This window comes from Kitasatospora sp. NPDC015121 (assembly GCF_055562955.1).
The window spans coordinates 1-57,179 of sequence record NZ_JBVHEH010000009.1 but is presented as its reverse complement, the minus strand read 5'-3'; the positions used below and the strand labels follow the sequence as shown (position 1 = coordinate 57,179).

The 57,179-nt window shown below is 75.5% G+C and carries 51 protein-coding genes and 1 pseudogene (1 of these 52 running past the window's edge); 28 read left to right on the top strand and 24 right to left on the bottom strand.

The genetic code is table 11. The annotated features are described in order from the left end of the window. From ACZ3J7_RS15030 to ACZ3J7_RS15020, 3 genes are all read right to left on the bottom strand, one after another. On the bottom strand, nt 1-1,749 hold the 5' portion of the coding sequence (locus tag ACZ3J7_RS15030) for a DUF4132 domain-containing protein (protein ID WP_465620656.1). The gene continues 1,905 nt to the left of window position 1, outside the view; 1,749 of the gene's 3,654 nt are visible here — the first part of the coding sequence; it begins with the start codon at nt 1,747-1,749; the stop codon falls past the left edge of the window. A gap of 81 nt (nt 1,750-1,830) precedes the next feature. Then, nucleotides 1,831-2,511 (bottom strand): response regulator, encoded by a 681-nt coding sequence (locus ACZ3J7_RS15025; RefSeq protein WP_465620653.1) that lies wholly within the window; start codon nt 2,509-2,511, stop codon nt 1,831-1,833. A gap of 185 nt (nt 2,512-2,696) precedes the next feature. Continuing rightward, nucleotides 2,697-3,155: a hypothetical protein gene (locus ACZ3J7_RS15020; protein WP_465620651.1), complete on the bottom strand. Its 459-nt coding sequence runs from the start codon at nt 3,153-3,155 to the stop codon at nt 2,697-2,699. Between the two features lie 434 nt (nt 3,156-3,589). Here ACZ3J7_RS15020 and ACZ3J7_RS15015 point away from each other — a divergent pair, with 434 nt between their 5' ends. Continuing rightward, nucleotides 3,590-5,473 carry an APC family permease gene (locus tag ACZ3J7_RS15015; protein WP_465621102.1) on the top strand — a complete coding sequence of 628 codons (1,884 nt, stop codon included), beginning with the start codon at nt 3,590-3,592 and terminating at the stop codon, nt 5,471-5,473. Between the two features lie 36 nt (nt 5,474-5,509). Here the strand turns inward: ACZ3J7_RS15015 and ACZ3J7_RS15010 are convergent, their stop codons facing one another. The 7 genes from ACZ3J7_RS15010 to ACZ3J7_RS14980 form a co-directional block, all read right to left on the bottom strand. Further along, nucleotides 5,510-6,535, bottom strand: a complete 1,026-nt coding sequence (locus tag ACZ3J7_RS15010) for a DUF4232 domain-containing protein (protein WP_465620649.1) — start codon at nt 6,533-6,535, stop codon at nt 5,510-5,512. A 254-nt stretch (nt 6,536-6,789) separates the two neighbouring features. Next, entirely contained in the window at nt 6,790-7,266 is a 477-nt protein-coding gene (locus ACZ3J7_RS15005) for an NAD(P)-dependent oxidoreductase (RefSeq protein ID WP_465620647.1), read from the bottom strand. Nucleotides 7,267-7,637: 371 nt separating this feature from the next. After that, on the bottom strand, nt 7,638-8,171 hold the full coding sequence (locus ACZ3J7_RS15000) for a GNAT family N-acetyltransferase (protein WP_465620645.1): 534 nt from the start codon (nt 8,169-8,171) through the stop codon (nt 7,638-7,640). A 67-nt stretch (nt 8,172-8,238) separates the two neighbouring features. Beyond that, nucleotides 8,239-9,561: a DUF5685 family protein gene (locus ACZ3J7_RS14995; RefSeq protein ID WP_465620643.1), complete on the bottom strand. Its 1,323-nt coding sequence runs from the start codon at nt 9,559-9,561 to the stop codon at nt 8,239-8,241. Between the two features lie 75 nt (nt 9,562-9,636). After that, the gene (locus tag ACZ3J7_RS14990; protein ID WP_465620641.1) at nt 9,637-10,017 is read right to left on the bottom strand and encodes a DUF6188 family protein; all 381 of its coding nucleotides are present in this window, start codon (nt 10,015-10,017) and stop codon (nt 9,637-9,639) included. 162 nt (nt 10,018-10,179) lie between these two features. After that, nucleotides 10,180-11,247: an NUDIX hydrolase gene (locus ACZ3J7_RS14985; protein ID WP_465620639.1), complete on the bottom strand. Its 1,068-nt coding sequence runs from the start codon at nt 11,245-11,247 to the stop codon at nt 10,180-10,182. A gap of 147 nt (nt 11,248-11,394) precedes the next feature. Next, a complete protein-coding gene (locus tag ACZ3J7_RS14980) occupies nt 11,395-11,583 on the bottom strand; it encodes a YegP family protein (RefSeq protein ID WP_344557286.1) in 189 nt (62 codons plus the stop codon). Nucleotides 11,584-12,079: 496 nt separating this feature from the next. On the opposite strand from ACZ3J7_RS14980, the gene ACZ3J7_RS14975 reads away from it, so the two are divergent. Beyond that, a complete protein-coding gene (locus ACZ3J7_RS14975) occupies nt 12,080-12,679 on the top strand; it encodes a hypothetical protein (RefSeq protein ID WP_465620636.1) in 600 nt (199 codons plus the stop codon). Nucleotides 12,680-12,696: 17 nt separating this feature from the next. Further along, complete coding sequence (locus tag ACZ3J7_RS14970; RefSeq protein WP_465620634.1) at nt 12,697-13,707, top strand: helix-turn-helix transcriptional regulator; 1,011 nt, start codon at nt 12,697-12,699, stop codon at nt 13,705-13,707. Nucleotides 13,708-13,774: 67 nt separating this feature from the next. On the opposite strand, the gene ACZ3J7_RS14965 is transcribed toward ACZ3J7_RS14970, so the two are convergent. Further along, nucleotides 13,775-14,155 (bottom strand): hypothetical protein, encoded by a 381-nt coding sequence (locus ACZ3J7_RS14965; protein ID WP_465620632.1) that lies wholly within the window; start codon nt 14,153-14,155, stop codon nt 13,775-13,777. Beyond that, nucleotides 14,152-15,861: an aa3-type cytochrome oxidase subunit I gene (gene ctaD / locus ACZ3J7_RS14960; protein WP_465620630.1), complete on the bottom strand. Its 1,710-nt coding sequence runs from the start codon at nt 15,859-15,861 to the stop codon at nt 14,152-14,154. The genes ACZ3J7_RS14965 and ctaD overlap by 4 nt, the downstream gene beginning before the upstream one ends. Before the next feature lie 210 nt (nt 15,862-16,071). Here ctaD and ACZ3J7_RS14955 point away from each other — a divergent pair, with 210 nt between their 5' ends. Both ACZ3J7_RS14955 and ACZ3J7_RS14950 read left to right on the top strand, forming a co-directional pair. Further along, complete coding sequence (locus ACZ3J7_RS14955; RefSeq protein WP_465620628.1) at nt 16,072-16,698, top strand: DUF6098 family protein; 627 nt, start codon at nt 16,072-16,074, stop codon at nt 16,696-16,698. 100 nt (nt 16,699-16,798) lie between these two features. Next, the gene (locus ACZ3J7_RS14950; RefSeq protein ID WP_465620626.1) at nt 16,799-17,299 is read left to right on the top strand and encodes a hypothetical protein; all 501 of its coding nucleotides are present in this window, start codon (nt 16,799-16,801) and stop codon (nt 17,297-17,299) included. A 123-nt stretch (nt 17,300-17,422) separates the two neighbouring features. On the opposite strand, the gene ACZ3J7_RS14945 is transcribed toward ACZ3J7_RS14950, so the two are convergent. Then, nucleotides 17,423-18,262: an alpha/beta fold hydrolase gene (locus tag ACZ3J7_RS14945; RefSeq protein ID WP_465620623.1), complete on the bottom strand. Its 840-nt coding sequence runs from the start codon at nt 18,260-18,262 to the stop codon at nt 17,423-17,425. A 257-nt stretch (nt 18,263-18,519) separates the two neighbouring features. Here ACZ3J7_RS14945 and ACZ3J7_RS14940 point away from each other — a divergent pair, with 257 nt between their 5' ends. Further along, on the top strand, nt 18,520-20,811 hold the full coding sequence (locus ACZ3J7_RS14940; RefSeq protein WP_465620620.1) for a catalase: 2,292 nt from the start codon (nt 18,520-18,522) through the stop codon (nt 20,809-20,811). 530 nt (nt 20,812-21,341) lie between these two features. On the opposite strand, the gene ACZ3J7_RS14935 is transcribed toward ACZ3J7_RS14940, so the two are convergent. Beyond that, nucleotides 21,342-22,259 carry a helix-turn-helix transcriptional regulator gene (locus ACZ3J7_RS14935; RefSeq protein ID WP_465620617.1) on the bottom strand — a complete coding sequence of 306 codons (918 nt, stop codon included), beginning with the start codon at nt 22,257-22,259 and terminating at the stop codon, nt 21,342-21,344. A gap of 166 nt (nt 22,260-22,425) precedes the next feature. Then, a complete protein-coding gene (locus ACZ3J7_RS14930) occupies nt 22,426-22,938 on the bottom strand; it encodes an SPW repeat protein (RefSeq protein ID WP_465620615.1) in 513 nt (170 codons plus the stop codon). 463 nt (nt 22,939-23,401) lie between these two features. Between ACZ3J7_RS14930 and ACZ3J7_RS14925 the strand changes: the two genes are divergently transcribed. From ACZ3J7_RS14925 to ACZ3J7_RS14885, 9 genes are all read left to right on the top strand, one after another. Then, nucleotides 23,402-25,333, top strand: coding sequence for a potassium transporter Kup (locus ACZ3J7_RS14925; protein ID WP_465620614.1), 1,932 nt, complete (start codon nt 23,402-23,404; stop codon nt 25,331-25,333). A gap of 415 nt (nt 25,334-25,748) precedes the next feature. After that, entirely contained in the window at nt 25,749-25,838 is a 90-nt protein-coding gene (gene kdpF / locus ACZ3J7_RS14920; RefSeq protein WP_350542350.1) for a K(+)-transporting ATPase subunit F, read from the top strand. Nucleotides 25,839-25,840: 2 nt separating this feature from the next. Beyond that, nucleotides 25,841-27,502, top strand: coding sequence for a potassium-transporting ATPase subunit KdpA (gene kdpA, locus ACZ3J7_RS14915; protein WP_465620612.1), 1,662 nt, complete (start codon nt 25,841-25,843; stop codon nt 27,500-27,502). Beyond that, a complete protein-coding gene (kdpB, locus tag ACZ3J7_RS14910; RefSeq protein WP_465620610.1) occupies nt 27,502-29,607 on the top strand; it encodes a potassium-transporting ATPase subunit KdpB in 2,106 nt (701 codons plus the stop codon). Before kdpA ends, kdpB begins: the two co-directional genes overlap by 1 nt. 17 nt (nt 29,608-29,624) lie before the next feature. Further along, nucleotides 29,625-30,242, top strand: coding sequence for a potassium-transporting ATPase subunit KdpC (kdpC, locus tag ACZ3J7_RS14905; protein WP_465620607.1), 618 nt, complete (start codon nt 29,625-29,627; stop codon nt 30,240-30,242). 161 nt (nt 30,243-30,403) lie between these two features. Continuing rightward, a complete protein-coding gene (locus tag ACZ3J7_RS14900) occupies nt 30,404-32,983 on the top strand; it encodes an ATP-binding protein (RefSeq protein WP_465620605.1) in 2,580 nt (859 codons plus the stop codon). Nucleotides 32,984-33,181: 198 nt separating this feature from the next. Continuing rightward, the gene (locus ACZ3J7_RS14895) at nt 33,182-33,484 is read left to right on the top strand and encodes an STAS domain-containing protein (protein WP_465620603.1); all 303 of its coding nucleotides are present in this window, start codon (nt 33,182-33,184) and stop codon (nt 33,482-33,484) included. Nucleotides 33,485-33,639: 155 nt separating this feature from the next. Further along, nucleotides 33,640-34,059: a large conductance mechanosensitive channel protein MscL gene (gene mscL / locus ACZ3J7_RS14890; protein ID WP_465620601.1), complete on the top strand. Its 420-nt coding sequence runs from the start codon at nt 33,640-33,642 to the stop codon at nt 34,057-34,059. Then, the gene (locus ACZ3J7_RS14885) at nt 34,056-35,276 is read left to right on the top strand and encodes an FUSC family protein (protein WP_465620600.1); all 1,221 of its coding nucleotides are present in this window, start codon (nt 34,056-34,058) and stop codon (nt 35,274-35,276) included. Before mscL ends, ACZ3J7_RS14885 begins: the two co-directional genes overlap by 4 nt. Before the next feature lie 36 nt (nt 35,277-35,312). Here the strand turns inward: ACZ3J7_RS14885 and ACZ3J7_RS14880 are convergent, their stop codons facing one another. Next, on the bottom strand, nt 35,313-36,614 hold the full coding sequence (locus tag ACZ3J7_RS14880) for a M20 metallopeptidase family protein (protein ID WP_465620598.1): 1,302 nt from the start codon (nt 36,612-36,614) through the stop codon (nt 35,313-35,315). A gap of 307 nt (nt 36,615-36,921) precedes the next feature. Between ACZ3J7_RS14880 and ACZ3J7_RS14875 the strand changes: the two genes are divergently transcribed. Then, nucleotides 36,922-39,213: a prealbumin-like fold domain-containing protein gene (locus ACZ3J7_RS14875; protein ID WP_465620596.1), complete on the top strand. Its 2,292-nt coding sequence runs from the start codon at nt 36,922-36,924 to the stop codon at nt 39,211-39,213. Nucleotides 39,214-39,540: 327 nt separating this feature from the next. Here the strand turns inward: ACZ3J7_RS14875 and ACZ3J7_RS14870 are convergent, their stop codons facing one another. Both ACZ3J7_RS14870 and ACZ3J7_RS14865 read right to left on the bottom strand, forming a co-directional pair. Next, nucleotides 39,541-39,777 (bottom strand): hypothetical protein, encoded by a 237-nt coding sequence (locus ACZ3J7_RS14870; RefSeq protein ID WP_465620594.1) that lies wholly within the window; start codon nt 39,775-39,777, stop codon nt 39,541-39,543. Between the two features lie 85 nt (nt 39,778-39,862). Then, nucleotides 39,863-40,837 carry a site-specific integrase gene (locus ACZ3J7_RS14865; RefSeq protein WP_465620592.1) on the bottom strand — a complete coding sequence of 325 codons (975 nt, stop codon included), beginning with the start codon at nt 40,835-40,837 and terminating at the stop codon, nt 39,863-39,865. 195 nt (nt 40,838-41,032) lie between these two features. Between ACZ3J7_RS14865 and ACZ3J7_RS14860 the strand changes: the two genes are divergently transcribed. The 7 genes from ACZ3J7_RS14860 to ACZ3J7_RS14830 all read left to right on the top strand — a co-directional run bounded on the left by ACZ3J7_RS14860 (nt 41,033) and on the right by ACZ3J7_RS14830 (nt 47,963). Continuing rightward, nucleotides 41,033-41,503 (top strand): MarR family winged helix-turn-helix transcriptional regulator, encoded by a 471-nt coding sequence (locus ACZ3J7_RS14860; protein ID WP_465620590.1) that lies wholly within the window; start codon nt 41,033-41,035, stop codon nt 41,501-41,503. Nucleotides 41,504-41,640: 137 nt separating this feature from the next. Next, nucleotides 41,641-43,236 (top strand): MFS transporter, encoded by a 1,596-nt coding sequence (locus tag ACZ3J7_RS14855; protein ID WP_465620588.1) that lies wholly within the window; start codon nt 41,641-41,643, stop codon nt 43,234-43,236. Between the two features lie 117 nt (nt 43,237-43,353). Further along, nucleotides 43,354-43,938, top strand: coding sequence for an AMIN-like domain-containing (lipo)protein (locus ACZ3J7_RS14850; protein ID WP_465620586.1), 585 nt, complete (start codon nt 43,354-43,356; stop codon nt 43,936-43,938). A gap of 204 nt (nt 43,939-44,142) precedes the next feature. Then, nucleotides 44,143-44,826, top strand: coding sequence for a DUF998 domain-containing protein (locus tag ACZ3J7_RS14845; protein ID WP_465620584.1), 684 nt, complete (start codon nt 44,143-44,145; stop codon nt 44,824-44,826). Nucleotides 44,827-44,833: 7 nt separating this feature from the next. Next, nucleotides 44,834-46,027, top strand: a complete 1,194-nt coding sequence (locus tag ACZ3J7_RS14840; RefSeq protein ID WP_465620582.1) for a sensor histidine kinase — start codon at nt 44,834-44,836, stop codon at nt 46,025-46,027. Then, nucleotides 46,024-46,692, top strand: coding sequence for a response regulator transcription factor (locus ACZ3J7_RS14835; RefSeq protein WP_465620580.1), 669 nt, complete (start codon nt 46,024-46,026; stop codon nt 46,690-46,692). Before ACZ3J7_RS14840 ends, ACZ3J7_RS14835 begins: the two co-directional genes overlap by 4 nt. A 215-nt stretch (nt 46,693-46,907) precedes the next feature. Continuing rightward, a complete protein-coding gene (locus ACZ3J7_RS14830; RefSeq protein WP_465620578.1) occupies nt 46,908-47,963 on the top strand; it encodes an NAD-dependent epimerase/dehydratase family protein in 1,056 nt (351 codons plus the stop codon). Between the two features lie 69 nt (nt 47,964-48,032). On the opposite strand, the gene ACZ3J7_RS14825 is transcribed toward ACZ3J7_RS14830, so the two are convergent. Beyond that, nucleotides 48,033-49,175, bottom strand: coding sequence for a sensor histidine kinase (locus tag ACZ3J7_RS14825; protein WP_465620576.1), 1,143 nt, complete (start codon nt 49,173-49,175; stop codon nt 48,033-48,035). Further along, entirely contained in the window at nt 49,172-49,936 is a 765-nt protein-coding gene (locus tag ACZ3J7_RS14820; protein ID WP_465620574.1) for a response regulator transcription factor, read from the bottom strand. The genes ACZ3J7_RS14825 and ACZ3J7_RS14820 overlap by 4 nt, the downstream gene beginning before the upstream one ends. 219 nt (nt 49,937-50,155) lie before the next feature. On the opposite strand from ACZ3J7_RS14820, the pseudogene ACZ3J7_RS14815 reads away from it, so the two are divergent. From ACZ3J7_RS14815 to ACZ3J7_RS14805, 3 genes and pseudogenes are all read left to right on the top strand, one after another. Beyond that, nucleotides 50,156-50,812 (top strand): annotated as a pseudogene (locus ACZ3J7_RS14815) (glycosyltransferase family 2 protein); the annotation flags it as partial. Beyond that, complete coding sequence (locus ACZ3J7_RS14810; protein ID WP_465621100.1) at nt 50,786-51,466, top strand: TIGR04282 family arsenosugar biosynthesis glycosyltransferase; 681 nt, start codon at nt 50,786-50,788, stop codon at nt 51,464-51,466. The pseudogene ACZ3J7_RS14815 and the gene ACZ3J7_RS14810, both read left to right, overlap by 27 nt. Then, a complete protein-coding gene (locus ACZ3J7_RS14805; protein WP_465620572.1) occupies nt 51,463-52,149 on the top strand; it encodes a methyltransferase domain-containing protein in 687 nt (228 codons plus the stop codon). Before ACZ3J7_RS14810 ends, ACZ3J7_RS14805 begins: the two co-directional genes overlap by 4 nt. A 300-nt stretch (nt 52,150-52,449) precedes the next feature. Here ACZ3J7_RS14805 and ACZ3J7_RS14800 read toward each other — a convergent pair whose 3' ends face one another. The 3 genes from ACZ3J7_RS14800 to ACZ3J7_RS14790 are packed head-to-tail and all read right to left on the bottom strand — an operon-like array spanning nt 52,450 to nt 55,142. Beyond that, complete coding sequence (locus tag ACZ3J7_RS14800; protein ID WP_465620571.1) at nt 52,450-53,055, bottom strand: cytochrome b/b6 domain-containing protein; 606 nt, start codon at nt 53,053-53,055, stop codon at nt 52,450-52,452. Further along, nucleotides 53,039-53,752, bottom strand: coding sequence for a molybdopterin-dependent oxidoreductase (locus tag ACZ3J7_RS14795; protein WP_465620569.1), 714 nt, complete (start codon nt 53,750-53,752; stop codon nt 53,039-53,041). Before ACZ3J7_RS14795 ends, ACZ3J7_RS14800 begins: the two co-directional genes overlap by 17 nt. Before the next feature lie 52 nt (nt 53,753-53,804). Continuing rightward, nucleotides 53,805-55,142 carry a hypothetical protein gene (locus tag ACZ3J7_RS14790; RefSeq protein ID WP_465620567.1) on the bottom strand — a complete coding sequence of 446 codons (1,338 nt, stop codon included), beginning with the start codon at nt 55,140-55,142 and terminating at the stop codon, nt 53,805-53,807. Between the two features lie 234 nt (nt 55,143-55,376). Between ACZ3J7_RS14790 and ACZ3J7_RS14785 the strand changes: the two genes are divergently transcribed. Beyond that, nucleotides 55,377-56,498, top strand: a complete 1,122-nt coding sequence (locus tag ACZ3J7_RS14785) for a molybdopterin-dependent oxidoreductase (RefSeq protein ID WP_465621098.1) — start codon at nt 55,377-55,379, stop codon at nt 56,496-56,498. Between the two features lies 1 nt (nt 56,499). Next, nucleotides 56,500-56,925 (top strand): hypothetical protein, encoded by a 426-nt coding sequence (locus tag ACZ3J7_RS14780; RefSeq protein ID WP_465620565.1) that lies wholly within the window; start codon nt 56,500-56,502, stop codon nt 56,923-56,925. On the opposite strand, the gene ACZ3J7_RS14775 is transcribed toward ACZ3J7_RS14780, so the two are convergent. Beyond that, nucleotides 56,897-57,179, bottom strand: a 283-nt coding sequence (locus ACZ3J7_RS14775; protein ID WP_465620563.1) for a phosphorylase family protein, incomplete at its 5' end; no start/stop codon positions are given. The two genes, ACZ3J7_RS14780 and ACZ3J7_RS14775, sit on opposite strands and share 29 nt — an antisense overlap.

Here is a 57,179-nt window from a genome sequence, read left to right as displayed (position 1 = left end):
GGCCGGGCCCTGCACCAGCAGCCGAGCCAGGCTCCAACTCTCGCCGGCCTCCCGCGCCTTCCTCAGCTCGGCCCGCCAGTTCGTGCCCGCCGGGTACTGCCAGTAGTGGGCGGTGGCGGCCGCGAACGACGCCGACTCGCCCTCCTCCCACAGCAGTTGCGAACCCTCGTCGGCGGTGGGAGCGGCGGGACCGGTCAGCACCTTCGGCCGGCGGGCGGCGGTGCGCGGCCGCTCCCACGGCGGCGCGGCCAGCAGCGCGGGCAGCGCGGCGGGCGCGGCCTCCGGCAACGGCTCCCGCGCGCCGTCCAGCGACAGCACGAACGCCGAGGTCGCCCCGTCCAGCCGGGGCAACAGCTCCGGTAGCCGCGAACGCAGCTGCGCCACCAGTCCGTTGAGCATCAGCCGGGCCGCGGCCGCGTTCGGCCCGCCGCGCCGCGCGGCCGCCGTCAGCACCCGCAGCGCCCGCACCGGCTGCCGCCCGGCGGCCTCCAGCAGGGCCACCCGGGCGTGCTTGTCGGCGATCCGGTCGACCAGCTCGGTCAGCGTCCCGTCGGTCGGGAACGCGGCCAGGAACCCGGCGTACCACTCGAGGTCGGACGCGTGGCCCTCCGGCGCCGCCCCCTCCCGCACCAGCGGCGCGGCGGCCAGCCCGGCCCCGTCGGCGAGCGTCGCGACCAGCTGGTGCAGCCAGGCGTGCCGCAGCGTCCCGCCCGCGCCCCCGAACCGCGCGACCTGCTCGGCGCTGCCCAGCGCGTACGCCAGCAGCGTCCGCACCAGCGGGTCGGTGGACGCGGCCGGCTCGGCCAGGCAGGCGTCCACCAGCGCGGTCCGCTCCGGCGTCAGGTACGCGGTCACCGCCCGCCGCAGCGGGGTGCCGACCGCCCCGTCCAGCGCCGCCAGCGCGGCCGACCGCACCGGCTCCTCGGCGCCGGCCAGCATCCGGCGGGCGGCGGCCAGCACGCCGAACTCCAGCACGACCGTGTACGCGGAGTCGACCGGCTCCTGCCGGAACCCCACCCCGTTGTTGCGCCACATCATCCGCACCGAGGTGGCCCGCACCTCCAGCATCCGCAGCGCGGCCCGCACGGCGAACTCCGGACCGAACCGCACCACCCAGGAGTCGAACTGCCGGCGCGGCCAGTCGGGGACGTCCCGCGGGGCCAGCACCGTGACCAGCACCGCCGCGCCGACCGGATCGGGCGACCCCGCCAGGTGCGTCCGCACGGCCCGCACCACCTCCGGGTCGCCGTGCTTCGAGGACAGCACCTTCGCCACCGCCCGCTCCTCCTCGGCGAGCAGCCGCTCCTCCCACGCCGCGGCCTCCGCCGCCTCCACCAGCGGCCGCCACGGCCCCGCCGGCACCCCGCCGCCGCGACGCGGCACCACCTGCGCGTGCCACGCCGCGGGCAGCACGAAGACGTCCTCGTCGGGCAGCGGGACGGGCGCGGCGGACGCGGCGGGCGCAACGGGCGCGGCGGGCACCTCGGAAACAGGCGGCTCCGCAGCGGGCGCCTGCGCAGCGGACGCCTGCGCCGCGACGGCCGCGCCCGTCGCCCGGTAGCCCTTGCGCTCCTTCTCCGCGATCAGCTTCGCGAGGTGCGCGGCGGCCGCCGCCGGGTCGGCCAGCTCCTTGGTCCTGAGCTGCCCGGCCGTGCCGAGCCGCCCGTACCGGACGTGCACCGAGGCGCCGTCGGCCGCCGCCTCCCAGAACTTCGCCGAACCGCCGTCGACCAGCTCCCAGCGCCGCACCGTTCCTCCACCGCACTCGACCGCCGCCGCTCGCCGACGACCCGGGCACACCCTAACGAGCGCCCCGGACAGCCGACCGGGTCAGTGCCCGCGCTCGCCGCCGCCGGGCTGGGCGGCCAGGGTCTGGGTGGCGATCACCGCGGCCTGGACGCGGCGCTCCACGCCGAGCTTGGCGAGCAGCCGGGAGATGTGGTTCTTCACGGTCTTCTCGGCCAGGAACACCCGCTCGCCGATCTGCCGGTTGGTGAGGCCCTCGCCGATCAGCGCCAGGATCTCCCGCTCCCGGTCGGTCAGGTGCGGGAACTCCGGCGCGGGCGCCGCGGACTCGCCGCGCATCCGGGCCATCAGCCGGGTCGCCGCGCCGGAGTCGAGCATCGACTGCCCGGAGGCGACCGTGCGGATCGCGGTGACCAGGTCGGTGCCGCTGATCTGCTTGAGCACGTAGCCGGCCGCGCCCGCCATGATCGAGTCGAGCAGCGCCTCCTCGTCGTCGAACGAGGTGAGCATCAGGCAGGCCAGCCGCGGCATCCGCGAGCGCAGCTCCCGGCAGACCGTGACGCCGTCGCCGTCCGGCAGCCGCATGTCGAGCACCGCGACGTCCGGGCGCAGCGCGGGCACCCGGGCCAGCGCCTGCTCGACCGTCCCGGCCTCGCCGACGACCTGCAGGTCGGGTTCCGAGTCCAGCAGGTCGTGCACCCCGCGCCGGACCACCTCGTGGTCGTCCAGCAGGAACACCCTGATCGGTGCCGAACCCTCGGACATGGCAGCAACTCCTCCTCGCAGACCCCTACACCCGGCAGTCTGCCAAACCCCGCCCGCCCGCCGACAGGGCCACCCGCCCCCGGGGCCGCTCCGGACCCGGACCCGACCGGTCCTTGACGTGACCCCGACCGGCCCTTGACGGCTTCCGCCCGGACGTGCTCGGACCGCCGTCGGATCCGGCCGCCTCAGCCCCCGCTCCTCCCGCGACCCCCGTCGCCGTCCGACCAGGGCAGTGCCCGCCCCGACCAGAGCGGTTCGACCCGCCGCCAGGAGCGCCCCCAGGACTCCGCCGCCCGCCGCTCCAGCACCCGCAGCCGCCAGCGCAGCCCGACCGCCCCGCCGCCCGCCACCACCCCGCCCACCAGCAGCCCGAGCAGCGCCCGGTCCACCGCGCGGTACGGGCCGCCGACCGGCGTCGCGGGCAGCAGCCCGGCCGGGGCGAGCCAGCCGGCCGCCGCGCCGGCCACCGAGGCCGCGGCGAGCAGGCAGCACGCCAGGGCGACCGCCCGCCGCCGGGCGCGGTCCACCCCGCGGCGGAGCGGGTTGCGGCGCGCGCCCCGGCCCCACCGGCGGTGCGGCTCCTGACGGCGGTGGAACTGGCGGCGGGTCAGCAGGCGCACGGACGGGCGGCGCGGGTGGGGCACGCGCGGATTCCTCTCCTCGTGCCGCGACCGGCCCCCCGTGGGCGGGCCGCGACGCTGGCAGCGTGTCGAAGCCGATCGGCGCGCGGATAGGGCCGGGCGGGCCCACCCGCGGGGCCGGTGGTCCCGAAACGGACGAACCGGCACGAATCGCGGCCGCCAGGCAAACCGCCCCCCAACGTCCGCCCAAGGGCGCGTCAACGCCCCGGGACCGCCGCCCCGTCGGGCCCGTGGGTGCGGTTACGCTCCAGCCTGCCCCGGGCGGCGGCGGACGTGACCTACATTGACGTGGGAGTTCCCCCGGCGGGCCGGAGCGTCCGGCGTCCCGGGGCGCCCCCACCCCGACAGGAGCAGGCACCGTGGTCGATCCCGCCCCCGCGGACGGAGGGACGGCGCGGCAACGGCTGCGCGCCTGGCTGCTGGAAGGCCTGTCCGACATGGCCAAGCAGCACCCCGGACCGCACGCCCAGGCCACCGACCAGCAGCACGGCCAGCGCTGGTGGAAGGTGATGTGCCTGACCGGCCTGGACTACTTCTCCACGCTCGGCTACCAGCCCGGCATCGCCGCCCTCGCGGCCGGCCTGCTCTCCCCGGTCGCCACCGTCGTGCTGGTGCTGGTCACCCTGTTCGGCGCGCTGCCGGTCTACCGCCGGGTCGCCCGGGAGAGCCCGCACGGCGAGGGCTCGATCGCCATGCTGGAACGCCTGCTGTCGTTCTGGAAGGGCAAGCTGTTCGTCCTCGCCCTGCTCGGCTTCGCCGCCACCGACTTCCTGATCACCATCACGCTCTCCGCCGCCGACGCCACCGCCCACCTGGTCGAGAACCCGCACCTGACCGGCGCGCTCGGCGGCCACCAGGTGCTGATCACGCTGGTGCTGGTGGCCGGGCTCGGCGCGGTCTTCCTGAAGGGCTTCAGCGAGGCGATCGGCGTGGCGATCGTCCTGGTCGCGGTCTACCTGACGCTGAACGTGGTGGTGGTCGCCGTCGGCCTGTGGCACGTGGCCACCGCGCCGTCCCTGATCACCGACTGGACGCACGCGCTGAGCGTCGAGCACGGCAACCCGGTCGCGATGATCGGCGTCGCCCTGGTGGTCTTCCCCAAGCTCGCGCTCGGCCTGTCCGGCTTCGAGACCGGCGTCGCCGTCATGCCGCACATCGAGGGCGACCCGGGCGACACCGAGCAGCACCCCGCCGGACGCGTCCGCGGCGCCCGCAAGCTGCTCACCACCGCCGCCGTGATCATGAGCTGCTTCCTGATCGCCACCAGCTTCCTCACCACCCTGCTGATCCCCGCCGAGGACTTCGAGCCCGGCGGTCCCGCCAACGGCCGCGCCCTCGCCTACCTGGCCCACCACTACCTCGGCAGCGCGTTCGGCTCGGTCTACGACCTCTCCACCATCGCCATCCTGTGGTTCGCCGGCGCCTCCGCGATGGCGGGCCTGCTCAACCTGATGCCCCGCTACCTGCCCCGCTACGGCATGGCCCCGCACTGGGCCCGCGCGGTGCGCCCGATGGTGCTGGTGCTCACCGCGATCGCCTTCCTGGTCACCTGGCTGTTCGACGCGGACGTCGACAAGCAGGGCGGCGCGTACGCCACCGGCGTCCTGGTGCTGATCACCTCCGCCGCGATCGCCGTCACCATCGCCGCCCGGGCCGCCCGCCAGCGCGGTTGGACGGTCGGCTTCGCGGTGATCGCCGCGGTCTTCCTCTACACCACCGCGGTCAACATCGCCGAACGCCCGGACGGCGTGAAGATCGGCGCCTGCTTCATCGCCGGCATCGTGCTGGTCTCGCTCGCCTCCCGGCTGGCCCGCGCCTTCGAGCTCCGGGTCACCGACGTCCACCTGGACGAGGTCGCGGAACGCTTCGTCCGCGACACCGCGCACCGCACGATCCGCCTGATCGCCAACGAGCCGGCCGGCCGCGACCTCGCCGAGTACCGCGACAAGGTGCACCAGATCCGCGCCGACAACGACATCCCGGTCGAGGACGACCTGGTCTTCGTCGAGGTCACCGTCCTCGACGCCTCCGACTTCGAGGCCGAACTGCACGTGCGCGGCGAGGTGCTGCACGACCGCTACCGGGTGCTGACCCTCGAACACTCCAGCATCCCCAACGCGCTCGCCGCGATACTGCTGCACGTGCGCGACACCACCGGCCAGCTCCCGCACATCTACTTCGAGTGGACCGAGGGCAGCCCGTTCGCCCAGTTCCTGCGCTTCTTCCTGTTCGGGCAGGGCGAGGTCGCCCCGGTCACCCGCGAGGTGCTGCGCGAGGCCGAACCCGACCGGGCCCGCCGCCCCCGCGTCCACGTCGGCTGACCGGGCCCGCCCCGCCGCGCCGCCGGGGTTCGGGCGTCAGGACCCGTCCGGCGCCCAGGCCCCGACGCCGAGCCTCCCGGTGGTCCCCAGGTCCAGCTCCGGCGTCACCACCACCGGCGCCGCGCCCGCCGCCGCCCGCACCCGCACGTACGGGGCGTTCACCGGATCGGACCCGAGGTCCGTCGTGTTGCGCCAGACCAGTGCCGAGGACGCCGTGCCGCCCGGCGGCACGGTGAAGCGGCGCGGCGGCGCGTCCGCGCCGGTGCCGGTGGTGATCGCCGAGCCGCCCTTCAGCACCTGCACCGACTCCACCGGCGCGTGCGCCTCGTCCAGGAGCTGGAGCTGCGGGTAGCCGTCCAGCACCACGTCCTTCGCCCCGCAGTTCTCCAGGTGCAGGCCGACCACCCGCAGCCCCATCGCCGCGTCGCCCTCGTCCGCGTACACCCGCACTCCGGACGCCGGGCACGCCCCGCCCCGCGACGGCGCCTCGGCGGTCGGGACGCTGCGCACCCGCGCGACCTTCACCCCCGGAGCGGCCGCCCGGGACCTGGCGGGCGCGGCCGAGACGGGCGGCAGCGTGGCGGGCGACGACGGACGGCCGGTGCCGGCCCGGTCGGGGCCCGCCGGGGTCACGGGCGGGTCCGCCGGCGCGGTCGCCGGGCCGGACGGGAGGGTGCCGAACGGCCGTTCCGGCTGCGGGGCGCCGCCCGACAGCACCACCCGGCCGGTCACGGTCGCGCCCGGCGGCACCGCCGGCCGGACGTCCGTCGGGTCGGACGACAGCCGCTCCCCGCTGCCCGACCAGCTGAACAGCACCGTCAGGTCGGCCGCCTCGGTGCTCCGGTTGGTCACCTCGTACTCCAGGCAGTCCGCGCTCACCGAGAGGATCCGCACCCCGTCCCGGCTCCACCCGTCCGGCCGCACCGTCGGCGCCGCCCCGCAGGAGCCCGCCCGCTCCGACGGGTCGGGCCGCCCCGGGGCGACCGCCGAGGCGCAGCCGCCCGCCAGCCCCGCCGCCACCACGACGCCCGCACCCACCCGAACCGCCCGCATCCGCATCATCCGGAGAGTCGACCACGAACCGACCCGCCCGGCTGTGACCCGCGTCACCCGGCGTGCAACAGCCCTGCAACGTTCGCCGGTCGACACCCCGTCAGGCCCGGTCGGGCCCGGTCGGGCCCGGTCGACACCCCGTCAGGCCCGCGCCACCGGCACGCCGTCGGCCCGCCCGGCCGGCAGCGCCGCGACCTGGGCGGCGCAGCGCCGCCCGCTCCATCGCCTGCCGGGTCATGCCCGCCACGTGCGGGGTCGACAGGTCACCCGGCACGCCGACGAACAGCGGCGAGGCGAACGCGGCGTGCTCGTGGGCGAAGGTGTCGACGGCCGCGCCCGCCGGCGGGTGCGCCGGGCCGCAGCAGCGCCAACTCCCGGGCGCAGATCAGTCCGTGGGTCTCCGGCGTCAGCGGCAGGTGCAGCGACAGCACGTCGCTGCCCGCCACCGGCTGATCCGGCTCCGCCACGCGCTCGCCCCCGCTGACGGGGGCCGGAGTTCGCGACCAGCCCAGCACCCGGGTGCCGAGCGCCGCCGCCCGGGCCGCCAGCGCGCAGCCGATCCGCCCGAGCCCCGCGATCCCGAAGGTCGGCTCGGACGGTGCGCGGGACGGCCCGCCGGAGAGCCAACGCCCTTCGTGGCAGGCCGCATCGAGCGTCACCAGCTGCCGGGACGGCGCCGGCGCCTGGGCCGGCGCGAACTCGGCGACCGCGTCCGCGTTCGAGCCCGGCGTCTGCGTCACCGCCACCCCGAGCCGGGCGGCGGCCTCCCGGCGCTGGGCCGACCACCCGCAGCGGCCGGCCCAGCGCGGGGGAGGCCGCCGCCGCCAGGAACACCGCCCGCGGCGGCATCCCGCCCCGGGACTTCACCGCGTGGTGCCCCCGCCCGTCCCGGCCGAACTCCGCCTCCAGCACGCCGGGTTCGAACGCGTCGAAGTCCGCGAACGCGATCGGGCCCGCCCAGGCGGCCCGCACCGAGGCCGGCTCCGCGACCCGCCGCAGGTTCAGCGTGACCGACAGCCCGAGGCCCAGGTACCGTCCGAGCTCGCGCTCCAGCAACTCCCCGGGCGCGGCGTCCAGCAGCAGGACCCGGGCCGGGCCGGTCCGTCCCCGTTCAGAACGGCAGCGAGTGCAGCCGGACCGCCCCGCCCTCCGGCCAGCGCGCCCCCGGGACCAGCCCGGTCCACATCGCGCCCAGCGGCACCGGGGCGGGCCCGTCCGGCTGGTCGGCCGTCACCGGGTCGGGCAGCGGCGTCCACCCGAGCCGGGCGTACAGCGGCGCCCGGTCCGGCAGGCAGAACAGCAGCGCGAACTCCAGCCCGTCGGCCCGCGCCGCGTCCAGCGCCGCCGTCACCACCGCCCGGGCCAGCCCGTGCCCGCGCCGGTGCGGCGAGACCAGCACCCCGCCGACCCCCGCCACCTCGAACCGCCGCCCGCCCGCCTCGACCGGCGCCACCACGAACCCGGCGTGCGCCACCAGCCGTCCCGCCAGGTGCACCCCGAAGTGCCGGTCCTTGGGCCGCCAGGTGACCCCGGCCGCCGTCACCCCGAACGGGTCCGCCGCCTCGCCCAACTCCTGCAGCGCGGGCCAACCGCCCCACTCGGCCAGCTCGGTGGCGGCCGTGAACTCCTGCCGTCGCTCCGTCATCGCTCCCGTCCTGTCGTCCTGTCGTCCTGTCGTCCTGTCGCCCCGTCGCCCCGTCGTCCCAGGCCGCTCAGGCGCAGGCGCCGCAGCAGGAGAGGCACTCGCAGGCCGTTCCGCACCCGCTGCAGCAGCCGCCGTCGTCGCAGGTGCCGCCGCAGTTGCGGTCGCAGAAGCTCTCCCGGCGCTTCCGGGTGAACGGGTGGTCGTGCTCGCAGCACAGCAACTGGCAGGTGCAGGCCATGGTGACCCAGGCCAGGCACCCCATGACCGGTCCGCGCGGCGGCTTCTGCGGCTTCTCGCCCTTCGGCGACCACTGCGGCCCGCCGGAGCCACCGGACCCGCCGGAGCCCCCCGAACCGCCGTGGCCGCCCGGGACACCGGGGAGGTCGTACCCCTCCGGGGCGCCGAAGACGCCGAGCGGTCCCTGCCCGGGAACGCCCTGGCCGCCGGAGCCCGCACCCGCGCCCGGGCCGTAGCCGCCGTCGGACAGCGAGGCGGTGGCGCCCGCGCTCCGGGCGGCGCAGGACCCGTGGTGGTGCTGCCGCCCGAAGACGCGGTCGACGGCTTCGCCGGTTTCGTGGGCGAGGAGGAGGTGGGCGAGGGCGCGGTCGGTGAACTCGACTTCCTTGAGGGCGAGTCGGATGCCGTGGACGGCGTCGCGGCAGAGGCGTTCGGCTTCCTGCGGGGTGGTGCCGGTGGCGGTCAGCGGGTTCCAGTGGCCGTGGGTGTCGTCGTCGTAGCGGTCCTCGGCGGCGTCCAGGAGGTGGGCGAGGCGTCCGAAGAGGCGGCCGGCCTCGGCGAGGGCGTCGGCGTTGCGGGGACGGCCGGCCAGGACGGCGGTGTGGGCGAACGCGGCGGCGGTGGCCTCTTCGGTGGGCGCGGTCGCGAGCAGGAGCGGACCACCGGCGGTGACGGCCGATTCGGCGGCCTGCTGCCGGTCGGCGGCGGCGAGCAGGACGGCGGTGTCGAAGCCGACGGCGGCGGCGCTGTCGGCGCTCTGCCGGTCCCAGCGCCGGGTGACCCGGCGGGCCCCGGCGGCGACGGGTCGGCGGGCGAAGACGCCGTCGCCGTCCAGGACGTGGTCGCGGACCTTCACCGACGCCAGCGCCAGCGACACCGCCGCCGCCAGCCGGGCGCCCTCACCCCGCGCCACCGACGCGCTGCGCATCCCGCGCAACGGGCACGGCCCGGCCGTGCGCCGAGCGGAGTCGTCCCGCACCGACTGGGCCTCGACCAGCACCGAGATCACCAGGCCGTCGTAGTTGGTGGCGGTCCGCGCCAACTGCCCGTGGTCGTCCCGCAACGCCAGGCACAACCCGCACAGGTGCGCCATCCAGGAAGCGCGCATCCGCTCCGACAGCCGGTGCCGACACGGCCTGATGATTCCGAACACGCCCCACCCCTCTTGCCATGATCCGTCGTCATCCTACGGACGCGGTGGCGGTCGGCGGGGTTCCCGGTTCCGGGCTCAGGCGGCGGAGTCGCCGTCCGGCCCGCCGGTGTACAGCGGGCCGGCGGGGGAGGAGAGCCGCCAGGGGTGGGCCGGGCCGCCGGGAGCGGGGTCGGGGGCGACGGCCAGGACGTGGCCGCTGTCGAAGGAGAGCTGCAGGCCGCCCGCCGGGGTGACGGCCGTCGCGGTGACGACGGCGCCCGCGAGCCGTTCCAGGGCCCCGGTGGGGGAGAGGCCGAGGGCGGGGTAGAAGTGGTCGACCGCGGTGCCGTGGCGCAGCCGGAAGTCGTTCTCGACGGTCAGCCGCAGCCCGCCGTCGAGGTCGAGCACCAGCCGGTTGCCGCCGCCGAGCGACCGCACCGCGCGGCCCTCCAGTTCGGATCCGAGCGATCCCGCCACCCCGCACCTCCCGTCCGCCGCGCCGTGCCGCGCGCGCCCACCGTCCCGACCTGCCCATTCATACCCGGCCCGGGCGTCGGAACCCGCCGCGAACCGCCGCCCGAGCCGTCCGGGCGGCCCGGACGACCCGAGCGGTCCGAGCAGCCCGGACCGGCCCGACGGCTACGGGCGGGCCGGGGCGCCGTTCAGCAGTTCCGCCGGTCCGGCGGTCGGTGGCAGCGCGCGCACCGCCAGGGCTGCGGCCAGCCGCCGGGCGGCGGGGGGCAGCAGCGCCGCTGCGGCCTCCCGCGGGGTGAACAGGCGCCACTCGGCGATCTCCTCCTCCTGGACGCGGACGGCCGCCAAGCGTCCGGGGTCGAGCGTCCCGCCGTCGTAGGCCAGGACCAGGTGCGGCGGGTCCCACGGGTGGTCGGTCACCCAGTCGACGGCCAGCAGCCGGCCCGGTTCGCGGTCCAGCCCCAGCTCCTCCAGGGTCTCCCGGCGGGCCCCGGCCCGGGGCAGCTCCCGGTCGGCCTCGACCGACCCGCCGGGCTGCACCCACCGCGACAGGCCCCGCCACGGGTGCAGGCGCACCAGCAGCACCCGCCCGTCCGGGTCGGTGAACAGCAGCCGGGCCTTGGCCCGGATCCGGGGACGGCTCGCGTAGTACTCCTGCTTGCCCATCGGCGGTGCCGGCGTGGCCCGCCCGGCGCCCGGTGGCAGCAGCCCGTCCAGCGCGGCCGCGCCGAGGTACGGGGGCGCGGGCCGGGGCGGCAGGTGCAGGGCGGAGTGGCCGACGGGGAGGCCGTCCGCGAGTTCCAGCGGGGCGGCCGAGCGCGGCGCCAGCACGCAGGCGCCCATCCGGCGCGACAGCAGCGGCGGCACGGCCGACAGCAGCAGCTCCGGCGGCAGGTGCACCATCGCGTCCAGCTCGGCGGCCTCCAGCCGGACGGCGGCCAGCTGCTCGGCGGTCAGCGGGTCGGCCCAGTACAGGAACGCGGCGATCGGCGGCCGGTCGTGGTCCCGCGACCAGTCCAGGCAGGCGAGTTCGCGCAGCACGGGCGTGATCCCCAGCTCCTCGCGGATCTCCCGGACGGCGGTGTGCCGGGGCGAGGCGTCGGTCGGCTCCCAGCCGCCGCCCGGCACCGCGACGGGGTGCTTGGTCCGGTACGAGGTGCGCACCACCAGCACCCGCCCGTCCTCGTCCGGGAACAGCACCCCCGCCGCCGCCATGATCTCCCGCCCGTCCACCGCAACCCCCTCGTCCGTCCGCTCCGCACCCGTCCAGCATGCCCGCCGCGCCGCCACCGCCACGCACCGGGAACGGGACCGGGGCCGGACGGCGACGGGCCCGTGACACCGACCTGTCGGTCTGTCACGGGCCCGCCCCGACGGCCGTCAGGCGTTGACCGGAGCCTCCAGCAACTGCGCGTACGGCGCCAGCTTGCGGATCGACTCGATGTTCTTCAGGCACTGCTCGCGGGACTCCTCCGGCTCACCGGTCACCACGACCGAACCGTTGCTCGCCTTCAGGCGGAAGCGGTGGTTGCCCGACTCGTCCACGTACAGCTCGAACTTCCCAGCCATGGAAACGCACACCTCTCGTTCGGGTAGCCCCCCGGCAGTCAACGTAGGCTCAACTGCCCTTGCACGCCTCCCGGGTGTGCCGTTCGAGTGTCCGGCCGGACTGGTGGCCGGGAGCGGGCGCCTCGATGGCCGGGCCCTCGCCTCCGGTGGCGAAACCGCTGGAAGCCACCGAGCCGAGCACCGTGCCGACCGTGCACCCGATCGTGCGGGGCGTCCTGCGCGGGTGGAGGGGGACCGGGGCGCGCCGAGGGGTGCGCGCCCTGTGCGGCGGCCGTGCGCTGTCCGCGAAACGAAGGATCCGCGGCCGCCGACACTCCTACGGGTGACCTGTGCTGCCGGGCGGGCGGGCGGAGGCAGTACGTTGCCCGGATCGGACGGTCCCCGTGCGGGCGGGGCCGGTGGGGAACCGCGGTGCGGGGACGGGGCGGTCGAATTGGCGGGGCCGGGTTTCGCACCGCTGGAGCGGTCCGCGTACCGGACCGGGGGCCCGCAGGAAGTGCGCGCGTTCGTGCAGGGCGCGTACCTCGGCCACCGTCCGGTGTCCCGGCAGCCGAAGCGGTGCGGGTGCGAGGTGGAGCATGTCGGCGCGGACGGACCGCGGGTGGACCGGACGGCGCGGAAGCGGGTGCCCGGCCGGGTCCGGACGAAGCCGCTGCCGGTTGCCACGCCCCTGGCGCCCCGGCCCGGCACCCTCGGCACGTCTGCTCCGCGCGGTCGGCACTCCCTGCTCCGCAAGGGCAAGGGTCAGAGCGTCCGCTGCCCGCGCGCCGAGGGCTGGCAGGACACCCGGGACGACGTGGGACCGGCGATCGCCGTCCTGCCCCACGAGGTGCTGGAGCGCGTCGCCTCCGAACAGGCGGGCACCGACCCGCGGCGGCTGCGCTTCACCGCGGTGCGCGCCCTGCCCCCGGCCGTCCACCCGCGCCTCGCAGGGGCCCACCTGGAACTCACCGCCGCCGCTCCCACGGCCCCGGCCGGGCGGCGGCGGCAGATCACGCCTACCGCGGCCGCCCGGGACTTCCCCCGGCCCGGCCGCTTCGCCGCCCCGTACCGCACGCACTACCGCCGGGGCACCCGAGACACCCCCACCCCCTAGAGAAGAGGCGGAAACCCGTGTCCGCACCCATGGCCCCCGGCCGACAGGACCCGACACGAAACGCCCTGACCACCACCGACCCCGACCACTGGGCCCGCTCCGCCCGCTCCGCCTTCCGCACCACCCTGCGCCTCACCACCCGGGCCCGCCGCACCGACGGGCCGCCGTCCGCCGGCCTGTTGGGCCTGGAGCACACCGACGCCGGAGCCTTCGACGTGTGCGAGACGCACCTGCCGGGCCACTGGCTGCTCGAAGGCGCACCCGACCGCCTGGTCGTCACCGAAGTCCTCGAAGGCCGTGCCCACCGCCTCGTCTCCGCCCAGGGCGGGGAGGGGAGGGGCCCCTGCGCCGCGGGGGACGTGGTGCTGTCCGCCGTCCCCGGCACCCCGTTCGTCCACCACACCCGGGACCTGCGCGCCCGCTCCTTCGTCCTGCCGATGCCCCTGCTGCACCATGCCGCCCGCGACAGCGCCAACCCGGGTCCGCTGGTCTTCCACGCCCGCCGCGCCGACGCCGGCACGGTCGGCCTGCACTGGCGCGTCACCACCGACTACCTCACCGGCCTCCTGCGGGCCGGGCCCGGCCTCCTCACCGACCGCCTCACGACGAGCGCGGGCCACCTCCTGGCCGCCACCGTGCTGGCCCTCTTCCCCAACACCCACACCCACACCCACACCGTCCCCGGCAGCACGCGGCAGCCGCGACTGCCCCCGTCCGTGCGCCGCGCGGCCGCGTTCATCGAGCGGCACGCCGGCGAGCCGATCACCCTCGCCGAGATCGCCGCCCACGTCCACCTCACTCCCCGTGCCCTGCAGTACGCCTTCCGCCACCACCTCGACACCACCCCCCTCGCCCACCTGCGCGACGTACGGCTGCACCGCGCCCACCTCGAACTCCTCGACGCCGACCCCCACAGCGACACCGTCCGCCGCATCGCCGCCCGCTGGGGCTTCTCCCACCCCAGCCGCTTCTCCGCCCGCTACCACGCCGCCTACCACTGCCGACCGAGCACCACCCTGGAGGCATGACCCCGGCCGCCCGCCGCCCGCCACTCGCCTCCGGGCGGCGGGCGGCGGGCGGCGGGTGGGTGGCGGATCAGTGCCGCCCGGCCGCGAGGGTCAGCAGTCCGCAGACGGCGCCGGTGGCCAGCAGGGCGACGAGCACGCAGCGGCGGCGCAGGCCGCGGTAGCGGTCCCGGTACTGCGTCCGCAGGCGGTCCCGCTCCTCCCGGAACTGTTCGAGCCGTTGGCGGGTGGCGGCCGTGTGGAGGCGGGTGAAGTGGGCCTCCACGTCGGCGCGCTGGCCGTCCGTGAGCCACGGCAGCAGTTCGGTGAAGTCCCTGGCCGCTCGGCGGGCCAGTCGGCTCTGGGACTGCCAGTACAGGTAGCCCTCGAGTTCGCGCAGGCCCGCCTCCGTGTCGGGTGTGGCTTCGGCGGGCAGGCGCCGCGTCCTGCCGGTGGCGGGTCGGTCACTCATCGCTGCGTGTTCTCCCCGCTGGGGATGCCTTGGTGGGCGGCGTCCTGGAGTTCGTCGGGGATCTCGGGGTGGTGCAGGTTGAAGGCCGGGGACTCGGAGCGGATCCGCGGCAGGGTGGTGAAGTTGTGCCGCGGCGGCGGGCAGGAGGTCGCCCACTCCAGCGAGCGGCCGTAGCCCCACGGGTCGTCGACCTCGACCTTCTCGCCGTACTTGGCGGTCTTCCAGACGTTGTACAGGAACGGCAGGATCGACAGGCCGAGCAGGAACGAGCCGATGGTGGAGAGGGTGTTCAGCGTGGTGAAGCCGTCCGAGGCCAGGTAGTCGGCGTAGCGGCGGGGCATGCCCTCGGCGCCCAGCCAGTGCTGGACCAGGAAGGTGGTGTGGAAGCCGACGAACAGCGTCCAGAAGCAGATCTTGCCGAGGCGCTCGTCCAGCATCCGCCCGGTGAACTTGGGCCACCAGAAGTGGAAGCCGGCGAACATCGCGAAGACGACGGTGCCGAACACCACGTAGTGGAAGTGGGCGACGACGAAGTACGAGTCCGAGACGTGGAAGTCGATCGGCGGGGAGGCCAGCAGCACGCCGGTCAGGCCGCCGAACAGGAAGGTCACCAGGAAGCCGATCGACCACAGCATGGGCGTCTCGAAGGAGAGGGACCCCTTCCACATGGTGCCGATCCAGTTGAAGAACTTCACGCCGGTCGGCACCGCGATCAGGAAGGTCATGAAGGAGAAGAACGGCAGCAGCACCTGCCCGGTGACGAACATGTGGTGCGCCCAGACGGTGACCGAGAGGCCGGCGATGGCGATGGTGGCGGCGATCAGGCCGGAGTAGCCGAACATCGGCTTGCGGGAGAAGACCGGCAGGATCTCGGAGACGATGCCGAAGAACGGCAGCGCGATGATGTACACCTCGGGGTGGCCGAAGAACCAGAACAGGTGCTGCCACAGGATCGGGCCGCCGTTGGCCGGGTCGAAGACGTGCGCGCCGAACTTGCGGTCCACCTCCAGGGCGAACAGCGCGGCCGCCAGGACCGGGAAGGCCAGCAGGACCAGGACCGAGGTCAGCAGCACGTTCCAGGTGAAGATCGACATCCGGAACATCGTCATGCCGGGCGCGCGCATGCAGATGATCGTGGTGATGAAGTTGACCGCGCCGAGGATGGTGCCGAAGCCGGAGAAGGCCAGGCCCATCACCCACATGTCGCCGCTGATCCACGGGCTGTGGTCGGGGCCGGACAGCGGCGTGTAGGCGAACCAGCCGAAGTCGGCGGCCCCGTTCGGGGTGAGGAAGCCCGCCACCGCGATCAGCGAGCCGAACAGGTACAGCCAGTAGGCGAACATGTTCAGGCGCGGGAAGGCGACGTCGGGGGCGCCGATCTGGAGCGGCATGATCCAGTTGGTGAAGCCCGCGAACAGCGGGGTGGCGAACATCAGCAGCATGATCGTGCCGTGCATGGTGAACGCCTGGTTGAACTGCTCGTTCGACAGGATCTGGGTGCCCGGGCGGGCCAGCTCGGCCCGCATCACCAGCGCCAGCACCCCGCCGACCAGGAAGAAGGCGAACGACGTGCCGAGGTAGAGGCTGCCGATCGTCTTGTGGTCGGTGGTGGTGATCCAGCGGATGATCGCGTGCCCGGGGCGGGCGGCCCGCGGCGTCGCGGGGGAGGGGGTGGACGGCGGGCGGCCGCCGGTCAGGACGGTCAAGGGAACTCCTCGTCAGGGGTCAACCCGCCACCTCTACCAGTGCCTCCGCGCGCGTCCCCCGGTCGCACACCGGCGCTGCGGCCGGCCCTCGCGCAACGGGTCGAAGTCTTCGTTTCCCGGACAGTCGGCGGGCGGACGACGAGGCGTGACCCGCAGCGACCTGGGCAGCCGCCCCTCCGGAAGGGTTCCGCAGCCGGAAGGAGGAACCAGGTGACGACCGCACGCGAGAACACGGGCGCAGGCGCCGAGCACGCCGGTGAGCAGGAGTCCGTCCCGCGGACCCCCACCGGGCGCGCCGCCCCCGGGCCGTCGGCGGGCACCGGCCCGGACGCCCCCGCCCGGACGGGGCGGCGGCCGCACGGAAGCGCTCCCCGCCCCGTGACGTCCTTTCCCCATCCCGACATCACCAGCCTGGACGCCCTCGCCGACTTCCTGCGCGCCCACCAGGACGAGCGGCTGTACGTGCGCTGGTCCCGCGGTCCCGAGACCGACCTCGCGCACGAAGGCGGCAGCCTGGACGAGCTGACCCGGGAGGCCCTGCCCGGCCTGTCCGTCAACTCCCTCTCCGCCGAGGACTGGTGGCAGGGACGCCCGCTGCGCCTGTGGGCCGCCCGCCGCCTGTACGACTACTCCCACCTGCGGCGCGACAAGGCACCCGGCGTCCACCCGTGGATCCTCACCGGTACCGAGACCGCCCGCGGACCGGACAACGAACCCCTCCTCACCGGCGCCCGCCCGCTGGCCCGCATCAGCGAGGACGTCATCGCCGAGGCCGACGAGGAGATCGCCCGCCAGGCGGGCCGCTGGGGACCCATGCGCCGGGACGGGGCCCGGTGACACCCGGGTGGGGACGCGAAGCACACCGGAGAACACCCGCGCCGCCCGCGGAAGGGCGGGGCGGGCCCGCACCCCGACGACACGAGAGGCGGACACGTCCGTGACCACAGGACCCGACAGCCACCGCATGCTCACCATCTACCTGAACGACCACCTGGCCGGCGCCGAGGCCGGTACCGGGCGGGCCCGCCGGCTCGCCGACGCGCGTTCCGAACGCGAGGAGGGGCGGGTCCTGCGGCAACTGGCCGCCGACATCGCCGCCGACCTGACCTCCCTGCGCCGGGTGATGCGGGAACTCGGCGTCCCCGAACGCCGCGCCTACGCCTGGATCGGACGCGCGGGCGAACTGGCCGGCCTGCTCAAACCGAACGGCACCCTGCTGCGCCGCTCACCGCTCACCGACCTGGTCGAACTGGAAGCCCTCCGCCTCGGCGTCCTGGGCAAGCGCCAGCTCTGGGCCGCCCTGGCCGCCCGCTTCGGCGACGACCCCCGTCTCGACCGGGCCCGGCTCGACGAACTCGCCGACCGGGCCGACCGGCAGGCCGACCTGCTGGAGGAGCTGCGCCTGCGCGCCGCCGGAGTGCTGACCGCCCGGCCGTGACCGGGCGGGCAGCACGGCCGTCGACGTCCGGCCCGGCCGGGCGCACCCGGGTGACGGCCCGCCCGGCCGGACCGGTGCGGCTCCGGACCGGGGGCGGGGCCCGGCGCGGCGGGTGCGGGTGCCTCAGCCGGCCAGGAACTCCAGCAGCGCCCGGTTCCACTCCGCGGCGTGGCTCACGTGGACGCCGTGCGGGCCGCCCGTGACCAGGTGGACCCGGCTGTCGGGCAGCGCCGCGCGCATGCGGGCGCCGGAGCCCTCGAACGGGACGGTGGCGTCGCTGTCGCCGTGCAGCACCAGCGTCGGCAGCGGTCCGAACTTCTCCAGGTCGGCACGGAAGTCGGTGGTGCCGAAGATCGTCAGGCACTCCAGGGCGGCCTTCGCGTCCGCCTGGTCGCACAGGGCGCGGACCTCGCGGAGCTGTTGCTCGGTGACCGTCGGCTCGGCGTTCGCCGAGAAGAGGTCCCGCACGAACCCGTCGTAGAAGGCGTCCTGGTCCTCGGCGAGCGAAGCGGCCATCCCGGCCGCCTCCTCCTCGGTCAGCGGGCCCCGCGGGTTGTCGGGGGTCCGCAGCATGAAGGGCGTCACGGCGGAGGCGAGCACGACGCTCCGCAGCCGCTCCGTGCCGTACGAGGAGACGTAGCGCGCCACCTCGCCGCCGCCCATCGAGAAGCCGACCAGCGTGGCGTCGCGCAGGTCCAGCTCGGTGAGCAGGGCGTTCAGGTCGTCGGCCAGGGTGTCGTACGCGTAGCCCAGGAAGGGCTTGTCGCTGCGACCGAACCCCCGGCGGTCGTAGGTGACGACCCGGTACCCGGCCTCGGCGAGGGCCGGCACCTGGTACTTCCACGACTCGCCCGACAGCGGCCAACCGTGGATCAGGACGACCGGACGGCCCGGCCCGCCGGTGTCGTCCACGTGTAGCGCGGTGTCGCGGAACAGCCCGTGGTGAGCGGTGATCTCGGACATGTGTGCCTCCTCCAGAACCCGAACGCGGCGGGGAAACCGCGACTACCCGCACTGCGCCGTCCGACGCGGCCTCCGCCCACCATCCACCCGAACGCGAGGCCCGGCGGTTCTCCCACGCGCCGCGGATTTCGTTTTCCGTCCAGGGCTCTTCGCGAACACGGCATGTCCGCAAACGGATTCGAATTCCTTCCAGCCATAGCGTGCTGGGGGAGCCAGGCGCCGGGACGGCGCCCGTCGCACACCGGAGGAGGAGCGCCATGAGCGAGTCGGGGCCGAAGAAGAAGATCACCGAGAGGGTGAAGGAGGTCGTGGAGGCGGTGGTCCCCGACCACCGCCCGGAGGTGCCGGGGGCACCGGGGGCCGCGCCCGCCGAACTGGCGGAGCCCACCGAACCGCGCGAGCCGTTGCCGCCCAAGCCCGACCAGGGCCCGCCCGCGCCGGTGTCGGCCACCGGTCGCGCGGCCGGCGGGACGGGCGTGGTGCGGGCGCAGGCCGGCGCGTTCCTGACGAGTGCGCAGGGCACCCGGCTGCCGGACTCCGACCACTCGCTGAAGGCCGGACCGCGCGGCCCGGTCCTGCTCCAGGACCACCACCTGCGGGAGAAGATCACCCACTTCGACCACGAGCGGATCCCCGAGCGCGTCGTGCACGCCCGGGGCGCCGCTGCGCACGGCGTGTTCGAGGGCTACGGCACGGCCGGCGGCGTGTGCAAGGCGGCGTTCCTGGGGGAGGGCGTCCAGACGCCGGTGTTCGTCCGCTTCTCCACCGTGCTGGGCTCGCGCGGCTCGGCGGACACCGTGCGCGACACCCGCGGCTTCGCGACCAAGTTCTACACCGACGAGGGCGTGTTCGACCTGGTCGGCAACAACATCCCGGTGTTCTTCATCCAGGACGCGATCAAGTTCCCGGACGTCATCCACGCGGGCAAGCCGCACGCCGACCGGGAGATCCCGCAGGCGCAGTCCGCCCACGACACCTTCTGGGACTTCGTCTCGCTGCACACCGAGGCCACCCACCACACGCTGTGGAACATGTCCGACCGGGGCATCCCGCGCTCCTACCGGATGATGGAGGGCTTCGGCGTCCACACCTTCCGCCTGGTGAACGCGGAGGGCGGTACGAGTCTGGTCAAGTGGCACTGGAAGCCCAAGCTCGGCGTCCACTCCCTGGTGTGGGAGGAGGCGCAGCTGATCGCGGGCGCGGACCCCGACTTCCACCGCCGCGACCTGTACGACGCCATCGAGGCCGGCGCTTTCCCGCAGTGGGAGCTGGGCATCCAGGTCTTCCCGGACACCCCCGAGCAGACCTTCGAGGGCATCGACCTGCTCGACCCCACCAAGATCGTGCCCGAGGAGCTGGCCCCGGTGCAGCCCGTGGGGCTGCTGACCCTGAACGCGAACCCGACGAACTTCTTCGCCGAGGTCGAGCAGGTCGCCTTCCACGTCGGGCACCTGGTGCCCGGCATCGACGTCACCGACGACCCGCTGCTGGCCGGCCGGCTGTTCTCCTACCTCGACACCCAGATCACCCGGCTCGGCGGCCCCAACTTCGCGCAGATCCCGATCAACCGCACCCACGCCCCGGTCAACGACATGCTGCGCGACGGCTTCCACCAGGACGCCGTGCACACCGGCGTCGCCCCCTACAAGCCCAACTCGCTGGACGGCGGCTGCCCGTTCTTCGCCGGCGCCGAGCAGCAGGCCTTCATCGAGCACCCGCAGCCCGTCGCCGCGGCGACGAAGGTCCGCCAGGCGCCCGCCAGCTTCGACGACCACTTCAGCCAGGCCCGGCTGTTCTGGCGGAGCATGACGCCCGTCGAACGCGAGCACATCATCGCCGCCTACAGCTTCGAACTCGGCAAGTGCTACGAGCAGGCCGTCAAGGAGCGCACCCTGCAGACCCTGGCCGACATCGACCCGTTCCTGTGCGCCCAGGTCGCCGCCGCCCTCGGCCTGCCCGCTCCGGAGCCCACCGAGGTGCCCGGCGACACCGTGCCGAGCCCCGCGCTGTCCCAGCTCGGCCGCACCTGGCCGGTGGCCGGCCGGACCATCGGCCTGGTCGCCGACCCGACCGGCGACCTCGCCGCGCTGGCCGCCCTGCGCCGGGCGGTCCTGGACGCCGACATGGTGCCGCTGGTCATCGCCCCCACCGGCGGCCGGCTCACCGGGGAGGGCGCGGACCCGGTGACGGTCCAGCGGACGTTCGCCACCGCGCGCTCCGTCGAGTTCGACGCGATCGTGCTCCTCGGCGCACCCGCCCCCGCGGCGGACGCGACCGCCGGACGCGATGCCAAGGCCGGCGCGGGCGGTGCACCCGGTCCCGTCGACCCCCGGATCGTCCTGATGCTCGGCGAGGCCTGGCGGCACGCCAAGGCCGTCGGGGCGCTCCCGGCCGCGGGCCGCGCCCTGGACGCCGCCGGAATCGCCCCCGACGCCCCGGGCGTGGTGGTCGCCGACGACACCGACGCGCTGCTGGACGGTCTCACCCGCCTGCTCACGGCCCACCGCGCCTGGGACCGCTTCCCGCCGCCGCCGGAGGCCGCGCGCTGAGACCGGCTCGGCACGGGAAGGTCCGGACCGGGCACGGATGGCGGGAACGGCGGCGCCTCGGGGAGCCGCCGTTCCCGCCACCCGCCTTCCGGCGGCGCTTCGCCTTCCGAACCGGTGGGGAAGGCAGCGGCCGGTCCACCGGTGCCGCAGACCCGGGGCCGGACGGCGCAGGCTCACCAGGGCACCCGCTCGGGTTGCCGCCGCACCGGAGGACGGACCGGGGCGGACACCCGCCCGCAGGCGAACCGACCGGCCGCCGTCGCGGCCCTGCCCCTGGACGGCCACGCAGCCCTGGAGACCGCCCCCGCGCTCGCGGCTGCCGTTCTGCGGCGCGGCGGGCCTGAACGAGTTCCTGCGCGCCCGTCAGGAGGCCCGCGCGCGGCACCGCCTTCCGGCTCGCCGGGTCGGTACCTCCCCTGGAACGCCTGCTGCCGGTCACCGGCACCGACGGTGTCCTCGACGCCGGGCCGCTTCCCACCCCGGCCGGACGGCGGACCGTCCTGCACTGTGCGTGAGAGGGGCGGGCCCGGTCAGCCGCGCAGGCGCAGGGTGCTGCCGGGGGTGGTGCGGTAGGCCGCGCGGTACTGGGCGGCGAAGCGGCCCGGGTGGGCGAAGCCCCAACGGCGGGCGACCTGCGTGACGGTGGCGCTCTCCGGCCGGGCGGCGAGCAGGTCCCGGTGGGCGGCGTCCAGGCGCACCCGGCGCAGGTGAGCGACGGGCGTGGTGCCCAGGTGCCGGCGGAAGGCGTACTGCAGGGCGCGCGGGGTGACGTACGCGGCCGCGGCGATGTCGGCGAGTGAGACGTCCCGGTCGGCGTGGGAGTCGATGTACGAGAGCGCGCGGCGGAGCGTGTCGGGCGTGGCGTCGGCGCTGTCGGCCCGGAGCCGGGTGCCCCGCACGCTGTGCGGCACGGCGGCGAGGGTCGCGGCGGCCAGGTGCCGGGCAGCCGTACCCGCCAGCAGCCCGTCGGCGTCGGGCGCGCAGTCGTCGAGGACGTGGTCGCGGACGTAGGCGATGGCGGCGGCCAACCGCCGGCCCGCGGTCGGCGTCACGGGGCGGTCGCCGGTCAGGCGCACCGGACGCCCGCCGGCGGGGGCGGGCGCGACGGCGTCGAGCAGCGCGGTGTCGAACAGGGCGATGGTGTAGCGGGCGGCGCGGACCTCGCCCCGGTAGGGCCGGTCGGGCGGGGCGAGCAGAAAGGTCTCGCCCCGCCCGTAGACCTCCTCGCGGCCGTCGGTCAGGTCGGCGAGCGTGCCGTCGTGCATGCTGACCAGGCAGACCCGGCCCAGCTCGTGGGCGTCGTAGGCCATCGTGTAGCCGAAGTCGAGGCGGTCCATCGCCATCGGGCCCGCCGAGCGGCGGCTGATCCGCACCCGGGCGTCGCGGACCGGGCCCCCGATGCTCATCGGCGTGTACGCCGTCGACAGGAACTCCTGAGTGGCAGCCACGTCCGTACTGTCGAACACCAGCGCACCGTCCACCGCGCACCGCCTCCCGCCGCTCGCCCGCCCGACGCGGTGCCACCCTCCTACCCCGGTGGCGGGATCGTACGGCCGGGCCGCGGGTTCCTGTGGCTGCGGTCCGGGTGCGAGTCGGAGGGGACGGACGCGGAGGTCAGCGCGTGCCGCGGTGACCGGGGTTGCCGTGGCCGGGGTCGGTGCGGCCGGTGTCGCCGCGGCCCGTCATGGTGCGGTCTCGGCGGGCCGGGGTCTTCTGGGCGGCGGCCGCCGCGGCGCAGGCCAGCAGGAACCCGACGGCTCCGGCGATGAGGTTGCTGGTGATGGTGCGGGTGTGGGCGACGTCGCCGGCCACCGCCCAGGGCGCGACGATGGTCCACACGCCGATGGCGGCGGCGGCCCAGGCCATGGAGTGGGTGCGCTCGTAGGAGTTGCCCAGGCCGCCCAGCAGCAGCATGTAGGCGATGCCGCACAGCAGGTTGGTGACCGCGAGCGTGGTGAAGCCGTAGAACCCGCAGATCCACGGCGAGGCCGCCAGGTACAGGCCGGTGAGCAGGGCGAGGGCCTCGACCATCTGCGCCCGCGGAGTGGCGGCGGCGCGGTCGTGGCGTTCACGCAGTGCGACGAGATCGGGGTGCTCGTCGATCGGTGCGCGGTGGGTGGAAGCCATCGGATCCTCCTAGGCAGGTGTCGGACCCGCGCCTACCCGAACAAATCGGGTGAAACTACCCAAAGCGGCTTTCCTGGCGAGACTTTCCGAGAACCGCGCTCCGAACGGCCACCGCGTCCGTCACGGGGCGGCGGGCACCAGGTGCGCTTCGGCCTCCCGCACCCGGTAGGGGACCGTGGGGCCCGATGAGCCACGGGCGGCGGTGTGTCGTCCGTCGGCGGAGGAGCGGAAGGAGCGCACCGACGAGCAGCGCCGCACTCACCGCCGATCTCCGTGAGTTCGGGGCAGCCGGAGAGATGCCCGCCGGCGGGGGAGCGGGCGTTCTTCGCGGATTCTTGACGTCCGGGAGCGGGTCGGCCCGTCGGCGGGGTAGGCGGCCCGGCGGTACCGGGCCGTCGTACGTTCGGATCGACTCGGTTCCTGAGCGGTGATGGCGGAAGACGATCCAAGGAAGGCGGTCACCATGGCCGATCAGGGCTCCCCGGCCCTCCACCCGGCGGTGAAGGGCCCCGCGCGCCTGGCGCTGATGGTCGGGGCGCTGGGGGTGGTGTTCGGGGACATCGGGACCAGCCCGATCTACACCCTGCAGACGGTCTTCGACCCGGACGACCCGCACCCGGTGCCGGTGAGTACGGACAACGTGTACGGCGTGGTGTCGCTGGTGTTCTGGTCGGTGGTGGTCGTCGTGCTGGTCACCTACGTGCTGCTGGCGATGCGCGCCGACAACGAGGGCGAGGGCGGCATCATGGCGCTGATCACCCTGATCCGGCGCTCGGGAGCCAGGGCGGGGCGGAAGGCGACGGCCGTGCTGACCTTGCTGGGGATCTTCGGCGCGGCGCTGTTCTTCGGCGACAGCATGATCACCCCGGCGATCTCGGTGCTCTCCGCGGTGGAGGGCCTGGAGGTCGTCCAGCCCTCGCTCCAGGAGGCGGTGGTGCCGCTGACGGCCGGCATCCTGGTGCTGCTCTTCCTCGCGCAGCGCCGGGGCACGGCGGCCGTCGGGCGGGTGTTCGGGCCGGTGATGATCCTCTGGTTCACCGTGGTCGGGGCGTTCGGGGTGCGCGGCATCACCGAGCACCCGCAGATCCTGCGGGCGCTGTCGCCCACCTACGCGCTCGGCTTCTTCGTCGGGCACTTCGGGACGGCGTTCTTCGCGCTCGCCGCCGTCGTCCTGGCGGTCACCGGCGCGGAGGCGCTCTACGCCGACATGGGGCACTTCGGCCGGCCCGCGATCACCCGCGGCTGGCTGTTCCTGGTCTTCCCCGCCTGCATCCTCAGCTACCTGGGGCAGGGCGCGCTGATCCTCGACGACCCGGCGAACATCAGCAGCCCGTTCTTCCTGCTCGCTCCCGGCTGGGCCCGCTGGCCGATCGTGCTGCTGGCCACCGCCGCCACCGTGATCGCCTCGCAGGCCGTGATCACCGGCGCGTACTCGGTCACCTCGCAGGCCGCCCGGCTCGGCTACCTGCCGCGCCTGCGGATCGCGCACACCTCGGAGTCGACGATCGGCCAGATCTACGTGCCGTGGATCAACTGGCTGTTGATGGTCTCCGTCCTCACCCTGGTCTTCGCCTTCCGTAGCTCCGCCGCCCTGGCCTTCGCCTTCGGCATGGCCGTCACCGGCACGATCACCATCACCACCCTGCTGTTCTTCTACCTGGCCCGTACCCGCTGGCACACCCCGCGCTGGCTGCTCGCCACCGGCGCGGGCGCGCTGCTCACCGTCGACCTGCTGTTCGTGGCGGCGAACGCCACCAAGTTCTTCCACGGCGCGTGGCTGCCGCTGCTGATCGGCCTGGTGGCGTTCACCGTGATGACGACCTGGCAGCACGGCCGACGGACCGTCACCGCCGAGCGGGAGCGGCAGGAGGGGCCGCTGCGGGAGTTCGTCGACCGGTTGCACAGCGGGGAGGTGCCGGCCGCCCTGGTCCCCGGCACCGCGGTCTTCCTCAACCGGGGCAAGGAGACCACCCCGCTGGCGCTGCGGGCCAACGTCGAGCACAACCACGTCCGCCACAGCCAGCTGGTGATCCTGTCGATCAGCACCGAGCCGGTGCCGCGCGTCCCGGTCGAGGAGCGGTGCGCGGTCGACGCCCTCGGCTACGGCGAGGACGGGATCGTCCACGTCACCGCCCGGTACGGCTACATGGAGACCCCGGACGTCCCGGCCACGCTGGCGCTGCTCGACCCGGCCGACACCGAAGGAGTACTGGACCTCGACCGGGCCTCGTACTTCCTGTCGAAGATCGAACTGCGCCGGGGGAAGCAGCCGACGATGGCGCCCTGGCGCAAGCGCCTGTTCATCGCCACCTCCTACATCACCGCCGACGCCGCCGAGCACTTCGGCCTGCCCCGGGACCGGACGGTGATCATGGGCTCGCACATCGAGGTGTGAGGGCGCGCCAAGGGCCGAAGGCCGCCTCCCCTCCCGCGGGAACGCGCACGGAATCCCGTCAGGACGCCGCCGGGACCACGGGATCCGTCCTCCCGGCAGGTGGTGCGCGCCTACCCGGCCGTCGAGGATCCGCGCGAGGCGGTCGCGGCCGCACGACCCGGGCGTCAAGGCCGCGTCAAGGTCGCCGGTCGACCCGTATGGAGGGCGTCAGGAAACCGGGAACGGCGCCGACCTGCTGGTGTGCTGCTCTCGCCGGTCCTTCACCGGCCCCGCCCGGAGCGTCCGCGGACCTCCGGCGGTGACAGCCCCTTCGACCAGTTGGTGGAGCGACAACCATGCTCGATCTCGTCTTCGTCGGTGTCACGGTCACCGTGTTCGCCGTCATCGCCCTCATCGCACGGGGGGTGGAGAAGCTGTGAGCGCCGAGCACATCGCAGGTCTCATCGTCGCCGTCGCACTCGTCGGCTACCTCGTCCTCGCGCTGATCCACCCGGAGAAGTTCTGACCATGAGCTCCACTCTCGCCGGGTGGCTGCAGGCCCTCGCCCTGGTCGGCGCGCTGGCCCTGTGCTACCGCCCCTTGGGCGACCACATCGCCCACCTGCTCACCTCCGCCAAGCACCTCAGAGCCGAGCGCGGTCTCTACAAGCTGGTCGGCGTCGACGGTGACGCCGACCAGCGCTGGCCGGTCTACCTGCGCTCGGTGCTGGCCTTCTCCGCCCTGTCGATCCTCTTCCTGTACGGGCTGATCCGCCTGCAGACGCACCTGCTGCTGGGCCTGGGCGTGCCCGAGATGGAAGCGCACCAGGCCTGGAACACCGCGGTCTCGTTCACCACCAACACCAACTGGCAGTCGTACTCCGGCGAGTCGGCGATGGGCCACCTGGTGCAGATGGCCGGGCTGGCGGTGCAGAACTTCGTCTCGGCGGCCGTCGGCATCGCCGTCGTCGCGGCGCTGGTCCGGGGCTTCACCCGCAACCGCACGGACCGGGTCGGCAACTTCTGGGTCGACCTGACCCGGATCTGCCTGCGCCTGCTGCTGCCGCTGTCGATCGTCTTCGCGCTCGTGCTCGTCGCCAACGGCGTGGTGCAGAACCTCCACGGCTTCCACGACGTCGCCACCCTCGGCGGTGACACCCGGTCGATACCCGGCGGCCCGGTGGCCTCCCAGGAGGTCGTCAAGCTGCTGGGCACCAACGGCGGCGGCTTCTTCAACGCCAACTCCGCCCACCCGTTCGAGAACCCGAACGGCTTCACCAACCTGCTGGAGGTCTTCCTGCTGCTGGTGATCCCGTTCGCCCTGCCGCGCACCTTCGGGAAGATGGTCGGCGACCACCGCCAGGGCTACGCGATCGTCGCCGTGATGGGCCTGTTCTGGGCGGCCTCGACCGCGCTGGTCACCTTCTTCGAGCACCAGCACGCCGGCAGCGCGCTGCAGGCGGCCGGCGCGGCGATGGAGGGCAAGGAGCAGCGCTTCGGCGTCGCCGCCAGCTCCCTGTTCGCCGCGTCCACCACCCTGACCTCGACCGGCGCGGTGAACTCCTTCCACGACTCGTTCACGCCGCTGGGCGGCGGCCTGACGGTGTTCGACATGATGCTGGGCGAGATCGCGCCCGGCGGCACCGGCTCCGGCCTGTACGGCATGCTGGTCCTCGCGGTCGTCGCCGTCTTCGTGGCCGGCCTGATGGTGGGGCGCACCCCCGAGTACCTGGGCAAGAAGCTGGGCGGGCGGGAGATGAAGTTCGCCTCCCTCTACATCCTCACCACCCCTGCCCTGGTGCTGATCGGTACGGGTGTCGCGATCGCGCTGCCCGGCGAGCGGGCCGGGATGCTCAACTCCGGTCCGCACGGCTTCTCCGAGGTGCTGTACGCGTTCACCTCCGCGAGCAACAACAACGGCTCCGCGTTCGCCGGCATCACCGTCAACACGCCCTGGTACGACACCGCGCTCGGCCTGTGCATGGCCTTCGGACGGTTCCTGCCGATGGTGTTCGTCCTGGCCCTGGCGGGTTCGCTCGCCCGGCAGCGGCCGGTCCCCGCGAGCGCGGGCACCCTGCCCACCCACAAGCCCCTGTTCGTCGGCCTGCTGTCGAGCGTCGTCCTGATCGTCGTCGGCCTCACCTACTTCCCGGCCCTCGCCCTCGGGCCGATCGCGGAAGGTCTCCACTGATGTCCAGCACCCTCACCCCCGCACCGGCCGAGCAGGGCGGCAAGCCGCACGCAGTGCGGTCCGGCCTGCTCGACCCGAAGCTGATCGCCGCCTCCCTGCCCGACGCGGTGAGGAAGCTCGACCCCCGCGCCATGGTGAAGAACCCGGTGATGTTCGTGGTCGAGGTCGGCTCGGTCGTCACCACGGTCTCGGCCCTCGCCTCGCCGTCGGTGTTCGCCTGGTCGATCACCGTCTGGCTGTGGCTCACCACGGTCTTCGCCAACCTCGCCGAAGCCGTCGCCGAGGGCCGCGGCAAGGCCCAGGCCGACACCCTGCGCAGGACCAAGACCGAGTCCGTCGCCCGCCGCCTCGTCAACTGGCCGGCCTCGCGGACCGAGGAGGAGGTGCCCGGCACCGCGCTGCGGCTCGGCGACCACGTCGTCGTGGAGGCCGGGCAGACCATCCCCGGGGACGGCGACGTGGTGGAGGGCGTCGCGTCCGTCGACGAGTCGGCGATCACCGGTGAGTCCGCGCCGGTCATCCGGGAGTCGGGCGGTGACCGCTCCGCGGTGACCGGCGGCACCAAGGTCCTCTCCGACCGGATCGTGGTGAAGATCGCCTCCGAGCCGGGCAAGTCGTTCATCGACCGGATGATCGCCCTGGTCGAGGGCGCCGCGCGGCAGAAGACGCCGAACGAGATCGCGCTGAACATCCTGCTGGCCTCGCTGACGCTCGTGTTCCTGGTCGCCGTGGTGACCCTGCAGCCGATGGCGACCTACGCGGGCGCGCCGCAGTCGACGATCGTGCTGGTGGCGCTGATCGTGGCGCTCATCCCGACGACGATCGGCGCGCTGCTCTCGGCGATCGGCATCGCGGGCATGGACCGCCTGGTGCAGCGCAACGTGCTGGCCATGTCCGGCCGCGCGGTCGAGGCGGCGGGCGACGTCAACACGCTGCTGCTGGACAAGACCGGCACCATCACCCTCGGCAACCGACAGGCCGCCGAGTTCCGGCCCGCCGAGGGCGTTGCCGCGGACGAGCTGGCCGGCGCCGCGCAGCTCTCCTCGCTCGCGGACGAGACACCCGAGGGGCGCTCGATCGTCGTCCTGGCGAAGACCGGGTACGGCCTGCGCGAGCGGGCGCAGGGCGAGTTGGCGCACGCCACCTGGGTGCCGTTCACCGCGCAGACCCGGATGTCGGGCGTCGACCTGGACGAGGCCGGAGGCCCGCACCAGGTTCGCAAGGGGGCGGCCGGGTCGGTGTCCCGCTGGGTGGCGGACAACGGCGGCAGCGTCGGTGCGGACGTGGCGCAACTGGTGGACGGCATCTCGGCCGCCGGCGGCACCCCGCTGGTCGTCGCCGAGAGGAACGGCTCCGCTCCGGCCAAGGTCCTGGGTGTCATCCATCTCAAGGACGTGGTGAAGGAGGGCATCCGCGAACGCTTCGAGGAGCTGCGGCGGATGGGCATCAGGACCGTCATGATCACCGGCGACAACCCGCTGACCGCCCGGGCGATCGCCGAGGAGGCGGGCGTCGACGACTTCCTCGCCGAGGCCACCCCCGAGGACAAGATGGCCCTGATCAAGAAGGAGCAGGAGGGCGGCAAGCTGGTCGCGATGACCGGCGACGGCACCAACGACGCCCCGGCGCTCGCCCAGGCCGACGTGGGCGTGGCGATGAACACCGGCACCATGGCGGCCAAGGAGGCCGGGAACATGGTCGACCTGGACTCCAACCCCACCAAGCTGATCGAGATCGTCGAGATCGGCAAGCAACTGCTGATCACCCGGGGGGCGTTGACGACGTTCTCGATCGCCAACGACGTCGCCAAGTACTTCGCGATCATCCCGGCGATGTTCGCCGGCGCGTACCCGGGCCTGCGCCACCTGAACGTCATGGGCCTGCACAGCCCCACCTCCGCGATCACCTCCGCGATCGTCTTCAACGCCCTGGTCATCGTCGGCCTGATCCCGCTCGCCCTGCGCGGCGTCACGTACCGCCCCGGCGACGCCGGTTCGATGCTGGCCCGCAACATCGGGATCTACGGGATCGGCGGCCTGGTCGTGCCCTTCGTCGGCATCAAGGCGATCGACCTGCTCGTCCAGTTCGTCCCCGGCCTGAGCTGAGAGAGGCCAGAACCCCCATGCCCACTTTTCTGCGCACCCACCTCACCGCGCTGCGGATGCTGCTGGTGATGACCGTGGTCCTCGGCCTCGCCTACCCCCTGCTGGTCACCGGCATCAGCCAGGTCGCCTTCGCCGACAGGGCCAACGGCTCGCTCGTGAAGTCCGACGGCAGGGAGATCGGGTCCAGCCTCCTCGGCCAGAACTACGACCTCCCGAAGGAGGATCCGAACAACGCGGACGAACCGGCCCGGCCGGACCCGAAGTTCTTCCAGCCGCGCCCCTCCGCAGGCTCCTACGACCCGAAGGCGTCCGGCGCCTCCAACCTCGGCCCGAACAGCGAGGACCTGCGCAAGGCCGTCAACGACCGCCGGGCCGCGGTGGCCGCCTTCGACGGCGTCGACCCGGCCACCGTCCCGCCGGACGCGCTGACCGCCTCCGGCTCCGGCCTCGACCCGCACATCTCCGTCGCCTACGCCGAGGAACAGGTGTCCAGGGTCGCCGGGGAACGCGGCATCCCGGCCGAGAGGCTGCACCAGCTGATCGAGAAGTACACCGAGTCCCGCTCGCTCGGCTTCCTCGGCCAGGACGGCGTCAACGTCGTCCTGCTGAACAAGGCGATCAGCGAGCAGGAGTGACGACCGACGGCTGACCGCACCGACCCGGGCCGGGAACACGCTCCCCGGCCCGGGTCGGCCCGCCGCATCCGCCGCCCGCCGCACGGAAGACGCGCACCGTCGGCACGCCCATCACGAAGCACCCGCCACCGGCCGCCCTTCGGCGAGAAAGAGCAGCGCCCATGTCCAGTGACCCCACCCCCGGCACCGTGCGCCGCCGCGGGCAGTTGAGGGTCTACCTCGGTTCGGCCCCCGGCGTCGGCAAGACGTACCGGATGCTCGACGAGGCCAGGCGCAGGCGGGAACGCGGTGCGGACGTGGTGGTCGGCTTCATCGAGTGCCACGGTCGGCGGTACACCGAGAACATGCTCCAGGGCCTGGAACTCGTCCCGCGGCTGACCCGCACCCACCGGGGCGCCGATTTCCAGGAGATGGACCTGGACGCGGTGCTGGCCCGTGCTCCGCGGGTCGCCCTGGTGGACGAGCTGGCGCACACCAACATCCCGGGCGGCCGCAACGCCAAGCGCTGGCAGGACGTCGAGGAACTGCTCGCGGCCGGCATCGACGTGATCACCACCGTCAACGTCCAGCACCTCGAATCGCTCAACGACGTCGTCCAGAAGATCACCGGGATCCCGCAGCGCGAGACCGTCCCCGACGAGGTCGTCCGGCGTGCCGACCAGCTCGAACTGGTCGACATGGCACCCCAGGCCCTGCGCCGCCGGATGGCGCACGGCAACGTCTACCGGGCGGAGAAGGTGGACGCCGCGCTCTCCCACTACTTCCGGGTCGGCAACCTGACGGCCCTTCGGGAGCTCGCCCTGCTCTGGGTGGCCGGACGGGTCGACGAGGGCCTGCGCGACTACCGGGCCGGCCACGGCATCGACCGCGTCTGGGAGACCCGCGAACGCGTCGTCGTCGCCCTCACCGGCGGACCCGAGGGCGAGACACTGGTCCGGCGGGCCGCCCGCATCGCCGACCGCACCGCCGGCGGCGAACTGCTCGCCGTGCACGTGACCCGCAGTGACGGGCTGGCCGGGGCCTCGCCCGGCGCGCTCGCCGAGCAGCGACAGCTGGTCGAGAACCTCGGCGGCAGCTACCACCTGGTGGTCGGCGACGACATCCCCAGCAGCCTGATGGCCTTCGCCCGGGCCCACCACGCCACCCAGTTGGTCCTCGGCACCAGCAGGCGGGGCCGGTTCAACCGCTTCCTCACCGGACCGGGCACCGGACAGACCACCGTGGACGCCTCGGAGGACATCGACGTCCACATGGTCACCCACGCCTTCACCGGCCGCGGCCGACTGCCCGCGCCGGGGCGCCGCCACTCCCGTCGACGCACCGCCGCCGGCTACCTGGCGGGGGCCGTGGTGCCGGGCCTGCTGACCGTGGTCCTCTCGCGGTTCCACGCCCGGGTGAACCTCACCACCGACGCGCTGATCTTCCAACTCGGCGTCGTCGGTGTCGCGTTGCTGGGCGGTGCGACCTCCGCCCTGCTGGCCTCGCTGGTCGCCTCGCTGCTGCTCAACTACTTCTTCATCCCGCCGGTCCGCACCTTCACCATCGGCGAGCCCAACAACGTCATCGCCCTGGCCGTCTTCGCCGCCGTCGCGCTCACCGTCTCCACCGTCGTCGACCGCGCCACCCGGCTCACCCGGCGCGCCGCCCGGGCCACCGCCGAGGCCGAGACGCTGTCCACCCTGGCCGGCAGCGTGCTGCGCGGCGCCGACGCCCTGCCCGCCCTGATCGAGAAGACCCGCACCGCCTTCGCCCTCGACTCCGTCGCGCTGCGCGACCGCACCAGCGGTGACACGATCGCGCGCAGCGACACCGGAGGGGAACCGGCCGCGGACCGGACCGTCACCGAACTCCCCGTCGGAGGGGGAGCGTCGCTGATCCTCGCGGGGCGCCGGCTGCCGGCCGCGGACCAGCGCGTGCTCACCGCGTTCGCCGCCCACATCGCCGCCGCGCTGGAACGCGACCGCCTGGCCACCGTCGCCGCCGAGGTCGAGCCGATCAAGGCCGCCGACCGGATGCGCACCGCGCTCCTCGCCGCCGTCAGCCACGACCTGCGCACCCCGCTCGCCGTCGCCCTCGCCTCGGTCGGCTCGCTGCGCAGCCCCGACGTCGAGTTCTCGCCCGACGACCGGGCCGAACTCCTCGCCACCGCCGACGCGTCCCTGCTCAGACTCACCCGCCTGGTCGACAACCTGCTCGACATGAGCCGCCTGCAGGCCGGCGCCCTCACGCTGCACCTGGAGCCCACCCACCTGGACGAGGTGCTGCCCCGCGCCCTCGACTCCCTGCTCGACGCCCACGCCCCCGTCCAGCCGCTCGACCTCGACACCGTGCCGCCCGTACTCGCCGACCCGCCCCTGCTGGAGCGGGTGCTGGCCAACGTCCTCACCAACGCACTGCGGTACAACGCGCCCGGTGCGCCCGTCCTGGTCGCCGCCAGCCACCACCTCGACCGGGTCGAGATCCGCGTGATCGACCGCGGCCCCGGCATTCCGCCGACCGACCGCGACCGGGTCTTCCTGCCGTTCCAGCGCCTCGGCGACACCGACAACACCACCGGCGTCGGCCTCGGCCTCGCCCTCTCCCGCGGCCTCGCCGAGGCGATGGGCGGCTCCCTGGAGGTCGAGGACACCCCGGGCGGCGGCACCACCATGCTGCTCACCCTGCCCGCGGCCGAACCGCCCGACGCCGCCCCGGGCGTGGACGACCCGGCCACGGACGAGAACGGAGGGCCGGGAGGGTGACGCGGCCCCCGGACCCGGCCGTCGAGGGCGTCCCCGGCGTGTCGGCTCGGTGAAGAGTCGGTATCCGTCGCGGACGCGTCCGGCGCGTCCCCGTACGGTGGTGGGCGGGGGGCACGCCGACATGCAGAGAGGGGCGCCTCCATCGACAGCGCACCGCAGACCTTCACCGTCACCACCGGCGACAGCTGGGCCGGACCGGTGCTCCGGTGCACCGGCGAGATCGACATCCACACCGTCCCCCGGCTTGAGCGCCACCTGCGCCGGGCCCTGGGGATCCGCCCGGCGCCGGCGGTGGTCCTGCTCGACCTGCGGGACGTCCTCTTCATGGACTCCACCGGTCTCGACAGCCTGCTGACCGCCCGTCTGGAAGCCAACCGGCACGGCACCCTGCTCGCCCTGGCCCACCCCGGCCCCCAGGTGACCCGGCTGCTGCAGATCACCGGCACCGCCCCGCTGTTCCCCCTCGGCCCCCCGCCGTCCCGCCCACCGGCACCGCGCTGACCCGCCCCGCGGCGGGAGCACCGCCCGGCACCGCGAAGGGCCGGGCATGCGGGCCGGGGGTCCGGGCAGAAGGACGCCGGGCGCGCCGGGCACGACCGCCGTGGCGTCCCCGGCCGGCCCGCACGGGCGGAGACGAACGGGAAGGACGAGCGTCTGTGAAGGGTTTCCGTGGCTTCGTTCTACGGGGCAACGTCGTCGACCTGGCGGTGGGCGTGGTGATCGGGGCGGCGTTCTCGGGCGTCGTCACCGCCCTGGTCCGGGCCTTCCTCACCCCGATGGTCGGCCTGGCCACCGGCGCGGTGGGCGACTTCAGCCGCCGCACCGTCAGGATCCACGGGGTGGAGTTCCCGTACGGCGGATTCATCGACGCCGCGATCACCCTCCTGCTCACCGCGCTGGTGCTCTACTTCGTGGTCGTGCTGCCGTTCAACAAGCTGCACGAGCGCTTCGCCCCGCACCAGGACGTCCAGGCGCCCAAGCGGGACTGCCCCGAGTGCCTGTCCGCGATCCCCGCCCGGGCGAGCCGGTGCGCCTTCTGCACCGCCCAGCTCACCCCGATGCCCGACCTGCCGTGACCGCCCCCGGCCCGACGGCGGAGCTGTGGCGGGCCGTCGGGGACGCGCTGCGCCACCCCGTGCGCACGGTCCGGTCGCACCGCGAGTCGCTGGCGCAGACCGCCCGGGTGGCGGTGGCCTGCGCCCTCGCCTGGGAGGCCGCGGTCCTGCTGCTGGGCGAGGACGAACACCCCGTCCTCGCGCCGCTGGCGGCCCTGCTGACCATCCAGCTCACGGTGTTGAGGACGCTGGCGCAGGGCCTGCGGCAGATCGGCGGCGTCATGCTCGGCGCCCTGGCCGCCCTCGGCCTGCTGCGCCTGGCCGGGGCGAACTTCGCCAGCATCGGCCTCGCCGTCGGCGTCTGCCTGGGCCTGGGCAAGCTGCTGCGCCTGGGCGAGCAGGCCACCGAGGTGCCGGTCACCGTGCTGCTGGTGCTCAGCACCGGCGCCCCGTACGCCCCCGTCCGGGTCTGGGACACCCTGATCGGCGTCGCCTCCGGTGTCCTGGTCGACCTGGTCGCCGCGCCCCCCACCTACGTGGGCCACGCCGCGCACCAGGCTGCGCGGGTCGCCCACCGCCTCGGCGACATCGCGCACGACACCGCCCGCGGACTGCGCGAGGGCTGGGACGAGCGGACCTCCGACGGCTGGCTGCGCCGGGTGGAGGCGGCCGCCCGCGAACTCGACCGGGCCCGGGAGACGGCCGCCCAGGCCGAGGAGGGCATCCGCCTCAACCCCCGGCGGCTGCGGCGGCGGACCGATCCGGCGGTCGCGCTCGGGCCGCTGGACGAGGGGCTGACCTGCCTCGGCCACGTCTGCGACCAACTGGGCTCGGTGCTCCGCGGCCTCGACGACCTGGCCCGCGGCGAGCGCCAGTTCCCGCAGGAGGCCGACGCGCGCGAACGGCTGCGGCCGCTCGCCGACGTCCTGGAGGCCGTCGGCGACGCGCTCGACGTCCTCGCCCGCATCCAGCGCGACCACGTCCGCGAACCCGGACACACCGACGACCTGACGGCCGCCCTGGAGCGCGGCCGCGACCGCCACGCCGAGGCCGCCGAGACGCTCTGCCGCACCGACCACGGCCCCGTCGTCTGGTCCCTGCACGGTTCGATCATGGACGAGACCCGGCAGATCCTGCACGAGCTCGACCCCCGCCACGGCCCCCACCCGTCCGCCCTGCACCCCCGGCCGCCGCGGCGCGCGGCCCCGCGGGAGGGGAGCCCGGACCCGGCCCGGTGAACCGCGAGCGCGCCGCGCGGACCCGGCCGGTCCCGGTCAGGTGTTCCGGGCGGGGGCGGGGGAGAGAGTGCCGGCGAGGTGGTCGTGGGCGACGTGGGCGTGCAGGCGGACCCCGGTGACGAGGGCGTCGTCGTCGGCGTAGAAGTGCGGGTTGTGGTTGGGGACCAGGCCGCGGCCGCCGGGCAGGGCGACCGGGTTGCCGGCGTCGTCGGTCCCGGCGTCCTGGACGCCGAGCATGACGTAGAGGCCGCCGTAGCGGTTGACGAACTCGGAGACGTCGTCGTAGCCCAGGGTGGGGGCGGAGGTGAAGACCCGCTCCTCGCCGACGACGCGCCGCAGGGTGGGGAGCCCGGCCTCCACCCAGGCGGGGGAGTGGTGGACCGCCGGGACGTCCTGGAGGTACTCGACCGTGGCGGTGCAGTTGTAGGCGGCGGCGGTGTGCTCGGCCAGGGTGGTCAGCCGCTCCCGGACCTCGGCCATGGCGGCCTCGACGGTGGTGCGGACGGTGCCCCACAGGGTGACGGTCTCGCCGATGATGTTGAACCGGCCGACGTCCTCGACATGCCCGAGGGAGACGGTGACGGGATCGGTGGCGGGCACCTGCCGGTAGAGCTGCCCGATGCCGACGGCGACGGCACCGGCGGCGGGCATCGGGTCGACGCCCATCCAGGGGCTGGAGCCGTGCACCTGCCGTCCGGTGATGACGATCCTGACGAGGCAGGACGCGCCGTACTGGTTGCCGACCCGGTAGCCCACGTGGCCCTTCGGGTACGGCGTCACGTGCATGCCGAAGACCATCGTGGGCGCGGGGTCCGCGAGGGCGCCCGCCTCCACCATCGCGCGGGCACCGCCCTCCTCCGTCACCGGCGGGCCCTCCTCGGCGGGCTGGAAGACGAACAGCACCGTCCCCGCGAGCCGCTCGCGCACGCCCGCCAGGACGGTGGCGGCCCCCATCAGCATGGCGGTGTGGCAGTCGTGCCCGCAGGCGTGGGAGACGGGGAACGGCCCGCCGGGGTAGTCCGCGTCGACGGCGGTGGACGCGAAGTCGACCCCCGACAGGTCCTCGACCGGCAGGGCGTCGATGTCGGCGCGCAGGGCGATCACCCGCTCGCCGGGCCTCGTGCCGCGCAGGACGCCGACCACGCCGTGGCCGGCGATCCCGGTCCGCACCTCGTCGAGGTCCAGGGAGCGCAGGTGGGCGGTGACGTACGCGGCGGTGCGGACCTCCCGGTTCGACAGCTCGGGGTGGCGGTGGAGGTGGTGGCGCCAGGCCACCACCCGGTCGGCCACCTCGGCGGCCCGCCGGTCCAACTCGGCGCGCAGATCGTCCTCACCCATGGTCCGAGACTCCGTTCCCGCCCTGTCGCGGCGCTACGGTCGACTGTAGGGAGACGCCGTCGATCCCGCCCGGCGGGAGCGGCCGGTGCGAGGCGACGGGGGCTTCCGCGCCCCCGGACCGGCCCGGTGCGCGACCTCGGCGGGACATGGTGACGCGGATCGCGGCCCGGCGCAGGCGGTGGTGCCGGGCACTGGCCCGAACGAGGGGTGTGACGGTGCGTCAACCACCGCCTCCGGGTGAAGATCATCCTTTCCGGCTGCACTGGTGCCGATACCGGCGGACCAGTGGATCCAGGAGAGGTGCAGCATGCGAGAGCGGTGGCCGATCATCGTCGGCGCGTTCCTGGCGCTGACGGCGTTGACCGTCGGCGCGCGGACGGACGCGTCCGCACAGGGCCGGGCGGCAGCGCCGGAGCCGGTCTCGCGCAGTGCGGCGCCGGTGCACTCGGTCACCTTCGCCGCCCGCCAGTGCGACTCCTACAGCCAGGTGATGGCGAACCTGGCCCGCAACGACATCCAGGAGAGCCTGCAGGACCTGGGCAAGAACACCGTCTACACCTCCGGCCAGCCGATCGACCCCGCGATCGAGGAGGCCAACGACGACTGCCGGCCGCTGAACGGCTGGAAGTTCGACGTCGGCAGCGGCTTCGGCAAGAACGGCGACCTGTCCACCGTCACCGGCCGCAGCAGCACCGCCGGACCCACCCGCGACGGCGTCCCCCGCCTGGGCAGCGACGGCAAGCCCTCCGGCGGCACCCTCGACGGCGCCGTCACCTACACCCTCAGCGACAGCGAGACCACCAACGCCGGACGCAACGCCCTGTGGGTCCAGGGCGGACTGGTCGGCGACCCGCTGATGCAGGGCGCCTTCGGCCAGGGCACCTACGGCTTCGCCGCGCTGCGCTGCGCCGTGGACAACCTCAACGGCGACAACGTGGAGACGGTGGCCTTCCCCAGCCCGTCCGTCCACGAGTACTGCTTCGCGTACTACGTCAGCCCCGAACCGGGCAGCGGCAGCATCACCGTCACCAAGCGCATCACCGGCGTCGGCGCCATCGCCCAGGACTTCGACTTCGCCTCCGACCTGACCTACAACCCGTCGGGGACCTTCGAACTCAGCCCCACCGCCACCCAGCCCGCCTCGCAGACCTTCCTGCGCGCCGACAGCGCCGCCTACGGCAAGCCCTACACCGTCACCGAACAGGTCCCCGACGGCTGGACGCTGACCGGCCTGGAGTGCACCGCCGTGCGCCCCGGCGGCGGCACGCCGACCTCCACCTGGACCACCGACCTCGCCACCGCCAACGCCACCATCACCCTCGGCTCGCAGGACAACGTCACCTGCACCTACACCGACCAGCCGCCGCGGACCGCCGGCCTGACGGTGCGCAAGGTCACCACCGGCGCCTGGGGCGGCCCGTTCGACTTCACCGTCCACGAGAGCGCCGGTACCGACCCCGACCTCACCGGCACCGTCTCCACCTCCGCGGTCGACACCGCCGCCACCGCGGTGCGCCGCGAGACGGTGCCCGCCGGCCAGTACACCGTCAGCGAGCACCTGCCCACGGTGGCCGGCGGCCACTGGGAGAACACCGGCGCCTACTGCAACAGCACCGCCAAGCCGGTCCTGCCCCGGGGCGCCGACCCGAGCATCGACCTCGACCTGCGCGCCGACACCAACGCCGACTGCACCTTCACCAACCGCTGGGTCTCCGACGGCCGGATCACCGTCTACCTGCGCACCCTCGGCGGCACCGGCACCGGCACCTTCCACGGCACCTACCTGCCCAGCCCCGACGCCAACACCCCGACCCAGATCGACGCCGACGCCACCACCGAGGCGTCCGGCGTCGACGAACTGGCCACCGACCGCACCGGCGTGCCGCTGACCGACTACACCATCCGCTCCAACGGCCCCCTCACCACCACCGAGGGCCGCTGGGAGTTCGTCAGCTTCACCTGCGACGACGGCTCCTCCGCCCCCGCCGCCACCCGCACCCTCACCACCCACCTCACCGCCCCCCAGCCCCACGTCACCTGCCTCGCCGTCTACCGCCTGGTGCCCGCCAGCACCCTGGAGGTCCTCAAGCTCGCCGACGGCCCGGCCGACCTGCACCCCGGCCCGGTGGTCGTCGAGGTGAACTGCGACGACGGCGCCTTCGGCCGCGTCGTCCTGCCCGCCGGTGAGAAGAGCGCGCAGCTGCCCGAGCCGCTGCGCTTCCTCGACCCCGCCCGGTGCACCGTCACCGAACCCGACGACGGCGCCGACCCCGCCGCCGAGGTCACCACCACCGGCCTGGTCACCCACGACGACACCACCGACGTCCCGGCCGGCAGCCCCCTCCCGCTGGACTTCACCGTCACCACCCCGCAGCAGGACTACCGGGCCACCGTCCACGACACCTACCGCCTCCCGGCGACCCCGTCCCCGACCCCCACCCCGACTCCGCAGCCCACCCCGCCCCCGCACCCCCGTCCGGGGCACCTGGCCGCCACGGGCAGTGACGGCACCACCGTCCTGCTGGCCAGCATCCTCGCCACGGCCCTGGCCGTCGCCGGCGGAGTGCTCTTCCTGGCCTCCCGCCACCGCCGGGGCTGACCGGCCCCGCTCCCGGCCGGGAGCGCAGCGGCGCACCGAGGGACCCCGACCGCGCGACGGTCGGGGTCCCTCGGTGCGCTCGGCGGTGCAGGGGCAGGACTGGGTGCGTCCCGGGGGTGTCGCTCCCGCCGGGCCGGGCAGACTCCCGGTGACCGATCCAGGAGGTGAGGGAGATGGCCACCACCGTGACCAAGCGTCCCACCCAGCCCCGTCCGCGTCCCCCGCTCGATCTGCGCACTCCCTCCGGCCGCCCGCTCCCGTACTGAGCCCGAGCCCCGAGCCGTCCCGGCCGGTGCGAAGCCCCGGGGCCGCTCGGCCCCGACGGGCCTACCGGCGTTCCGGGCGGCCGCTCCGGCCGTCGGGGTCGTCCGGGTCGTCCGCGGGAGCGGTGTCGGTGCGGTCGGCGGCGTCGGCCGTGGCGTCGTAGCCCTCCTGCGGGCCGTGGACGTCCGGGTGGTGCTCCCGGCCGGCCCGCGGGCCAGCGGCCCGGTCGCCGTAGCGGCGGTCGCCCCCGGTCTCCGGCCGGCCGGGCCCGTCGGGTGCGGGATCGCGGTGCTGGGTCATCGGAACCTCCCGGGGGTGGATGCTTCGTCCTCCGGCTACCCGGCCGGGGCGTCCGCAACCTGCCCGTACGGTCGGCCGCCGCGGGCTACTTCGGGTCGGCGCGGCGGAGGACGGCCGGGTCGGCGGCGGTGGGGTCGGGCTGGAGGTGGATGGCGCGGCGCAGGGGTTCCATGCGGCGGGGGAGGGGGTGCCAGCCGGGTTGGCCGGCCATGTCGGTGTTGAGGTCGTGGACGGCGCGGGCGTAGGCGCGGGCGAGGCCGCGGACGTGCAGGGGCAGGCCGGGGCGGGGGTGGCCGCTGGGGGCGACGCTGACCCACAGGGCGTCGGTGGTCCGGTTGTCGGGGCCGGGGGGCCGGGCGGGGTCGCGGAGGGTGAGGCGGTCGCGGGCGGTGAGCCAGTGGCGCAGGGCGGCGCGCGTGGCGGGGGAGAGGGTGATGGTCTCGGTGGTGGGCGGGGTGCGGGGGTCGCGGTGCTGGGGGAGGCGGGTGAGGCGGAGGGTGCCGCGGTGCGGGTCGACGTCGTGGGTGCGCAGGGCGCAGAGTTCGCCGGCGCGGCAGCCGGTGTCCAGGACGGTGGCGATCACGGCGAGGATGCGGGTGCGGGCGTCGCTCTGGCCGGGGCGGGTCGCGCTCTCCAGGTGGCCCAGCAGGATGCTGCGGGGGCGGGCGGTGACCGTCTCGCGGAGGGTGACGGGGGGCCGGTCGCGCTCGGGGAGGGTGAGGGGCAGGCCCGCCCGGGTGGCGAGGATGCGCAGGCAGTCCTCGCGCACCCGCATGGAGGCGGGAGAGGGCTGGTCGGGGCGGGCGGCGGGTTTGCGGCGCAGTAGGCCCTGTTCGGCGGCGGTGAGGTAGGCGGCGAGGGTGTCGGGGGCGAGGAGCGCGGCGGGGGAGGCGGCGGCCTCGGGCGGGATCGCGTCGCGTTCCAGGGCGGTGCGCAGCTCGCCGGCGACCCAGCGCAGCTGCTTGGCGCGGGAGGCGCCGGTGGGCGGTCGGCAGGCGCGGTCGACCAGGGCGTCCAGGGCCTCAAGGGAGGGGGCTGCTGCCGTCGGGACGTTCGCCATGGAGACCACCCTAGCGTCGGGGGCGGGAAGGAACATCAAATAACTGGCTTGAAGTATGATCATATATAAGGACCGGCGCCGTGGTGCCCTCCGCGATCCGCTCGCCCCTCCCGTGGTGGCCGTCCCTCGGCAGCCGGCGAGGGGGCCCGCTTGGCTCTGTTGACATAGGTATGCAGGGATATCTAATCTGGCGCGGTGTCCCCCTCCCGTGCCCGCGCCGAGCAGGCCGACTCCACCGCCGAGGCGCTGGTGTCGGTCCTGCCCGTGCTGAACCGGGTGTTGGAGCGGCAGGTCGCGCTGGACTTCCCGCACCCCGGCCTGCCCGAAGGGCAGCTGGCCCTGCTGCGGCTGGTCGAGGAGCGCGCGGGCGTCACGGTCCGCGACGCCGCCGAGGTCCTGCTGATGAAGCCGAACAACGTCAGCGCCCTGGTCACGCAGCTCACCGAGCAGGGACTGCTGGAGCGCCGGCGGGACGCCGGTGACAGGCGCGTCGCGCACCTGCACCCCACGCCGCTGGCCGCCTCGCGGCTGGCCGAGGCCCGGGCGATCAAGACCGCGCACCTGACGCGGCTGCTGGCCACGCTCACCGACGGGGAGCAGGACGCCCTCGGCTCGGCCCTCGGCGCCCTGAACTCGCTCGTCCGGCACCTCCACTCCGCCGGCTGACCCCTCGGCACCGCCCGCTCCCACCCGCCGAACCGGCGCACCCGGGCGGCTGCCGACGGCCCTCCGGCACGCGTCCGTGCCGTGCGCGCGGCCCGGCGCGACGTCTCCGTCAACTCCCCTCCAGACAAGGCACCTCCATGCCCTCCTCCACCCCGGTGGACCGCACCGCCCTGCCCGCACGGCCCCTGCCGCCCGGTACATCCGGCGGGCGGCGCGCCAACCCGTGGCTGACGCTGGTCGCCGTCGCGATCGGCCTGTTCATGGTCAACCTCGACGGGTCGGTGGTCTCGATCGCCAACCCGGAGATCGGCCGCGACCTGCACGCCTCCACCTCCGACCTGCAGTGGGTCACCAACGCCTACCTGCTGGCGATGGCCGCCGCGCTGATCCTCGGCGGCAAGCTCGGCGACCGGTTCGGCCGCCGCACCGTCTACCTGGTCGGCGTCGCCGGCTTCGTCCTCTCCTCGGTGCTGATCGGCCTGATCGGCTCGGTGAGCGGCGTCATCGCCTTCCGGGCCCTGCAGGGCCTGTTCGGCGCGCTGCTGATCCCCAACACGCTGGGCCTGCTGCGCGCGGTCTTCCCGCCGAAGCAGTTCGGCACCGCCGTCGGCCTGTGGGCGATGGTCGCGTCCTGCTCGACCGCGCTCGGCCCGATCGTCGGCGGCCTGCTGGTCGAGCACGTCAGCTGGGAGTCCGTCTTCTACGTCAACGTGCCCATCGGCATCGGCGCGCTGGTCTTCAGCCTGCTCGTCCTGCCGCAGAGCAAGGACTCCACCGGCCACCACCGCTTCGACCTGGTCGGCGTGCTCGTCCTCGCGCTCGGACTGGTCGCCCTGGTCTTCGGCGTGATCAAGGGCGAGAGCTGGGGCTGGAGTTCGCCCGGCACCCTCGGGGCCATCGCGGGCGGCCTGGCGCTGCTGGCGCTCTTCGCCCGGTACGAGACGCGGATCGCCCACCCGCTGCTGCCGATGCGGCTGTTCCGCAGCCCGGCGCTGACCATCGGCACCGTCGTCACCGCGATCAACTTCTTCGTGCTGCTCGGCGTGATCTTCTTCCTGATGCTCTACCTGCAGAACGTCCGCGGCCTCGGCCCGGTCGAGGTCGGCGTGCGCACCCTGCCGATGAGCCTGGCCTCCGTCGCCGCCGCCCCGCTCGGCGCCGCCCTGACCGGACGCTTCGGCGCCCGCCTGACCATGCCCGCCGGCATGCTGCTGGAGGCCGTCGCCGCGCTGTGGATGAGCACCTGGGACAGCCACTCCGCGTACGGGGCGATGTGGCCGCCGTTCGTCCTGATCGGCCTCGGCGTCGGCATGGTGATGTCCGCGTCCTCCGACGCCATCGTCGCCAACGCCCCCGTCCGCGACGGCGGCGTCGCCAGCGGCCTGCAGGCCACCGCCCTGCAGATCGGCGGCGCGCTGGGCACCTCCGTGCTGGTCTCGCTGGTCAGCGGCCGGGTCGGCGCCACCCTGGTACGGGAGTTGACCGGCGCGGGCGTGCCGGAACCCGCCGCCCAAGGCCTCGCCGCCGCGAAGGACGCCGTCGCCATGGGCATCGCCCCCGTCGACGCCACCACGCCCGCCCAGCTCAGGGCCGCCGTGATCGAAGGCAGCGGCAACGCCTTCATGAACGGCGTCCACACCGCCGTCCTGGTCACCGCCGCCCTCTGCGTCGTCGGCGCCCTCCTCGCCGCCGCCGGACTGCGCCGCGGCACCCCCGAACCGGACGACCGCTGAACGCCGCCGGGCGGTGGCCGACGGGAACCGGTTCCCGCACGCCCGAGACCTTTCCACGGGTCGGCGCGTGAATAGGTACGGGTCGACCACTCGGGCCGGCCCGGAAGGGGGAACGACATGCGACGGTGGACCACCGCGCTGGCCGCCGTGGTGCTCGCCGCGGGGGCGGCGGCGACCGCGGTCCCGGCGGCCTCGGCGGCCTCGGCCGCCACCAGCTGCTCGACCGCGTGGGGCAGCCTCGACCGGCAGGACCAGACGGTCCCGTACCAGCCGCAGGCGCTGGCGAACATCCGCACCGGTGCCCACGAGTGCTTCGACCGCCTGGTGATCGACGTCCCGGGCACCTCGCCGGAGAACCCGCTCGCCTACCGGGTGCACTACACGATCGGCACCACCATCTACCAGGCGGGCTCCGGCACCCCGATGACGCTGAACGGCGGCGCCGTCCTGGAGGTCGTCGTCGGCGCGACCGCCTACGACCCCACCACCTGGCAGAGGGTCTACCCGGCCCGGTCGGGCGACCCGCTCCCGGGCGTCGACCTCACCGGCTACCGCACCTTCGCGGACAGCCGCTTCGCCGGCAGCTTCGAGGGCGAGAGCCAGTTCGGCATCGGCGTCCGGGCCCGCCTGCCGTTCCAGGTCTTCCAGCTGGACGGCCGACTCGTCATCGACGTCGCCCACAGCTGGAACACCACCGGCTGACCCCGCGGGCACCCGACGGCGGACCGGAGCTCCGGCCCGCCGTCGGGCGCGGGCCACCCGGCCCGGCCCGTACACCGAACGGTGCAGCCGGGACCGCCGACCGCACCGGCCGGTGTACGGCCGGGTGTCCGCATCGGGACGACGCGGCCGCCCCAGCCCCCTCCGTAGGTTCTGGACCACGGGAACGACACCGAGGAGGACGGCATGACGGCGACGGACACGGCTCCGGCCACGGGGGCACGGGCCCCGCTCACCCTGGTCGGCGCCGGGGCCCTGGCGATGGCCGCGGTGGAGGCGCTCAACCCGGAGTACGACCTGGTGAGCGAGACCCTCAGCCGGTACGTGCACGGCACGGCCGGCTGGCTGCTCCCGGCGGCGCTGCTGGCCGTCGGCGCCGCCTCCGCCGCCCTGGTGGCGCGCCTCAGGACCGGTGCCGGTGCCGGGCCCCGGCGGGCGGGGCGGGCGGGGCGGGCCGCGCTCGCGGTGTGGACGGTGGGCGTCCTGGTCGCGGCGCTCTTCCCGGCGGACCCGCCCGGCCGCTGGAGCCGCCCCTCGCCCTCCGAACTCGTCCACGGCAACGCCGCCTTCCTCGCCTTCGCGGCCCTGCCGGCCGCCGCGCTGCTGCTCCGCGGGGTGCTCGCGGCCCGGCGGCCCGGCCTGCGGACGGCCCTGAACGTCCTGGCCGGGGCCTCGGCCGCGGCCACCGCGGTGCTCGCGGTCCTCCTGGTCGACGTGATGGACGGCGGCCCGTCGCTCGGGCTGGGCGGCGCCCCCACGCTCGTCGGTCTCGCCGAACGCCTGGTGCTGGCCGCGGACTTCGGGTGGGTCGCGCTCGCCCTGGCGGCGGCGGGCCCCCGCCCCGGGCGGAGGCGGGACCGTCGTGCATGATCGGCGCATGGAACAGACCGGCGTCCGTGCCCCGGCCGACCCCCGCACGGCCCGGCTCGTCGACGGCCTCCTCGCGGCGGGCACCGTCGCCGCCGTCCTGGCCGGCACCGTCCGGCTCGGCGGCCGGCTGGACGCCGCGGGCGCCCTGCCGCTCGCCCTGTGGCTGGGCGCGCTGCTCCTGGCCCGCCGCCGGTGGCCGCTCGCCGTGCTGCTGCTCGGCGTGCAGGCCATGGTCGTGTTCCGCACCGCCGGGCTCACCGACACGGGCTGGGTGTGGCCGGTGTCCGCCGCGTACGCCACCCTGGCCGCGGCGGACCGGCCCGGCCGCCCCGGCCTGCCGTGGGCGGTCGGCGCGGGCCTGGCCGAACTGGCCTTCGCCGGCGTCTGGGAGACGAGCGCCGGCGGCGCCACCCCGCGCGAGGCCCTCGGCTCGCTGGGCGCCGAGGCCCTCTGGCTCGCGGCGCTCCTCGCCGCCGCCACCGCCTACCGCGACCGGCTGCGCTGGCGCGCCGAACTCGACCAGCGCCTCCTGCGGGCCGCGCGGGAGCGGGACCTGGAGGCCGGCCGGCGGATCGCGGAGGCCCGCCTGGACATCGCCCGGGAACTGCACGACGTCGTCGGGCACACCCTCACCGTCGTCGGACTCCAACTCCGGGTCGCCGCCGAGGCCCTGGACGACTCCCCGGAGGAGGCCCGCGCCGCCCTCGGCACCGCGCAGCAGGTCCGCACCGAGGCCCTGCGGGACCTGCGCGCGCTCGTCCACGTGCTGCGCGCCCCGGGGGAGGCCCCGCAGGACCCCGCCGCCGGGGTCCCCGAGATCGCGGCGCTCGTCGACCGCGTGCGGTCCACCGGGCTGGACGTCCGGCTGGGGACGGCGGGCGACCTCGCCGCCGTCCCCGCGCCGGTCTCCCTCGCCGTCCACCGGATCGTCCAGGAGGCCCTCACCAACACGGTCCGCCACGCGCGGGCGTCCCGGGCCGAGGTCGACGTCCGGTGCGGCGGCGGCCGGGTGGAGGTGAGCGTTACCGACGACGGCCGGGCACCGGCCCGGCCCCCGGGGACGGCCGGGCACGGGGTGCGCGGGATGGAGGAACGGGTCCGGGCGCTCGGCGGGGACTTCTCCGCCGGACCGCGCGGGAGCGGCGAGGGGGACGGGTGGCTGGTGCGGGCCGCCATTCCCGTGCCAGGCTTCCGCCCGTGACGATCAAGGTGCTCCTCGCCGACGACCAGGCCCTGGTGCGGGCGGGATTCGGCAGTCTCCTCGCCCGCGCCGAGGACATCGAGGTGGTCGGCGAGGCGGGCACCGGCGACGAGGCGGTCCGCACCGCCCGCGCCGTCCGCCCCGACGTCGTCCTCATGGACATCCGGATGCCCGGCACCGACGGCCTCACCGCCACCCGGACCATCGTCGACGACCCCGCACTGGCGGACTGCCGCGTCATCGTCCTCACCACCTTCGAGACCGACGAGTACGTCTTCGCGGCCCTGCGCGCGGGCGCGAGCGGCTTCCTCACCAAGGAGACCGAGCCGGACGACCTGCGCCAGGCCGTCCGCGCGGTCGCGGCCGGCGACGCGCTGCTCTCACCTGGCGCGACCCGACGGGTGATCGAGCAGTTCGCCCACCGCCCGGCCGCCCCCACCGACACCGCCGAACGGCTCGCCGTGCTCACCGCGCGGGAACGCGAAGTGACCCGCCTGATCGCGACCGGCCTGTCCAACGACCAGATCGCCGCCCGGCTCGTCATCAGCCCGCTCACCGCCAAGACCCACGTCACCCGCGCGATCGCCAAGCTCGGCGTCCGCGACCGCGCCCAACTGGTCATCCTCGCCTACGAGACGGGCCTGGTCCTCGCCGGCGGCCGGTGACGCCCGGGGCGGCGACCACGGCCCCGGCGGGTCCGCACGCAGCGCCGCGTGACGCGGCGTCGTGCACGCGAGGCGTCCGTGCCGGGGGCCCGCCGGCCCACCGGTCCACCGCCGGAACGCGGCGGGGCGGTTCCCGGGCGCCGTCCCTTACCGGTCGGTGACGTCACCGGCCGGTCGCGCCGTTTCCGGGCCGGGCGTGGGTAGCGTCGGCCGGTATGAGGATCCTGGTGACGGGCGGGGCCGGTTTCATCGGCTCCGCCGTGGTCGGCGCGCTGCTCGCGGACGGCCACGAGGTACGGGTGCTGGACGCGTTGCTGCCCGCGGTGCACCCCTCGGGGCTGCCGTCGGCGGTGCCGGCGGGCGCGGAGTTCCGGCACGCCGACGTGCGGGACGCGGCGGCGGTGGAGGCCGCGCTGGAGGGTGTGACGGCGGTCTGCCACCAGGCGGCGATGGTCGGCCTCGGCGTGGACCTGGACGACGCCCCCGCGTACGCCGGGTGCAACGACCTGGGCACGGCGGTGCTGCTGGCGGCGATGGCCCGGCGCGGGGTGCGGGACCTGGTGCTGGCCGGGTCGATGGTGGTCTACGGCGAGGGCGCGTACCGCTGCGGCGCGCACGGGCCGGTCGCCCCCGGGCCGCGCCGGGCCGCCGAGCTGGACGCGGGCCGCTTCGAGCCGCCGTGCCCGGTGTGCGGCGAGCCGCTGCTGCCCGGGCTGGTGGGCGAGGACGCCCCGGCCGACCCGCGCAACGTGTACGCGGCGACGAAGCTGGCGCAGGAGCACCTGGCGTCCGCCTGGGCGCGGGCCTGCGGCGGACGGGTCCTGACGCTGCGCTACCACAACGTGTACGGGCCGGGGATGCCCCGGGACACCCCGTACGCGGGAGTGGCCTCGCTGTTCCGCTCGGCGCTGGCGCGCGGCGAGGCCCCGCGGGTGTTCGAGGACGGCGGCCAGCGCCGCGACTTCGTCCACGTCGCGGACGTGGCCGCGGCCAACGCGGCGGCCCTGGCCGCCCTGGCCGACCGTCCGGCGGGCAGCGTGCGGGCGTACAACGTGGGCAGCGGCGAGGTCCGCACGGTCGGGGACATGGCGCGGGCGCTGGCCACGGCCTCCGGCGGTCCGGCCCCGGTGGTGACGGGCGAGTACCGGCTGGGCGACGTCCGGCACGTGACCGCGGACTCGGCGCGGCTGCGCGCGGAGCTCGACTGGCGGCCCCGGGTGGCCTTCGACACCGGAACGGCCGAGTTCGCGGCGGCCCCGCAGCGCACCTGACGGCCGGTCGGCCGCGCCGGGGACGGCGACGCCTCCCCGACGCCGCCCGCCGGTCCCGTCCCCGTGCCGTCAGGCCCGTCGGGCCGCCGGGAGGGTGATCTCGAAGCAGCAGCCGCCGTCGACGTTGCGGACGCGGGCCCGGCCGTCGTGGGCCTCCACGATGCCGCGGACGATGGCGAGGCCGAGGCCGGCGCCGCTGTCGGCCGCGTCCGGTGCTCCGGAGGTGGGACGGGGGGTGCGGGCGGGGGTGCCGCGCCAGCCGGTTTCGAAGACGCGGGGCAGGTCGGGTTCGGGGATGCCGCCGCAGCCGTCGGTGACGGCGAGCACGACGGCGTCGTCCTCCCGGCGGGTGGAGACGGCGACGACGCCGTCCGGCGGGGTGGCGCGGATCGCGTTGACCAGCAGGTTGCCGATCACCCGGGTGATCTCCCGGGGGTCGGCCTCGACCGGGGCGGGTTCGACGCGGCCCTCCAGGCGCACGCCGCGCTGCCGGGCCAGCGGGTGCGCGCCGGCCAGCGCGTCGTCGACCAGGTCGTGCAGGGAGACCCGGGAGAGGGTGAGGGAGAGCGCCCCGGCCTGGATCCGGGAGAGTTCGAACAGGTCGTCGACCATGCCGGTGAGCCGCTCCACCTCGGTGCGGATCCGGGTGAGGTAGCGTTCGGGCCGTTCGGCGACGCCGTCCTCCAGGGCCTCGGCCATCGCGCGCAGGCCGGCCAGCGGGGTGCGCAGGTCGTGCGAGATCCAGGCGATGAGTTCGCGCCGGGAGGCGTCCAGGGCCCGTTCGCGGTCCCGGGATTCGGCGAGCCGGGCGCTGGTGGCGGCGAGTTCGGCGCTGACGGCGGCCAGTTCCCGTCCGAGCGGCCGGTCCGGCGGGGTGAACCCGGCGTCGCCGCCGACGGTGCGGGCGGCCGCCGCCAGCGCCCGGCCGCCCGCGGTGACCTGGCGGCCCAGCAGCGCGGCGGTGAGCAGCGCGACCACCGAGGCCATCGCCAGGACGGTGACGACCACGCCGAGGTCGTGGGGGGAGAGGAACATCGCCTGGGCGACCGCGAGCGTGCCGGAGGTGACGGCGAGGACGCTGACCCCGGCGACGGCGAACAGGGTGAGCGCCAGCGAGCGGCGGCGCAGCACGCGCAGCGCGGCCAGGCCGAGCAGTCCGGCGGCGGCGGCGCCGAGCGCGGCGAACAGGGCGATCAGCAGCAGGTCCTTCACGCCGCACCGCCCCGGGCCCCGGCGGCCGGGTCGTAGCGGTAGCCGACGCCCCAGACGGTGCTGATCAGTTCGGGCGCGCCGGGGTCGTCCTCGATCTTCTCGCGCAGGCGGCGGACGTGGACGGTGACGGTCGACAGGTCGCCGAAGTCCCAGCCCCAGACGCGCTGCATCAGCTCCTGCCGGGAGAACACCGTCCCGGGGTGCCGCAGGAGGAACGCGAGCAGGTCGAACTCGCGGCTGGTGAGGGCCAGTTCGCGGTCGGCCCGGTGGGCGCGGCGGGCCCGCGGGTCGAGGGCCAGGTCGCCGGAGCGCAGCGGGCCCGCCGGGACGGCCGTCGCGGCGGTGCGGGCCCGGCGCAGGATCGACTGGACGCGCAGGACGAGTTCGCGCGGGCTGAACGGCTTGGTGACGTAGTCGTCGGCGCCGAGTTCGAGGCCGAGGACGCGGTCGGCCTCGTCGCCCCTGGCGGTGAGCAGCACCACCGGCAGGTCGGGGCGGTCGGGGCGGGCGCGCAGGCGGCGCAGCACTTCGAGGCCGTCGAGGCCGGGCAGCATCAGGTCGAGGACGAGCAGGTCGGGGCGGTGGCGTTCGGCCAGGTCGAGTCCGCGCTGCCCGTCCTCGGCCCGGTCGACCAGGTGGCCGGCCCGGGTGAGGTAGCCGGCCACGACCTCGCCGACGGTCGGGTCGTCGTCGACGACCAGGATGCGGGCGGGCTCCGGCGGTCCGGCGGGGGCGGGCACGGGGGCGGGGCTGGGGTTCACCCGCCCGAGGATACGAGCGCGGGACGGTCGGCGGCGCCGGTCCGGCCCGCGCCCGGGCCCACGTTCGGGTTCCGTAAGATCCGCTGCCCGCCGCTCGGGCGGGTGTTGCCGGGCGGGTGCGCCGTACGACTTCCGTAAGGGCGCGGCTCGGCCGCGGCGGGGCCGGGCGTGGCTAGCGTGGCGCCCGTGACTCCTCCTCCTCCTCTTCTCCCGTCCTCGGTGGACGTGGTGCTGCCCTGCCTGGACGAGGCGCGGGCGCTGCCCTGGGTGCTGGGCCGGGTGCCGGCCGGCTGGCGGGCGATCGTGGTCGACAACGGCTCGCGGGACGGCTCGGCGCGGATCGCGGCCGAGCTGGGCGCGACGGTGGTGGCGGAGCCGCGCCGGGGCTTCGGCGCGGCCTGCCACGCCGGGCTGCTGGCGGCCGACGCCGAGCTGGTGTGCTTCCTGGACTGCGACGGGTCGCTGGACCCCGCGCAACTGCCCCGGGTGGTCGGCCCGGTGGCGGCGGGGACGGCCGACCTGGTGCTGGGACGGCGGCGGCCCACCTCGCCCGGGGCGTGGCCGCCGCACGCCCGGCTGGCGAACCTGGTGCTGGCCCGACGGCTGCGCGCGCTGACCGGCGCCGACCTGCACGACCTCGGGCCGATGCGGGCGGCGCGCCGGGAGCGCCTGCTGGCCCTCGGGCTGGGCGACCGGCGCTCGGGCTACCCGCTGGAGGCGGTGCTGTCCGCGTCGGCCGCCGGGATGCGGATCGCCGAGGTGCCGGTCGACTACCGTCCGCGGGCGGGCCGTTCGAAGGTGACCGGGACGGTGCGCGGCACCCGGCAGGCGGTGCGCGACATGCGCGCCGTGCTCGCGGCCCCGCCGCCGACCCTGCTGGTGATCGCCAAGGCGCCGGTGCCCGGCCGGGTGAAGACCCGGCTGACCCCGGCGTTCACCCCCGGGCAGGCCGCCGACCTGGCCGAGGCCGCGCTCGCCGACACCCTGGCCGCGCTCGCCCTCGTCCCGGCCGGCCGGCGCCTGCTGGTCCTGGACGGCGCCCCGGGCCGCTGGCTGCCGCCGGGCTGGGAGGTCGTCCCGCAGGGCACGGGCGGCCTGGACCGCCGACTCGCCGCCGCCTTCGCCCACGCCGCCCGGCTCGCCCCGCACGCCCCCGCGCTGCTGGTCGGCATGGACACCCCGCAGCTCGACCCGGCCGCCCTCGCCGCACCGCTGTCGGCGGCCGAACGCCCGGGCGTCGACGCCTGGTTCGGGCCCGCCGAGGACGGCGGTTTCTGGGCCCTCGGCCTGGCCCGCCCGGACGCCCGCCGCGCCGCCCGGCTGCTGCACGGCGTCCCGATGTCGACCGCCGACACCGGCCGCCACGTCCTGGACCGGCTGGCGGTGAACGGCCTGACGGTCCGCCGGCTGCCCGCCCTGCTGGACGTGGACGGGCCGCAGGACGCCGCCCGGGTCGCCGCGCTGGCACCCGGCACCCGCTTCGCCGCCCGGCTGCGGGAGTTCGCGGCCGCCCCCGGAGCGACCCGGTGAGCCGTACCGTGCCGCAGGACCGCACCCCGGCCCCGGCCGCCGCCGAACCCTGGGTCGACGACCCGTTCGGGCGGGCGGTGCGGGCCGGGCGGGGCCCGCTGTGGCTGCGCCGGGCGGACGGGACGCGGCTGGCGCTGGAGGTGGAGCGCTGGTGCGCGCCGGCCGCCGGGGCGGACCACGGGCTGGTGCTGCGCTGCCTGGACCTGCCCGCGCCGGTGCTGGACCTGGGCTGCGGGCCCGGCCGGCTGGTGGCCGCGCTGCTGGCGGCGGGCGTCCCCGCGCTCGGGGTGGACGTCTGCGCGGCCTCCGTGGCGCACACCGCCCGGCTGGGCGCCCTCGCGCTGCGCCGCTCGGTGTTCGACCGGCTGCCCGCCGAGGGCCGCTGGGGCGGCGTGCTGCTGGCCGACGGCAACCTCGGCATCGGCGGCGCCCCGGCCGCCCTGCTGGCCCGCTCCGCCGCACTGCTCGCCCCCAGCGGCCTGCTGCTGGTGGAGACCGCGGCGCACGAGGTGGACGAGGTGGCGGACGTCCGGGTCGAGGGCCCGGACGGCGCCGGCCCGCCGTTCCGCTGGGCCCGCTGCGGACCCGCCGCGACGCTGCGGCACGCCGGAGCCGCCGGCCTGGCGCCGGCCGAGCACTGGCGGTCGCACGGCCGTTCCTTCCTCGCCCTGCACCGTCCCTGACCGTCAGTCAGTCCGGCTCCGCCCATTGCGGGTGTTCCCGCTCGGACGGCGGTGCCGGTGCGTCGTTCCGCTGGGTGCGCTGCGGGTCGGCCGCGACGCTGCGCGCGCCCGGGCGGTCGGTCCTTCCTCGCCCTGCACCGTCCCTGACGCCCGTCAGTCCGGTTCCGCCTACTGCGGGTGCTCCCGTTCGGGCGACGGCGCCGGTGCGTCGTTCCGCTGGGCGTGCTGCGGGTCGGCCGCGACGCTGCGCGCGCCCGGGCGGCCGCTCCTTCCTCGTCCTGGAACGCCTCTGACGGACTGTCAGTCCGGTTCCGTCCACTGCGGGTGCTCCCGTTCGGCCCATGCCCGGTCGACGGCGCCGGTGCGCATGCCGAGGCGCGCCTCCGGGTCCTGGTGGGCCATCCGCAGGTGGCCGAGGACCACCACGGCGACCGCGAACGCGAACCAGTCGTGGACGAAGGTCGCGCCGGTGCGCCACCCGGTGGGCAGGAGGGCGGTGAACCACATCGGCAAGCCGGTGCCGAGCAGCACCAGCATCGTGCCGAGCGTCCACTGCGCGTACAGCTTCTGCCCGGCGTTGAACTTCCCGGCCGGCCGGGGCCCGACCCGGCGGCGGCGCACGGTGCGCAGCCAGGTGCGGTCGGCGGCGGTGAACCGGCCGAGCCGGGTGGCGTCGCGGCGCATCGCCCGGGTGGCCAGCGCCAGCAGCAGCGGGATGGGCAGCAGCAGGCCGCTCCACTCGTGCACGGTGGCCAGCAGCCTTCGGCGGCCCACGAGTTGGGACAGCGGCGGCAGGTAGAGGCAGGCCGCGGTGGCCAGGCAGGTGAGCATCAGGACGGCGGTGGCGCGGTGGGCCCGGCGCTGCGCGGGCGTGAAGCGGGGGCGGCGGTCAGCCGGTGGGTGCATCGTCGCGTCCGTTCGATCGGCCGACCCAGGCGTCCACGTCGTAGCCGAGCCGTTCCCAGTAGCCGGGGCGGACGGTGTCGGTGACGGTGATCGAGGACAGCCACTTGGCGGACTTGTAGAAGTACATGGGGGCGACGTACAGGCGCGCCGGGCCGCCGTGGGCGTGGCCGATCGGGGCGTCCTGCATCCGCAGGGCCACCAGGACGTCGTCGCGCCGGGCCTGCTCCAGCGTCAGGCTCTCGGTGTAGGCCCCGTCGAAGCAGCCGAAGCTCACCGCCCGGCCCTCCGGCCGGACCCCGGCGGCATCCAGCAGCGCGGCCAGCGGGACGCCCTCGAACGGGGTCGCGGGGACCCGCCAGCCGGTGACGCACTGCACGTCGTGGACCAGGCGGCGCTGCGGCAGGGCCCGCAGGTCGGCCAGCCGCAGGGTGGCGGGCCGCTCCACCAGGCCGTCGACGGTGAGGGTGTAGTCGGCCTCACCGCGTTCGGGCACCGAGGCGGTCACCGAGTAGTACCGGAAGCCGCCCCCGCCCGGCAGCAGCCCGCTCAGCCCGGTCGGGTCGTTGCGCACCACGGTGTCCTGGGCGCGCTGCAGCCAGGGCCCGGCCGCGACCCCGGCGGCGCCGAGGCCGAGCAGTCCGAGCACCACCCGGCGGCCGACCGGGGTGCCGCGGGTCTCGTCGTCGTTGTCGTCCACGGGGTGATTCGACCAGCCGGAGCGGCCGTTGCCCAGGGGCGCGGGCGAGCCGTCAGACTTCCGTCATCTGCGCGCGCGGCACCCGGACCCGCCGGGCGGCCCCCAGCACCACCACCGACAGGGCCGCGCCGTAGGCGAGTCGCTGCACCCCGCTGCCGCCCGCCAGGTACAGCAGCTGCCCGGCCGCGGGCACCGCCAGCCACTCCCACCGGCCGTCCAGCGCCACCAGCGCCACCACCAGCAGCCCGTACCAGGGGTAGGCGGGAGCGGCCAGCAGCAGTGCCCCGCCGGTCACCAGCAGCGCGCCCCGCCACGGCCGCGCCGGATCGCCGCACCGCAGCACCCGCCACACCAGCGCGGCGAGCACCACCGCCCCGGCCCACGGCACGAGCCGGTCGGGCAGCACCAGGCGCAGCAGCCCGAACCGCTCCAGGCCGCCCTGCCGGTACCCCTCCTCGCGCAGGTAGCCGGGCAGGTAGCCGAGCACCCCGGCCCCCGAGGCCACCACGTACGGCAGGTAGCACAGGACGAACATCCCGGCGGCCGCCGCGAGCGGGCCCAGCCCGGCCCGGACCGGACACCGGGACAGCACGCCCGACAGCGCCCCCGGCAGGGCCAGCGCGGGCAGCAGCTTCACCGCCGCCGCCGCGCCCAGCGCCGCCCCGCCCGCCGCCGGCCGCCCGCGGACCGCCCAGCCCAGGCCGACCACCAGGAGCAGCGCGCCCAGGGCGTCGACGTGCGCGTCGTTGACCGCCCACACCGACACCCCCGGGCACCAGGCCCACAGCGCGACCCGCCGCCGCCCGCCCGTCACGGCCAGCAGCGCCCCGGTGGTCGCCACCGCCAGCACCGCCCCGGCCGCCTGCGCGACCCGCGCGCCGTCACCGAACGGGCGCTGGACGAGGAACCACGCCTGGGCCAGCGGCGGGTAGGCCGTGTGCACGCCGGGCCGGTTGATCCGGGTGCAGGCCCCGTCGGCGGTGCGCCGCTCGTCCCACCCCGCGCAGCCGTCGCCGACCGGGAACCGGCCCGCGTCGCGCAGCCGCGCCAGCGCCGGGTCCTCGGGAACGTGCGCGTACGGGGAGACGCCCGCCGCCTGCACCTTCCCGTCCCAGCCGTACCGGTAGGCGTCGTCACTGGTCCGCGGCGGCGCCAGCAGCCCGACCGCGGCGACCAGCACGCCGCCGGCCAGCACCAGCCGCGCCACCCGCCGCCGCGGCACCCGGCGCAGCGCGAGCAGGGACAGGGCGAACAGGGCGGCGTCGGCGGCGTACCAGCCGTACAGCGGGAGCCGGTTGCCGAGGGTGCCCCCGGTGGTGAAGGTCAGCGCGAGGCAGCCGGCCAGGGCGGCGACGGCGAGGACGCAGAGCGGGACGGGGCGTGCGGTCACCGGCCCACCCTCGCACCGGCGGGCGCCCGGGCGGCCTCGGCACGGTGCGCCGTCCGGGTTCCGTAAGGACTCCGGCCCGCTCCCGCGCCGCTGCGCCGCCGTTCGGATTCCGTAAGCACGTCGCAGCGCCGCCCCGGCCGCCGGGCGCGCTTCGATGGGCCCGTGGACCCCGACTCCTTCCCCGCCCGGCGGCACGCCGACCCGCCGCCGCCCGCCGCACCCGCCCCGCCCGCCGTGCTGCGGCGCGGTCCGCTGCGCCCCGGCGCGTTCCGCTCCGCCGCGCACGAGCCGCGCACCGCGGTGGTGCTCGGCCGGTGGCTGGGTGCGGCGCTGCTGCTGTGCTTCGCCACCGGCCTGGTCAGCCACCTGCTCCAGGACCCGCCGCCCTGGCTGGCGGGCCGGCTGCCGTCCCGCCCGGTGGACGGCTACCGGGTCACCCAGGGCCTGCACGTGATCGCCGGCCTGGCCGCGATCCCGCTGGCGGGCGCGAAGCTGTGGACGGTGTACCCGCGGCTGTTCGCCTGGCCGCCGGTGCGCGGCGTCCCGCACCTGCTGGAGCGGCTGTCGATCGCGCTGCTGGTCGCGGCGGTGCTGCTGGAGCTGTTCACCGGCCTGCTGAACACCCTGCAGTGGTACCCGTGGCCGTTCCCGTTCCGGCAGACCCACTACTGGACGGCGTGGACGGCCGTCGGCGCGCTGCTGGTCCACCTCGCCGTCAAGGCACCGGAGATCGCCGCGCACTGGCGCCGCGCCGACTCCGTCCCGCTGCCCGCGCGGCGGGCCGTGCTCGCGGCGACGGCCGCCGCCGTCGGCGCGGTCACCCTCACCACCGCGGGCCAGTCCGTGCCCGGGCTGCGCGGCCTCGACCTGTTCGCCCCGCGCCGCCCCGGCACCCGCCCCGGCACCGGCACCCTCCCCGTCAACCGCACCGCCGCGCAGGCCGGCACCGCCGCCGTCCCCGCCGACTGGCGGCTGACCGTCGACGGCCCGGCCCGCTACCGGATCGGCCTCGCCGAGCTGCGCGCCCTGCCGCAGGCCACCGCCGACCTGCCGATCGCCTGCGTCGAGGGCTGGAGCGCCGACGCCCGCTGGACCGGCGTGCGCCTGGCCGACCTGCTGCGCCGGGCCGGGATCCCGGCCGGCTCGGCGGTGCGGATCACCTCGCTGGAGGCCGAGGGCCCGTACCGGGTGACCGAGATGCCCGCCGGGTACGCCGACGACCCGCTGACCCTGCTCGCCCTCGCGCTCGACGGCCGCCCGCTGACGCCCGACCACGGCTTCCCGGCGCGGATCGTCGCGCCGAACCGGCCCGGGGTGCTGCAGACCAAGTGGGTCGCCCGGATCGAGGCGGTCTGAGGTGCGGATCCTGCGCGCCGCCCTCCTGCTCGGCGGCCTCGCCCTGCTCGCCTGCGGCCTGCTGGGCCTGCTGACCGACCCGTACGTCACCGGCCCGTCCGGCGTCCTGCTGTGGGCGGCGGGGCTGGTGGTGCTGCACGACGGGCTGTGGCTGCCGCTGGTGTGCGCGCTCGGCGCGGCCGCGACCGGCCGGCCGGTGCTGCGCGGCTGGCTGGTGGTCGCGGCCGCCGTGAGCGCGGTGGCCGTCCCCGCGGTGCTGCGGGCCGGGGACGACCACGGCAACCCGACTCTGCTGCCGCTGCCCTACCTGCGGAACTGGCTGCTGTTCCTCGCGGTGACCGCCGTCGCGGCCGCCCTCCTCGCGCTCGTCCGGCGGGCCGTCAGGAGGGCCGGGGAGGTCAGGAGGGCACCCCGGCGAGACCGGTGACCAGTCCGTCCAGGGCGTGGGAGCAGGGGCAGTCGCGGGTGGTGGGGAGGGTTTCGAGGGTGGTGAGCAGGACGGTGCGCAGGCGGTCGAGGTTGTGGGCGAAGACGTGGAGTACTTCGGTGTGGGTGACGCCCTGGCCGGTCTCGACGCCGGCGTCGTGGTCGGTGACCAGGGCCAGGGAGGTGTAGCAGAGGGCGAGTTCGCGGGCGAGGACGGCTTCGGGGTGGCCGGTCATGCCGACGGCGGACCAGCCG

Bases quoted from the DNA above. Each gene is read 5' to 3' on its own strand.
- ACZ3J7_RS15025 (WP_465620653.1), bottom strand. From the start codon at position 2,511: ATGTCCGAGGGTTCGGCACCGATCAGGGTGTTCCTGCTGGACGACCAC.
- ACZ3J7_RS15015 (WP_465621102.1), top strand. From the start codon at position 3,590: ATGGCCAAGCAGCACCCCGGACCGCACGCCCAGGCCACCGACCAGCAG.
- ACZ3J7_RS15010 (WP_465620649.1), bottom strand. From the start codon at position 6,535: ATGATGCGGATGCGGGCGGTTCGGGTGGGTGCGGGCGTCGTGGTGGCG.
- ACZ3J7_RS15000 (WP_465620645.1), bottom strand. From the start codon at position 8,171: ATGACGGAGCGACGGCAGGAGTTCACGGCCGCCACCGAGCTGGCCGAG.
- ACZ3J7_RS14980 (WP_344557286.1), bottom strand. From the start codon at position 11,583: ATGGCTGGGAAGTTCGAGCTGTACGTGGACGAGTCGGGCAACCACCGC.
- ACZ3J7_RS14965 (WP_465620632.1), bottom strand. From the start codon at position 14,155: ATGAGTGACCGACCCGCCACCGGCAGGACGCGGCGCCTGCCCGCCGAA.
- ACZ3J7_RS14945 (WP_465620623.1), bottom strand. From the start codon at position 18,262: ATGTCCGAGATCACCGCTCACCACGGGCTGTTCCGCGACACCGCGCTA.
- ACZ3J7_RS14940 (WP_465620620.1), top strand. From the start codon at position 18,520: ATGAGCGAGTCGGGGCCGAAGAAGAAGATCACCGAGAGGGTGAAGGAG.
- ACZ3J7_RS14930 (WP_465620615.1), bottom strand. From the start codon at position 22,938: ATGGCTTCCACCCACCGCGCACCGATCGACGAGCACCCCGATCTCGTC.
- ACZ3J7_RS14925 (WP_465620614.1), top strand. From the start codon at position 23,402: ATGGCCGATCAGGGCTCCCCGGCCCTCCACCCGGCGGTGAAGGGCCCC.
- kdpA (WP_465620612.1), top strand. From the start codon at position 25,841: ATGAGCTCCACTCTCGCCGGGTGGCTGCAGGCCCTCGCCCTGGTCGGC.
- kdpB (WP_465620610.1), top strand. From the start codon at position 27,502: ATGTCCAGCACCCTCACCCCCGCACCGGCCGAGCAGGGCGGCAAGCCG.
- kdpC (WP_465620607.1), top strand. From the start codon at position 29,625: ATGCCCACTTTTCTGCGCACCCACCTCACCGCGCTGCGGATGCTGCTG.
- ACZ3J7_RS14900 (WP_465620605.1), top strand. From the start codon at position 30,404: ATGTCCAGTGACCCCACCCCCGGCACCGTGCGCCGCCGCGGGCAGTTG.
- ACZ3J7_RS14880 (WP_465620598.1), bottom strand. From the start codon at position 36,614: ATGGGTGAGGACGATCTGCGCGCCGAGTTGGACCGGCGGGCCGCCGAG.
- ACZ3J7_RS14875 (WP_465620596.1), top strand. From the start codon at position 36,922: ATGCGAGAGCGGTGGCCGATCATCGTCGGCGCGTTCCTGGCGCTGACG.
- ACZ3J7_RS14870 (WP_465620594.1), bottom strand. From the start codon at position 39,777: ATGACCCAGCACCGCGATCCCGCACCCGACGGGCCCGGCCGGCCGGAG.
- ACZ3J7_RS14865 (WP_465620592.1), bottom strand. From the start codon at position 40,837: ATGGCGAACGTCCCGACGGCAGCAGCCCCCTCCCTTGAGGCCCTGGAC.
- ACZ3J7_RS14855 (WP_465620588.1), top strand. From the start codon at position 41,641: ATGCCCTCCTCCACCCCGGTGGACCGCACCGCCCTGCCCGCACGGCCC.
- ACZ3J7_RS14850 (WP_465620586.1), top strand. From the start codon at position 43,354: ATGCGACGGTGGACCACCGCGCTGGCCGCCGTGGTGCTCGCCGCGGGG.
- ACZ3J7_RS14845 (WP_465620584.1), top strand. From the start codon at position 44,143: ATGACGGCGACGGACACGGCTCCGGCCACGGGGGCACGGGCCCCGCTC.
- ACZ3J7_RS14840 (WP_465620582.1), top strand. From the start codon at position 44,834: ATGGAACAGACCGGCGTCCGTGCCCCGGCCGACCCCCGCACGGCCCGG.
- ACZ3J7_RS14830 (WP_465620578.1), top strand. From the start codon at position 46,908: ATGAGGATCCTGGTGACGGGCGGGGCCGGTTTCATCGGCTCCGCCGTG.
- ACZ3J7_RS14800 (WP_465620571.1), bottom strand. From the start codon at position 53,055: ATGCACCCACCGGCTGACCGCCGCCCCCGCTTCACGCCCGCGCAGCGC.